This is a genomic window from Variovorax sp. PEI5, from assembly GCF_056679935.1.
On the sequence record NZ_CM155257.1, the window covers coordinates 1812291 to 1869279 of the forward strand.

At 67.1% G+C, this 56989-nt stretch carries 49 protein-coding genes, 1 tRNA gene and 1 riboswitch (2 of these 51 only partly in view); of the genes, 17 read left to right on the plus strand and 33 right to left on the minus strand.

What is annotated here, in order from left to right:
• From AC1MLT_RS08350 to AC1MLT_RS08360, 3 genes are all read right to left on the minus strand, one after another.
• Positions 1 to 550: the start of a pseudouridine synthase gene (locus AC1MLT_RS08350; RefSeq protein WP_481031806.1), read on the minus strand. It extends 1163 nt beyond the left edge of the window; only the first 550 of its 1713 coding nucleotides appear in the window; its start codon is at positions 548 to 550; its stop codon lies off the left edge, out of view.
• Positions 547 to 1218 carry an SMC-Scp complex subunit ScpB gene (scpB, locus tag AC1MLT_RS08355; protein WP_481031808.1) on the minus strand — a complete coding sequence of 224 codons (672 nt, stop codon included), beginning with the start codon at positions 1216 to 1218 and terminating at the stop codon, positions 547 to 549. Before scpB ends, AC1MLT_RS08350 begins: the two co-directional genes overlap by 4 nt.
• 145 nt (positions 1219 to 1363) lie before the next feature.
• Positions 1364 to 2383, minus strand: a complete 1020-nt coding sequence (locus AC1MLT_RS08360; protein WP_481034942.1) for an RluA family pseudouridine synthase — start codon at positions 2381 to 2383, stop codon at positions 1364 to 1366.
• A 28-nt stretch (positions 2384 to 2411) separates the two neighbouring features.
• On the opposite strand from AC1MLT_RS08360, the gene AC1MLT_RS08365 reads away from it, so the two are divergent.
• Positions 2412 to 3221: an outer membrane protein assembly factor BamD gene (locus AC1MLT_RS08365; protein WP_481031810.1), complete on the plus strand. Its 810-nt coding sequence runs from the start codon at positions 2412 to 2414 to the stop codon at positions 3219 to 3221.
• A gap of 30 nt (positions 3222 to 3251) precedes the next feature.
• Here the strand turns inward: AC1MLT_RS08365 and yoaA are convergent, their stop codons facing one another.
• Positions 3252 to 5348, minus strand: a complete 2097-nt coding sequence (yoaA, locus tag AC1MLT_RS08370; RefSeq protein WP_481034943.1) for a DNA repair helicase YoaA — start codon at positions 5346 to 5348, stop codon at positions 3252 to 3254.
• Positions 5349 to 5625: 277 nt separating this feature from the next.
• Between yoaA and AC1MLT_RS08375 the strand changes: the two genes are divergently transcribed.
• A complete protein-coding gene (locus tag AC1MLT_RS08375; RefSeq protein ID WP_481031812.1) occupies positions 5626 to 6402 on the plus strand; it encodes a PP2C family protein-serine/threonine phosphatase in 777 nt (258 codons plus the stop codon).
• Positions 6403 to 6427: 25 nt separating this feature from the next.
• Here AC1MLT_RS08375 and AC1MLT_RS08380 read toward each other — a convergent pair whose 3' ends face one another.
• The 6 genes from AC1MLT_RS08380 to AC1MLT_RS08405 all read right to left on the minus strand — a co-directional run bounded on the left by AC1MLT_RS08380 (position 6428) and on the right by AC1MLT_RS08405 (position 14813).
• A complete protein-coding gene (locus AC1MLT_RS08380) occupies positions 6428 to 7069 on the minus strand; it encodes a hypothetical protein (RefSeq protein WP_481031814.1) in 642 nt (213 codons plus the stop codon).
• On the minus strand, positions 7069 to 8166 hold the full coding sequence (gene zapE, locus AC1MLT_RS08385; RefSeq protein ID WP_481031816.1) for a cell division protein ZapE: 1098 nt from the start codon (positions 8164 to 8166) through the stop codon (positions 7069 to 7071). Before zapE ends, AC1MLT_RS08380 begins: the two co-directional genes overlap by 1 nt.
• A 7-nt stretch (positions 8167 to 8173) precedes the next feature.
• Entirely contained in the window at positions 8174 to 9601 is a 1428-nt protein-coding gene (gene lpdA / locus AC1MLT_RS08390) for a dihydrolipoyl dehydrogenase (protein WP_481031818.1), read from the minus strand.
• A 125-nt stretch (positions 9602 to 9726) separates the two neighbouring features.
• Entirely contained in the window at positions 9727 to 10998 is a 1272-nt protein-coding gene (gene odhB, locus AC1MLT_RS08395) for a 2-oxoglutarate dehydrogenase complex dihydrolipoyllysine-residue succinyltransferase (RefSeq protein WP_481031820.1), read from the minus strand.
• Positions 10999 to 11097: 99 nt separating this feature from the next.
• Entirely contained in the window at positions 11098 to 13989 is a 2892-nt protein-coding gene (locus tag AC1MLT_RS08400; RefSeq protein WP_481031822.1) for a 2-oxoglutarate dehydrogenase E1 component, read from the minus strand.
• Positions 13990 to 14213: 224 nt separating this feature from the next.
• Positions 14214 to 14813, minus strand: coding sequence for an isochorismatase family protein (locus AC1MLT_RS08405; protein WP_481031824.1), 600 nt, complete (start codon positions 14811 to 14813; stop codon positions 14214 to 14216).
• A gap of 121 nt (positions 14814 to 14934) precedes the next feature.
• Between AC1MLT_RS08405 and AC1MLT_RS08410 the strand changes: the two genes are divergently transcribed.
• The gene (locus AC1MLT_RS08410) at positions 14935 to 15720 is read left to right on the plus strand and encodes an alpha/beta hydrolase (protein ID WP_481031826.1); all 786 of its coding nucleotides are present in this window, start codon (positions 14935 to 14937) and stop codon (positions 15718 to 15720) included.
• Positions 15721 to 15751: 31 nt separating this feature from the next.
• On the opposite strand, the gene AC1MLT_RS08415 is transcribed toward AC1MLT_RS08410, so the two are convergent.
• Positions 15752 to 16804 (minus strand): PQQ-dependent sugar dehydrogenase, encoded by a 1053-nt coding sequence (locus AC1MLT_RS08415; RefSeq protein ID WP_481034945.1) that lies wholly within the window; start codon positions 16802 to 16804, stop codon positions 15752 to 15754.
• 317 nt (positions 16805 to 17121) lie between these two features.
• Here AC1MLT_RS08415 and AC1MLT_RS08420 point away from each other — a divergent pair, with 317 nt between their 5' ends.
• Entirely contained in the window at positions 17122 to 17703 is a 582-nt protein-coding gene (locus AC1MLT_RS08420; protein WP_481034947.1) for a C40 family peptidase, read from the plus strand.
• 159 nt (positions 17704 to 17862) lie between these two features.
• Here AC1MLT_RS08420 and lpdA (AC1MLT_RS08425) read toward each other — a convergent pair whose 3' ends face one another.
• From lpdA (AC1MLT_RS08425) to aceE, 3 genes are read right to left on the minus strand one after another with little or no spacing between them, the layout of a single operon-like run.
• On the minus strand, positions 17863 to 19722 hold the full coding sequence (lpdA, locus tag AC1MLT_RS08425) for a dihydrolipoyl dehydrogenase (RefSeq protein WP_481031828.1): 1860 nt from the start codon (positions 19720 to 19722) through the stop codon (positions 17863 to 17865).
• Between the two features lie 19 nt (positions 19723 to 19741).
• Positions 19742 to 21436 (minus strand): dihydrolipoyllysine-residue acetyltransferase, encoded by a 1695-nt coding sequence (gene aceF, locus AC1MLT_RS08430; RefSeq protein ID WP_481031830.1) that lies wholly within the window; start codon positions 21434 to 21436, stop codon positions 19742 to 19744.
• A gap of 50 nt (positions 21437 to 21486) precedes the next feature.
• Entirely contained in the window at positions 21487 to 24216 is a 2730-nt protein-coding gene (gene aceE / locus AC1MLT_RS08435) for a pyruvate dehydrogenase (acetyl-transferring), homodimeric type (RefSeq protein WP_481031832.1), read from the minus strand.
• Between the two features lie 217 nt (positions 24217 to 24433).
• Between aceE and AC1MLT_RS08440 the strand changes: the two genes are divergently transcribed.
• The 5 genes from AC1MLT_RS08440 (at position 24434) to AC1MLT_RS08460 (ending at position 31381) form a co-directional block, all read left to right on the plus strand.
• The gene (locus tag AC1MLT_RS08440) at positions 24434 to 26974 is read left to right on the plus strand and encodes a PAS domain-containing sensor histidine kinase (RefSeq protein ID WP_481031834.1); all 2541 of its coding nucleotides are present in this window, start codon (positions 24434 to 24436) and stop codon (positions 26972 to 26974) included.
• The gene (locus tag AC1MLT_RS08445; protein ID WP_481031835.1) at positions 26971 to 27606 is read left to right on the plus strand and encodes a response regulator transcription factor; all 636 of its coding nucleotides are present in this window, start codon (positions 26971 to 26973) and stop codon (positions 27604 to 27606) included. Before AC1MLT_RS08440 ends, AC1MLT_RS08445 begins: the two co-directional genes overlap by 4 nt.
• A gap of 81 nt (positions 27607 to 27687) precedes the next feature.
• On the plus strand, positions 27688 to 28545 hold the full coding sequence (gene folD / locus AC1MLT_RS08450; RefSeq protein ID WP_481031837.1) for a bifunctional methylenetetrahydrofolate dehydrogenase/methenyltetrahydrofolate cyclohydrolase FolD: 858 nt from the start codon (positions 27688 to 27690) through the stop codon (positions 28543 to 28545).
• 31 nt (positions 28546 to 28576) lie between these two features.
• Complete coding sequence (locus AC1MLT_RS08455; protein ID WP_481031839.1) at positions 28577 to 30634, plus strand: M3 family metallopeptidase; 2058 nt, start codon at positions 28577 to 28579, stop codon at positions 30632 to 30634.
• Between the two features lie 81 nt (positions 30635 to 30715).
• Complete coding sequence (locus tag AC1MLT_RS08460; protein WP_481031841.1) at positions 30716 to 31381, plus strand: glutaredoxin domain-containing protein; 666 nt, start codon at positions 30716 to 30718, stop codon at positions 31379 to 31381.
• A 30-nt stretch (positions 31382 to 31411) separates the two neighbouring features.
• On the opposite strand, the gene rpiA is transcribed toward AC1MLT_RS08460, so the two are convergent.
• Entirely contained in the window at positions 31412 to 32110 is a 699-nt protein-coding gene (rpiA, locus tag AC1MLT_RS08465) for a ribose-5-phosphate isomerase RpiA (protein WP_481031843.1), read from the minus strand.
• 50 nt (positions 32111 to 32160) lie between these two features.
• Between rpiA and AC1MLT_RS08470 the strand changes: the two genes are divergently transcribed.
• Positions 32161 to 33234 carry a quinone-dependent dihydroorotate dehydrogenase gene (locus AC1MLT_RS08470; RefSeq protein WP_481031845.1) on the plus strand — a complete coding sequence of 358 codons (1074 nt, stop codon included), beginning with the start codon at positions 32161 to 32163 and terminating at the stop codon, positions 33232 to 33234.
• A 51-nt stretch (positions 33235 to 33285) separates the two neighbouring features.
• Here AC1MLT_RS08470 and AC1MLT_RS08475 read toward each other — a convergent pair whose 3' ends face one another.
• From AC1MLT_RS08475 to AC1MLT_RS08490, 4 genes are all read right to left on the minus strand, one after another.
• A complete protein-coding gene (locus AC1MLT_RS08475; protein ID WP_481031846.1) occupies positions 33286 to 33597 on the minus strand; it encodes a glycine zipper domain-containing protein in 312 nt (103 codons plus the stop codon).
• An 89-nt stretch (positions 33598 to 33686) separates the two neighbouring features.
• Complete coding sequence (locus AC1MLT_RS08480; protein ID WP_481031848.1) at positions 33687 to 34790, minus strand: NAD(P)/FAD-dependent oxidoreductase; 1104 nt, start codon at positions 34788 to 34790, stop codon at positions 33687 to 33689.
• A 39-nt stretch (positions 34791 to 34829) separates the two neighbouring features.
• Positions 34830 to 35114 carry a hypothetical protein gene (locus tag AC1MLT_RS08485; RefSeq protein WP_481031850.1) on the minus strand — a complete coding sequence of 95 codons (285 nt, stop codon included), beginning with the start codon at positions 35112 to 35114 and terminating at the stop codon, positions 34830 to 34832.
• A 134-nt stretch (positions 35115 to 35248) separates the two neighbouring features.
• The gene (locus AC1MLT_RS08490; protein ID WP_481031852.1) at positions 35249 to 35395 is read right to left on the minus strand and encodes a DUF2256 domain-containing protein; all 147 of its coding nucleotides are present in this window, start codon (positions 35393 to 35395) and stop codon (positions 35249 to 35251) included.
• Between the two features lie 208 nt (positions 35396 to 35603).
• Between AC1MLT_RS08490 and AC1MLT_RS08495 the strand changes: the two genes are divergently transcribed.
• Positions 35604 to 36623 carry an exostosin domain-containing protein gene (locus tag AC1MLT_RS08495; protein ID WP_481031853.1) on the plus strand — a complete coding sequence of 340 codons (1020 nt, stop codon included), beginning with the start codon at positions 35604 to 35606 and terminating at the stop codon, positions 36621 to 36623.
• Between the two features lie 82 nt (positions 36624 to 36705).
• Here the strand turns inward: AC1MLT_RS08495 and AC1MLT_RS08500 are convergent.
• From AC1MLT_RS08500 to aceA, 10 genes are all read right to left on the minus strand, one after another.
• A tRNA-Pro gene (locus AC1MLT_RS08500) sits at positions 36706 to 36782 on the minus strand.
• Positions 36783 to 36792: 10 nt separating this feature from the next.
• Entirely contained in the window at positions 36793 to 37368 is a 576-nt protein-coding gene (locus AC1MLT_RS08505; RefSeq protein ID WP_481031855.1) for a MerR family transcriptional regulator, read from the minus strand.
• 65 nt (positions 37369 to 37433) lie between these two features.
• The gene (locus AC1MLT_RS08510; protein ID WP_481031857.1) at positions 37434 to 37820 is read right to left on the minus strand and encodes an integration host factor subunit alpha; all 387 of its coding nucleotides are present in this window, start codon (positions 37818 to 37820) and stop codon (positions 37434 to 37436) included.
• 8 nt (positions 37821 to 37828) lie between these two features.
• Positions 37829 to 40267: a phenylalanine--tRNA ligase subunit beta gene (gene pheT / locus AC1MLT_RS08515; protein WP_481031859.1), complete on the minus strand. Its 2439-nt coding sequence runs from the start codon at positions 40265 to 40267 to the stop codon at positions 37829 to 37831.
• A 49-nt stretch (positions 40268 to 40316) separates the two neighbouring features.
• Positions 40317 to 41393 (minus strand): phenylalanine--tRNA ligase subunit alpha, encoded by a 1077-nt coding sequence (pheS, locus tag AC1MLT_RS08520; RefSeq protein WP_481031862.1) that lies wholly within the window; start codon positions 41391 to 41393, stop codon positions 40317 to 40319.
• A gap of 111 nt (positions 41394 to 41504) precedes the next feature.
• Positions 41505 to 41864, minus strand: coding sequence for a 50S ribosomal protein L20 (gene rplT, locus AC1MLT_RS08525; RefSeq protein ID WP_481031863.1), 360 nt, complete (start codon positions 41862 to 41864; stop codon positions 41505 to 41507).
• Between the two features lie 24 nt (positions 41865 to 41888).
• Complete coding sequence (gene rpmI, locus AC1MLT_RS08530; protein WP_132733279.1) at positions 41889 to 42092, minus strand: 50S ribosomal protein L35; 204 nt, start codon at positions 42090 to 42092, stop codon at positions 41889 to 41891.
• A 176-nt stretch (positions 42093 to 42268) separates the two neighbouring features.
• Positions 42269 to 42880: a translation initiation factor IF-3 gene (gene infC, locus AC1MLT_RS08535; RefSeq protein ID WP_481034948.1), complete on the minus strand. Its 612-nt coding sequence runs from the start codon at positions 42878 to 42880 to the stop codon at positions 42269 to 42271.
• 78 nt (positions 42881 to 42958) lie between these two features.
• Entirely contained in the window at positions 42959 to 44866 is a 1908-nt protein-coding gene (gene thrS / locus AC1MLT_RS08540; RefSeq protein WP_481031865.1) for a threonine--tRNA ligase, read from the minus strand.
• Between the two features lie 230 nt (positions 44867 to 45096).
• Complete coding sequence (aceA, locus tag AC1MLT_RS08545) at positions 45097 to 46416, minus strand: isocitrate lyase (protein WP_481031867.1); 1320 nt, start codon at positions 46414 to 46416, stop codon at positions 45097 to 45099.
• A 342-nt stretch (positions 46417 to 46758) separates the two neighbouring features.
• On the opposite strand from aceA, the gene AC1MLT_RS08550 reads away from it, so the two are divergent.
• The 4 genes from AC1MLT_RS08550 to AC1MLT_RS08565 all read left to right on the plus strand — a co-directional run bounded on the left by AC1MLT_RS08550 (position 46759) and on the right by AC1MLT_RS08565 (position 50375).
• Positions 46759 to 47715 (plus strand): DMT family transporter, encoded by a 957-nt coding sequence (locus tag AC1MLT_RS08550; RefSeq protein ID WP_481031869.1) that lies wholly within the window; start codon positions 46759 to 46761, stop codon positions 47713 to 47715.
• A 196-nt stretch (positions 47716 to 47911) separates the two neighbouring features.
• The gene (locus AC1MLT_RS08555) at positions 47912 to 48319 is read left to right on the plus strand and encodes an SWIB/MDM2 domain-containing protein (RefSeq protein WP_481031871.1); all 408 of its coding nucleotides are present in this window, start codon (positions 47912 to 47914) and stop codon (positions 48317 to 48319) included.
• Positions 48320 to 48500: 181 nt separating this feature from the next.
• A riboswitch (FMN riboswitch) is annotated at positions 48501 to 48657 on the plus strand.
• A gap of 105 nt (positions 48658 to 48762) precedes the next feature.
• Positions 48763 to 49287 (plus strand): 6,7-dimethyl-8-ribityllumazine synthase, encoded by a 525-nt coding sequence (locus tag AC1MLT_RS08560; protein WP_481031873.1) that lies wholly within the window; start codon positions 48763 to 48765, stop codon positions 49285 to 49287.
• Between the two features lie 38 nt (positions 49288 to 49325).
• Positions 49326 to 50375, plus strand: a complete 1050-nt coding sequence (locus tag AC1MLT_RS08565; RefSeq protein WP_481031875.1) for a metal-dependent hydrolase — start codon at positions 49326 to 49328, stop codon at positions 50373 to 50375.
• Positions 50376 to 50393: 18 nt separating this feature from the next.
• On the opposite strand, the gene AC1MLT_RS08570 is transcribed toward AC1MLT_RS08565, so the two are convergent.
• Both AC1MLT_RS08570 and AC1MLT_RS08575 read right to left on the minus strand, forming a co-directional pair.
• Positions 50394 to 51155, minus strand: a complete 762-nt coding sequence (locus tag AC1MLT_RS08570; RefSeq protein ID WP_481031877.1) for a sulfite exporter TauE/SafE family protein — start codon at positions 51153 to 51155, stop codon at positions 50394 to 50396.
• On the minus strand, positions 51152 to 52426 hold the full coding sequence (locus tag AC1MLT_RS08575) for an MFS transporter (RefSeq protein ID WP_481031879.1): 1275 nt from the start codon (positions 52424 to 52426) through the stop codon (positions 51152 to 51154). Before AC1MLT_RS08575 ends, AC1MLT_RS08570 begins: the two co-directional genes overlap by 4 nt.
• Positions 52427 to 52518: 92 nt before the next feature.
• On the opposite strand from AC1MLT_RS08575, the gene AC1MLT_RS08580 reads away from it, so the two are divergent.
• Together AC1MLT_RS08580 and AC1MLT_RS08585 are read left to right on the plus strand one after the other, a co-directional pair.
• Positions 52519 to 53448, plus strand: a complete 930-nt coding sequence (locus tag AC1MLT_RS08580; RefSeq protein ID WP_481031881.1) for an AraC family transcriptional regulator — start codon at positions 52519 to 52521, stop codon at positions 53446 to 53448.
• Entirely contained in the window at positions 53445 to 55250 is a 1806-nt protein-coding gene (locus AC1MLT_RS08585; RefSeq protein ID WP_481031883.1) for a SulP family inorganic anion transporter, read from the plus strand. Before AC1MLT_RS08580 ends, AC1MLT_RS08585 begins: the two co-directional genes overlap by 4 nt.
• Here AC1MLT_RS08585 and arfB read toward each other — a convergent pair.
• Together arfB and AC1MLT_RS08595 are read right to left on the minus strand one after the other, a co-directional pair.
• Complete coding sequence (gene arfB / locus AC1MLT_RS08590) at positions 55219 to 55632, minus strand: alternative ribosome rescue aminoacyl-tRNA hydrolase ArfB (RefSeq protein ID WP_481031885.1); 414 nt, start codon at positions 55630 to 55632, stop codon at positions 55219 to 55221. The two genes, AC1MLT_RS08585 and arfB, sit on opposite strands and share 32 nt — an antisense overlap.
• Positions 55633 to 55705: 73 nt before the next feature.
• Positions 55706 to 56989: the 3' portion of an amidase gene (locus tag AC1MLT_RS08595; protein WP_481031887.1), read on the minus strand. It continues 90 nt past the right edge of the window; the window shows 1284 of its 1374 coding nt (coding positions 91-1374); its start codon lies beyond the right edge, outside the window — the gene reads right to left on this strand; it ends in the stop codon at positions 55706 to 55708.

Sequence of the window (56989 nt, forward strand, 5' to 3'; positions counted from 1 at the left end):
GCAGCTTGGGCGAATCGGCCTCGGGCAGCAGCACGCGCTTGAGCGGCGGCACCTCGGGGCTCTCCTCGTCGGCATCGAACTGGCCGGAGATCACATCGGCGAAGCGGATCGGCTGCGGCGGCGGCGCGTTGCGCAACGCGCGGTCGAGGGCACGACGCTCGCGATCGAGATCGTCCTCCTCGTCGTCGGGCTCCTCGTCCTCCTCGTCGAGGCCGTCGTCGGATGCTTCGGTGGCGACGGGCCTGTCGGTGGCGGGGCCCGATCGCGGACCGGGGGCCGGGACATCGCCGGCGGCGGCCGAGGCGACCGGCGCCGGCACGACGGGCGTGGCGTCGGTGGCCGCTGTGTCGGCGACGTCCGCGTCGGCGGCGGCCGGCGCATCGGTGGACGGGCTCGCCAGGGCGGGCTCGGCCTCCGTCGGCGCCGCGACGGGCTTGCGCCGGCGCGGCCGCTTCTTGGGCTCGGCGGCAGCGGCAGCGGCGTCCGGCGACGCGGGGGTGGGATCTTCGGCGGCGGGTGCGCCGGTATCGTCGGGGACCGAGGAACTCATGGAGGATTTCTTCCGGATGCCGGGGACGGCAGGATGGATGTCGCGTCGTCGACGGATGCGACGCGGGGATCGGCGACGGCCGGCCCGGCGCCGACCTCGGACGCGGACACGGGTCGGGGAACGCCGGCGAGCACCGGCGTCGAGGCCGCCGGCGGAGCCGGCGTCTCGATCAGGGGGAGTTGGTCGAGGGAATCCAGGCCCAGGTCGTCGAGGAACTGGCGCGTCGTCGCGTAGAGCGCGGGGCGGCCGACGGTCTCGCGATGGCCGATCACCTCGATCCAGTTGCGGTCCTCGAGCTGCTTGAGGATGAGCGAGTTGATCGTCACGCCGCGGATGTCCTCCATGTCGCCGCGCGTGACGGGCTGGCGGTAGGCGATGATGGCCAGCGTCTCCAGCACGGCACGGGTGTAGCGCGGCGGCTTCTCGGGATGCAGGCGGTCGAGGTGCTCGCGCATCTCGGGGCGGCTCTGGAAGCGCCAGCCGCTGGCGACGCTCGCGAGTTCGAGCCCGCGCTGCGCCCAGTCGTCCTGGAGTTCGAGCAGCAGCGCCTTGATGGTGTCGGCGCCGAGTTCGTCGTCGAACAGGGTGCGCAGTTCGCGCACCGGCAGGGGTTGCGTCGAACAGATCAGGGCGGTCTCGAGAATGCGCTTGGCATCCGCCGTATTCATGGTTCGCGTGGTCCAGGCGCCAGGGGCGCGCGTTCGGGTTGGATCGAGAAGAGAGGGAAGCGGGAAGCGCGGCCGGCTCGTGGCGGGCGATCGCGCCGGAGCCGATCTTGGGAACCGGTGAGGACCGGTGGGCCCCGGGGGGCCGTCAGGCGCGATTGTAGTCCAGACCCCAGACCGAGAAGGCATCCTGCAGATCGGCCGGCGGCGGCGCCAGGAAGACCATCGGCGCCCGTGTCACCGGGTGCACGAAGGCGAGCCGGAACGCATGCAGTCCCTGTCGGTACAGCCCCGCGGCCGGGGCGCCTCCGTAGAGCGCGTCGCCCACCAGCGGATGGCCGATGGATGCCATGTGGACGCGGATCTGGTGCGTGCGTCCGGTCTCCAGCGTGCAGCGCACGGCGCAGCCGTCGGCATGGCCGTCGAGCCGCTCGATCAGCGTGCGGGCGGTCTTGCCGGGATGGCGGGCCAGGTCGACCACCGCCATGCGCAGCCGGTTGCGCGGATCGCGCCCGATCGGCGCGTCGACCTGGCGCGCCGCCCCACCCTCCCAGGGCCGGTGCGCCAGCGCGATGTACTGCCGCTTGACCTCGCGCGCCGCGATCAGCGCCACCAGCGCGTCCATGGCGGCGCGCGTGCGGGCGACCACCATCAGACCGCTGGTGTCGCGGTCGAGCCGGTGGACGATGCCGGCGCGCGGCAGATCGGCGGCCCGGGCATCGAGCGCCAGCAGGCCGTTGAGCAGCGTGCCGCTCCAGTGGCCCGGCGCCGGATGCACCACCAGGCCCGCGGGCTTGTCGATGACGCGCAGGTGGTCGTCCTCGTGCAGCACGCGGATCGGCATCGCCTCGGACTTGAAGGCGCGGCTCTGGGGCGTCGGGCGCAGCTCGACATGGCCGGTCTCGCCCGCGTGCACCGAGGCCGCCGCCTTGGTCGCGGGCCGCCCGCGCAGGACGACGCCGCCGGCTTCGATGAGCTGCTGGAGGTAGCTGCGGGAGAACTCGGGCACCAGCGCGGCGAGCGCACGGTCGAGTCGCCCGCCATGCTGCTCGGGACCGATGACGAAATGACGGGTCTCGACCGACTCGCCGGGGTCGGCGCCCTCGTCGGCGTCGACCGGGACGCCGGTACGGGTATCTTCGCCCGGAGGGGCGGTCGATATAATCAAAGGCTCTTGTTTCAAGGAAGCTTCATAGATGGTTCGTGCCAAATTATCGACGGCCTCCGCTTGGCTGGCGCTCGCAGTGGCCGGGACTCTGTTGGCCGGATGTGGCTCGGCCAAGGTCGACGAGACCGCCAAGTGGAGCCCCAACCGCATCTACAGCGAAGCCAAGGACGAGGCCGGTTCGGGCGCCTACGACAAGGCCATCCCGCTGTTCGAGAAGCTCGAGGGCCGCGCCGCCGGCACGCCGCTGGCCCAGCAGGCCCAGCTCGACAAGGCCTACGCCCAGTACAAGGCCGGTGAGCGCCCCGGCGCCATCGCCACCCTCGACCGCTTCATCAAGCTCCACCCGGCCAGCCCGGCGCTGGACTATGCGCTCTACCTCAAGGGCGTGGTCAACTTCAACGACGACCTGGGCATGTTCGCTTCGCTGACCCGCCAGGATCTCTCCGAGCGCGACCAGAAGGCCGCCAAGGAATCCTTCCAGTCGTTCAAGGACCTCGTCACGCGCTTCCCCGACTCCCGCTACACCCCCGATGCGCGCCAGCGCATGAACTACATCGTCAATTCCCTGGCGCAGTACGAGGTGCACGTCGCGCGCTACTACTACAACCGTGGCGCCTACCTGGCGGCGATCAACCGCTCGCAGCTCGCGCTGGCCGACTATCGCGAGGTGCCGGCGCTGGAGGAAGCGCTCTACATCATGGTGCAGTCCTACGATGCGCTCGGCCTGACCGACCTGCGCGACGACGCGCGCCGCGTGCTGACCACCAACTACCCCAAGAGCGAGTACCTGACGCGCGGCTTCCGCGCCAAGGACGATCCGTGGTGGAAGGTCTGGTAGCCCGGACCTGAAGCCAGCGGCACCGGTTCCTCAGACCGATGCCTCCGGTGGTGATCGCAGCGCATCGATCGCCGCCTCGAATTCCCCCACGTCCTTGAGGCGTCGCATCGGCGGCAGCGCCGACAGCAGCCGGCGCCCATAGCCCATCGTGGCGAGTCGCGTATCGCAGATCGCCAGCACCCCCGCATCGCTCTCGCGCCGGATCAGGCGGCCCGCCCCCTGCTTCAGGGCCACGGCGGCCTCGGGCAGCGAATAGTCCCCGAACGCGTTGCGGCCCTGCGCCTCCAGGCGACGGGACCGCGCCTCCACCAGCGGATCGTGAGGGGGCGGAAACGGCAGCTTGTCGATCACCACGAACTGCAGCGCATCGCCCGGCGCGTCGAAACCTTCCCAGAACGACGCCGAGGCGACCAGCACGCAGCCCGCCTGCGGGACGGCCCCCGATCCCTCCTCGCCCGTCGGGCCCACGCCGGCGCGAAAACGGTCCATCAGCACCCGCTTGGGCAGCTCGCCCTGCACCAGCACCTCGGGCCGGTCGGCGTCGGGCACCAGTTCCAGATGTCGACGCAGGGCATCCGCGATGGTGCGCAGCGCGCGCAGCGTGGTGGTGAGCACCAGGGTGCGCCCGCCCAGCCGTGAGGCGCCCCGCGCGGCCAGCCGGGCGACCTGTTCGCCATGCGACGGATCGTTAGGTTTCGGAAAGTCGCGCGGCACGTAGAGCGAGGCCTGGCGCGCATAGTCGAACGGGCTGTGCACGCGCAGCACCTCGGCATCCTCGAGGCCGCAGGGCTCGGTGAACCAGCGCAGCCGCGCGTCGTCGCCCAGCGTGGCCGAGGTGAAGACCCAGGCCCGGCCGGTGCCGGCGGGATCCTCGGCGGCATCGACCGCCCGGCCGAGCACGCGCGCGCGCATGGCATCGGCGATGTCGAGCGGCGATTCCACCAGCCGCAGCTGCGAGCCGACGTCGACCCAGCGCACCGAACCGAGCGCGCAGGGCCGCGCGAACCGCGCCGCGCGCTCGGCCAGCCGGACCGCGCGCTCGTGCAGGCGGACGAAGTCCGGCGCCAGCTCGCTCACCATGTCCAGGCCTTCGGCCGCCGCCTCGAAGGCTTCGCGCATCAGCTGCAGGGCCTCGTTCCAGGGTCCTGGCGGGATGCCTTCGGGTGCCATCGTACCGGCCGCCTCGTCGTGGCCTTCATCCATGCCGTCGCCACGTGGCGGCAGCACGGCACTGCTCCAGCGCAGCCGCGTGCCGGGCCGCTGCGCGCCAGCGGCCAGCCGCAATTCGCGCGTGCTGCGTTCGACCTCGGCGACCAGCCGAGTCCAGTCGACCAGCCCGCGCGCCTGCTGCAGTCCGGCGGCGAGCATGTCGCGCGCGAAATCGAGGGTCTGGCCGGTTCCCAGCTGGGTGCCGAGGAACTGCACGCCGGTCTCGTTGAGCTGGTGGGCTTCGTCGAACACCACCACCCGCACGCTCGGCAGCAGCTCGGCCATGCCGGACTCGCGCACCGCCAGGTCGGCGAAGAACAGGTGATGGTTGATGACCACCACGTCGGCCGCCAGCGCTTCGCGGCGTGCCAGGTTGACATGGCAGGGCTTGAACTGCGGGCACTGCTGACCCAGGCAGTTCTCGCGCGTGGAGGTGATCAGGGGAATGAGCGGGGAGCGCTCGTCGAGTCCGGGCAGCTCGGCCAGGTCGCCGCTGCGCGTGGCCTGCGCCCAGCGCTCGATCTTCGCCAGCATGCGGACACCGCCGCGTTCGGGCAGCGAGGCGTCGTGGCGCGCCAGGTCGAGCCGGTGCAGGCACAGGTAGCTCGCGCGACCCTTGAGCAGCGCGGTGCGCACCGGCAGTCCGAGCGCTTCGACCAGCCGGGGCAGGTCGCGGCCGAAGAGCTGGTCCTGCAACGCCTTGGTGGCGGTCGACAGCAGCACGCGCTCGCCGCTCAGCAGCGCCGGCACGAGATACGAGAAGGTCTTGCCGACGCCGGTGCCGGCCTCCACCACCAGCACGCCGCCGTTCTCGATGGTGCGGGCCACGGCCAGGGCCATCTGGGTCTGGCCGTCGCGTTCGCGGAACTGCTCGGCCGCGCGCGACAGCACGCCATCGGGCTCGAAGGCGCGCAACACCTCGGACGACAGCGTCTGGTCGTCGGATCCGGCGGCCGGCGGGGGCGGAGAAATCGGAAATTCCAAGGGGCGTGATGGTGGTGCCGGCACCGTGACGACGGCTGGCGGCGAGTGGATGGGGAGAGACGACGAACGCCGCTTCGGGCGACACCACCACACGAATGGCTCCGAAGCGCTGGCCGGAAGCGCCATCGGGCGTGTCGTCTTCACTCGATAATACGGCCCCTCACAGCTTCTCCGATTCCCCCCGATCCAGCGCCCCGGCGCTGCCGCGTCCATGACACGAGGCTTCAGATTCGCCGCCGCCACCGGTCTTCACAAAGGCGATCGTCCCTACCAGCAGGACCAGGTCGCGGTGCTCGGCCATCCCCGCACGTCCGGCTGCATCCTGGTGGTGCTGGCCGATGGCATGGGCGGGCGCAGCGGCGGCCGCAAGGCCTCCGACCAGGTCATGATGACCGCGCACCAGCTGTTCGCGCGCTACCGGCCCGGCCTGGACGATCCGGCGGCCCTGCTGCGTCAGCTGCTCGACGACGCGCACATGGTCATCAAGCTCACGGCGCTCTCCAGCGAGCAGGAGCCGCACAGCACGCTCGCGGCCTTCCTCGTGACCCCGCGCGGCGAAGGCACCTGGATCCATGCCGGCGATTCGCGCATCTATCACTTCCGCGGCGGCCGACTGCTCAAGCGCACGCGCGACCACTCCTATGTTCAGATGCTGGTCGACCGGGGCGAGATCACCGAGGAGCAGGCGATCTCGCATCCGCAGAGCAACATCCTGATGGGTTGCCTGGGCATGACAGCCACCGCGCCGCCGCTCTCGATCGAGGCCAACGAACCGCTGCAGCCGGGCGACGTGCTGATGGCCTGCAGCGACGGGCTGTGGCACTACTTCGAGACGGAGGAGCTGGGCTCGGTGCTGGCGCGTCAGCCGCCCCGCGTGGCGGTGGAACTGCTGGTGAACGAGGCGCGGACGCGGGCACGCGGCACCGGCGACAACATCTCGCTGGCTGTGCTGAAGGTCGAGGCCCTGATCGATCCGCCACCGGCCTGAGGAGCCGTGCGTCGGCCCGCACGCATCAGGGCGGCGGCGCGGGCAGTGGCGCGGCGTTCTTGGTGCGCTCGGCGTTGCGCCGATCCCGCTCCGCCTTGCGCCGGGCGGCTTCCTCGATGCGGCGTTCGTAGGTGGCACGCCGCTCGGGGGCGTCCTCGCGCATGCGGGCCGCCCGCGCCTGCTCCTCGGCATTGGCGGCCTGGCGACGCTGCAGGGCCTCGCGATTGGACTGCGCCTGGGCCGCCGTCTCGGCGCGCTGCTTCGCATGGTCGGCGGCACGCTGTTCGCGATCCTGCTGCGACTGCAGCGCCTGGTCGCGTTCGTCCTGCGAGCGCGGAGCCTCCTTCTGCTCCAGGCGATCGAGCTGCGCCGCGCCGCGCTGCTTGCGCTCGATGTCGCTGATGGCGGCTTCCTGCCGCCGCAGGTCGTCGTCCTCGACGCGGCGGCGCCGGCGGCTGTCCTGCAGGCAGTCCTCGACGGCGAAGCGCTGGTAGCACGCCACCTGCTCCGCCTTGACGCGACGGTCGAGGGCGGCGCGCTCGGCCGACAGCCGGTCGCGCTCGGCCTTGAGATCGAGCGCCCCAGTGGTGGCGAGCGTCTGGGCCCAGGCCGGCGCGGTGGCCAGGAGCACGGCGAGGCACAGGATCTTCGAGCGAGGCGGTTTCATCAGGTCAGGCGGGTGTCGACGGTGCGGCGTTCGAGCGCGAGGAACTCGGCCGACTGCATCTCGTTGAGCCGGGAGACCGTGCGCGGGAACTCGTGGGCCAGCTGGCCTTCGGTATACAACGCCTCCGGTGGCACCTGGGCCGACATGACGAGCTTCACACGGCGATCGTAGAAGACATCGACCAGCCAGGTGAAGCGCCGCGCCTCGGAGGCCCGGTTCGCCGCCATCGCCGGCACGTCCGAGAGCAGCACGGTGTGGAACTGCGTCGCGATCTCGAGGTAGTCGTTCTGGGAGCGCGGTCCGCCGCACAGCGTGCGGAAGTCGAACCACACCACGCCGCCGGCCTTGCGGCGCGCCTGGATCTCGCGCTGCTCGATGTGCAGCACCGGATCCTCGTCGGCCGTCTCCGCCAGCTTGTCGAAGGCCTGGTCCATCTCGGCATCGGCCTCGGGCCCGTTGGGCGTGAGGTACATGCGCAGCTGCTCGAGGGTGCGGCGCCGGTAGTCGGTGCCGTTGTCGACGCTCAGCACCTCCAGCTTCTCGTTGAGCAGCGCGATGGCCGGCAGGATGCGGTCGCGATGCAGGCCGTCGGGATAGAGGTCGTCGGGCCTGAAATTGGACGTCGTCACGAAGCCCACGCCGTTGTCGAACAGCGCCGCCAGCAGGCGGTGCAGGATCATGGCGTCGGTGATGTCGGCGACGTGGAATTCGTCGAAGCAGATCAGCTTGAAGCGCTTGGAGATGCGTCGCCCCAGCTCGTCGAGCGGGTTGACGATGCCCTGCAGCTCGGCGAGCTCGCGATGCACCTCGCGCATGAATTCATGGAAGTGCAGGCGGGTCTTGCGCCGGATCGGCACCGCGTTGAAGAAGCAGTCCATGAGGAAGCTCTTGCCGCGGCCGACGCCTCCGTACATGTAGACGCCGCGCGGCACCTGCGGGCGATGGATGAGCTTCTTCAGCGCGTTGGAGCGCTGGGTCTTGTAGGCGGCCCACTCGTTGGCGCAGCGTTCCAGCGCGGCCACCGCGCGCAGCTGCGCGGGATCGCTCTGGAACCCGCGCGCGACGAGCTCCGCCTCGTAGGCTTGCTGGACGCTCAAGGGACGGTCAGAAGTTCAGCGTGCGCTTGTCGACCGCCAGCGCCGCTTCCTTGGTCGCCTCGGAGAGCGAAGGATGGGCGTGGCAGATGCGGGCGATGTCCTCGGCGCTGGCCTTGAACTCCATCGCGACCACGGCCTCGGAGATCAGCTCGCTGACCTGCGGGCCGACCATGTGCACGCCGAGGATCTCGTCCGTGGCGGCATCGGCCAGGAACTTGACCATGCCGGTCGTGTCGCCCAGCGCGCGGGCGCGGCCGTTGGCCAGGAACGGGAAGGTACCGGCCTTGTAGGCGCGGCCGCTGGCCTTGAGCTGCTGCTCGGTCTGGCCAACCCAGGCGATCTCCGGATGGGTGTAGATGACCCAGGGGATGGTGTTGAAGTTGACGTGTCCGTGCTGGCCGGCGATGCGCTCGGCCACCGCCACGCCCTCTTCCTCGGCCTTGTGCGCGAGCATCGGGCCGCGCACCACGTCGCCGACCGCCCAGACGTTGGGCAGGTTGGTCCTGCACTCGTCGTCCACCACGATGGCGCCACGCTCGTCGAGCGCCAGGCCGACGGCTTCCGCGTTCAGGCCGATGGTGTTGGGCACGCGGCCGATCGAGACGATCAGCTTGTCGACCTCGAGCGTCACGGCCTCGCCCTTGGCGCTGGTGTAGGCCACCGACACGCCGGCGTCCGACGACGCGATCTCGCCGACCTTCACGCCCAGCTCGATCTTCAGGCCCTGCTTGTCGAAGGCCTTCTTGGCTTCCTTGGCGATCTGCTCGTCGACCGCGCCGAGGAAGGTCGGCAGGCCTTCGAGCACGGTGACCTCGGCACCCAGGCGGCGCCAGACCGAGCCCATTTCCAGGCCGATGACGCCGGAGCCGATCAGCGCAAGCTTCTTGGGCACCGCGCCGATGCGCAGCGCGCCGTCGTTGGACAAAATGTTCTTCTCGTCGAAGGGAGCGCCCGGCAGTGCCCGGGCATTGGAGCCGGTGGCCACCACGATGTGCTTGCCGGAGATGCTCTCCTCGGCGGCGCCGGCGACCTTCAGCTCGTAGCCGCCCTCGGCGGCCTTCACGAACGACGCGCGGCCGTGGAAGAAGGCGATCTTGTTCTTCTTGAACAGGTACAGGATGCCATCGTTGTTCTGCTTCACGACGGTGTCCTTGCGCGCCAGCATCCGGCCGACGTCGAGGCTCAGGCCCTGGACGTCGATGCCATGGTCGGCGAACGAATGGCCGGCCTGCTCGAAATGCTCGGACGACTGCAGCAGCGCCTTCGACGGGATGCACCCGACGTTGGTGCAGGTGCCGCCCGGAGCCGGGCCGCCCTTGGCATTGGTCCACTCGTCGACGCAGGCGACATTGAAGCCGAGCTGCGCCGCGCGGATCGCCGCGATATAGCCACCGGGACCGCCACCGATCACGACGACGTCGAATTGCTTAGACATAAAACTCTTTCAGGGAGCGCCTCTTCGCCAGGACACCGTGGAACCGGCTTTGCCGGGCCGCCGGTGTCGCCCCCCGAGAGGGGGTTGGCGAAGCGACACGAAGTGCGCGAAGACTGGGGGTTGGATCAGATGTCAAACAGGAGGCGCGACGGATCTTCCAGCGCTTCCTTCATGGCCACCAGGCCCAGCACGGCTTCGCGGCCGTCGATGATGCGGTGGTCGTAGCTCATGGCGAGGTAGTTCATCGGACGGATCACGATCTGGCCGTTCTCCACCACGGCGCGGTCCTTGGTCGCATGCACGCCCAGGATGGCCGACTGGGGCGGGTTGATGATCGGGGTCGACAGCATCGAGCCGAAGGTGCCGCCATTGGAGATCGAGAAGGTGCCGCCGGTCATGTCCTCGATGCCGAGCTTGCCGTCCTGGGCCTTCTTGCCGAACTCGGCGATCTTCTTCTCGATGTCCGCGAAGCTCATCTGGTCGGCGTTGCGCAGGATCGGCACCACCAGGCCGCGCGGCGAACCCACCGCGATGCCGATGTCGAAGTAGCCGTGGTAGACGATGTCGTTGCCGTCGACCGAGGCATTGATGACCGGGAACTTCTTGAGCGCGTGGACCGCCGCCTTGACGAAGAAGCTCATGAAGCCCAGCTTCACGCCGTGCTCCTTGGTGAAGGAGTCCTGGAACTTCTTGCGCATGTCCATGACCGGCGCCATGTTCACTTCGTTGAAGGTCGTCAGGATGGCGTTGGTCGACTGCGACTGCAGCAGGCGCTCGGCGATGCGGGCGCGCAGGCGGCTCATGGGCACGCGCTGCTCCGGACGCTCGCCCAGGTCCTGCGGCGCCGAGGGGGCCGCGACCTGCTGCAGGGCCGGCTTGGCGGCGGCTGCCGGAGCGGCCGCCTTCGCGGTCGTGCCCGAGGCCACGGCGCCGAGCACGTCGCCCTTGGTGACGCGGCCGTCGCGGCCGGTGCCGGAGACGTCGCCGGCGGTGAGCTGGTTGTCGGCCAGCAGCTTGGCCGCGGCCGGCATGGCGACGTCCGACTTCGAACCGCCCGAGACGGGGGCGGCGGCCGGCGCGGGAGCGGCGGCCGGTGCGGGCGCCGAAGCGGCCGGCGCGGGGGCGGCAGCGGCCGGAGCGGCGGCGCCGGCCTTGGCTTCGGTGTCGATGCGCGCGATCACCTGGTCGGCGACCACGGTGGCGCCATCGCCCTGGACGATCTCGGCCAGCACGCCGGCCGAGGGGGCCGGCACTTCGAGCACGACCTTGTCGGTCTCGATCTCGATCAGGATCTCGTCGATGGCGACGGCTTCGCCGGCCTTCTTCTTCCAGGTCAGCATGGTGGCTTCGGCCACGGATTCGGAGAGCTGCGGGACTTTGACTTCAACGATGGACATGGTGGTTGTTCTCTTCTTTATGACTTGCGGGGTGGCGGGACGGCGCCGTGCGGAAAGCGCGAGCGCGCCGGGGCGCGTCCGCGACTTCCCGGGCCGGATTTACTTGGTGAGGACGAAGCCCTTGAGCTTGGCGAAGGCGGCATCGACCAGCGCCTTCTGCTGCTCCTGGTGGAGGTGCGAGTAGCCCACCGCCGGCGAGGCCGAGGCGGTGCGCCCGGCATAGCCGAGCTTCTGGCCTTCGGAGAGGTTCTCGTGGATGTAGTGCTGCACGAAGAACCAGGCGCCCTGGTTCTGCGGCTCGTCCTGCGTCCAGACGACATCCACCAGGTTCGGATACTTGCGGATCTCGGTGGCGAACGCCTTGTGCGGGAACGGATAGAGCTGCTCGACGCGGATGATGGCGACGTCGTCGGCACCCTTCTCCTCGCGCTTCTTGGCCAGGTCGTAGTAGACCTTGCCCGAGCACGCGATCACGCGGCGGACCTTCTCCGCCTTCAGGTTGCGGCTGTCGGGGATGACGGTCTGGAACGAGCCCTTGGTGAACTCGGCCAGCGGCGAGGTCGCGTCCTTGTTGCGCAGCAGCGACTTGGGCGTGAGGATGACCAGCGGCTTGCGCAGGTTGCGCACCATCTGGCGGCGCAGCAGGTGGAAGATCTGGCTGGCGGTGGTGGGCTGCACGACCTGCATGTTGGTGTCGGCGCTCAGCTGCATGAAGCGCTCCAGGCGCGCCGAGCTGTGCTCCGGACCCTGGCCCTCGTAGCCGTGCGGCAGCATCATGGTCAGGCCGTTGACGCGGCCCCACTTCACTTCGCCGGAGGCGATGAACTGGTCGATCACGACCTGCGCGCCGTTGACGAAGTCGCCGAACTGCGCTTCCCAGATCACCAGCGTGTTGGGATCGTTCGAGGCATAGCCGTATTCGAAGGCCAGCACGGCCTCCTCCGACAGGATCGAGTCGATGACGACGAACGGAGCCTGGTTGTCGGTCACGTTCTGCAGCGGCACGTAGGTGCCCTCGTCGAACTTCTCGCGGTTCTGGTCGTGCAGCACGGCGTGGCGGTGCGTGAACGTGCCACGACCGCAATCCTCGCCCGACAGGCGCACCGGATAGCCGCTGGCCACCAGCGAGGCGAAGGCCATGTGCTCGCCCATGCCCCAGTCGACGTTGACGTCGCCGCGACCCATGGCGGCGCGATCGTCGAGCACCTTCTTGACCAGCGGATGCACCGTGAAGCCAGCGGGCACGGTGGTGATGCGCTCGGCCAGACGCTTCCACTCCGCCGTCGGCAGGGCGGTGTCGGCGGCATCGGTCCACTTCTTGTTGAGGTAGGGACTCCAGTCGACGGCGTACTTGCTCTTGAAGTTCGTCAGCACCGGGTTGGTGGTGTTCTTGCCGGCGTCGAAGGCGGCGCGCTGCGCCTTGACCATGTCGTCGCCGAGCGTGTCGCCCAGACCCTGGGCGGCGAGCTTGTCGGCGTAGAGACGGCGCGTGCCCGGATGCTGGGCAATCTTCTTGTACATCAGCGGCTGGGTCAGCGAGGGGGTGTCCTGCTCGTTGTGGCCCAGCTTGCGGAAACAGATGATGTCGACGACCACGTCCTTCTGGAATTCCATGCGGAAGTCCAGCGCCAGTTGCGAGGCCAGCACCACGGCTTCGGGGTCGTCGCCGTTCACGTGCAGCACCGGCGCCTCGATCATCTTGACGATGTCCGAGCAGTACAGCGTCGAGCGGCTGTCGCGCGGATCGCTGGTGGTGAAGCCGATCTGGTTGTTGATGACCAGGTGCACCGTGCCGCCGGTGTGATAGCCGCGCGTCTCGGCGAGCGCCAGCGTCTCCATGACGACGCCCTGGCCGGCGAAGGCCGCGTCGCCGTGCACGATGATGGGCAGCACCTGCTTGCCCTGCGGGTCGTCGCGACGGTCCATGCGCGCGCGCACCGAGCCCTCGACCACCGGGTTGACGATCTCCAGGTGCGACGGGTTGAACGCCAGGCTCAGGTGCACCGGGCCGCCACGCGTGGTGACGTCGGAGCTGAAGCCCTGGTGGTACTTGACGTCGCCGCTGGGCAGGTCCTCGGGCGCGGTGTGGTCGAACTCGGCGAACAGGTCGGCCGGCAGCTTGCCCAGCGAATTCACCAGCACGTTCAGGCGGCCACGGTGGGCCATGCCGATCACGATCTCCTGCACGCCCTTCTCGCCGGCGCCGTTGATGATCTCGTCCATCGAGACGATGAAGCTCTCGCCGCCTTCGAGCGAGAAGCGCTTCTGGCCGACGTACTTGGTGTGCAGGAAGCGCTCCAGGCCCTCGGCCGCCGTCAGGCGCTCGAGCACGTGCCTCTTCTGCTCGGCATTGAATTTCGGGTTGGCGCGATCGCTCTCGAGCCGTTGCTGCCACCAGCGCTTCTGGTTCTGGTCGGTGGTGTACATGTACTCCACGCCGATCGTGCCGCAATAGGTCTCGCGCAGGGCGTTGAGCAGATCGCGCAGGGACATCGTGTCCTTGCCGAAGAAGGTGTTGCTGGTGTTGAAGACCGTTTCGAGGTCGGCGTCGGTGAAGCCGTAGAACGACGGCTCCAGCTCGGGGATCGACGGCCGCTCGGTGCGCTTGAGCGGATCGAGGTCGGCCCAGCGGGCGCCGACGTTGCGGTAGGCCGCGATCAGCTGCTGGACGGCGGTGCGCTGGCGACCGAGCTCGGAATCGGCGCCGCTCGCGTGCACGACGCGGGTCGTGCCCTGCTTGGCGCGCTCGGCGAAGGCATTGACCACGGGCAGGTGCGGCACGTCGCGGGTGTTGCCACCGTCGGCCGAGGGCACATGCTGCAGGGCGTCGAAGTAGGTGCGCCAGTTGTCGGGCACGCTGCCGGGATTGGCCAGATAGTTTTCGTACATCTCCTCGACATACGGCGCGTTGCCGCCGAAGAGATAGGTACTGCCTTCATAGGCTTGATAGATCTGGTGGGCAGACGCCGAGGGCGTCGTTGAATCGCTCATTATTCCGCTGACCTTCGCTCCCCTCTGGGAAGCATTAGCTGGTTTGAGAAACCTTCCGCGACACGGCTGAACCGATTGGCGGATGCGACTGTGGCTGGGGAAGGGCCTAGTACTTTACGATTGTGCCACGACGCGTCGAAAGCCCTTTCGACGACATGTCGTCCCAATCCCACAGATTCATGCGGGCCGATGCCCCAGCCGGGGCAGGCCGGCCTCCCGGAGGTTCAGCGGATCAGCTCGAGGAATTCGCGGAACCGGGGATGCTCGGCCGTGCCCAGCCACTCGAAGCCCACCATCTCGGTCGTGACCAGTTCGGCACCGGCGCCGGCCAAGCGGTCGAAGGCCGCATCGCGATTGCGTTCGGTGCGCGAACTGCAGGCGTCGGTCACGACCCAGACCTCGAACTCCTCCTCCAGCAGATCCAGCGCCGTCTGCAGCAGGCAGACATGCGCCTCGCAGCCGGCGATGACGATGGTGTTGCGCTCCTCGGCGGCGGCCGGTTTCTGCAGGTGCTTGGGCAGGCTGCGCGCATTGCCCTGTGGAGCCTTGGCCGGGGCCCGCAGCCATTCGCCGAGTCCTTCCTCGACACCGCTGAAGTGCATCTTGGCCAGGGTCCGGCGGCACAGCGTGCGGATCTCCGGCAGGTTCTCGCCGAGCTTGGACGGGTTCTGTTCGGTGCCCCAGACCGGCACGTCGACCAGCGCGGCGATGCGGGCCAGCCGCACCGCGTTGGCCACCGTCGCATCGCCTTCGAGGATGGCGGGCATCAGGCGGGACTGGTAGTCGACCAGCACGAGCTGGGATTGGGAAGCGTCGAGCAGCATGGAATCGGTGGGTTCAAAAAATGACGAAGGATGGGTGGCTGGCACGCACGTCGCGGCATGCAGACCGAACCGTACCACCGCGGCGCACCGGCCAGGCGCCCGGCGCGCATAGACTGCGGCGATGCGCCGAATCTCCTCCCTGTCGATCGCGCTCTGCGCCCTGCTCGGCGCCGGGTGCGCCTCGCGTCCGGCCTCCGTGCCGATGCCCCTGCGCTTCGACGCCGGCGCCTGTTTGGCGCAGACCTCGACGCTGCTGGTGCTGCTGCCGGGAGCGCGCTCGTCGATCGACGAGTTCGAACGCGAGGGCTTCATGGATGCCGTCCGGCAGCGCCGGCTGGCGGTCGACATGGTGCGGGCGGATGCGCACCTGGGCTACTACGACGACACGCTCGCCGTGGTGCGCCGCCTGCGCGAGGACGTGATCGAGCCGGCCCGCGCACGTGGCTACCGCTCGATCTGGATCGCCGGCATTTCGCTCGGCGGACTCGGCGGCGTGCTGTATGCCCAGGCGCATCCGACCGAACTCGACGGCCTGGTGCTGATCGCGCCGTATCTGGGCGAACGCGCCACGGCCACCGAGATCGGCAATGCCGGCGGCCTGGCGCGCTGGCAGGCGCCGACCGGGCCGGTGCTGCCGGCGCGCAGCGAGCCGCGCGAATCGCGCGACCCGGCTCTGTGGCGCTGGCTGCAGGCGCAGACGCAGGCGGCGCAGGACCCGGCCATGAAAGGACCCCCGCTCTATCTGGGTTATGGCCAGGACGACCGCTTCGCCTTCAGCCATCGTCTGCTCGCCGCCGCCCTGCCCGCCGGGCGTGTGGCGACCACGCCGGGCGGCCACGACTGGCCGGAATGGAAGCGCCTCTGGCAGTCGCTGCTGTCGACGCTGCCCCTGCCGTCCTGCGGCTGAGTGGTGTCCCCGTGGCGTGCGGCCTGGGGAGTCAGTCGGCCTGCAGCCGGATGAGCTTGCCGCGCGACTCGTCGGTCAGCACGTAGAGCCAGCCATCGGGACCCTGCTTGACGTCGCGGATGCGCGCCCGGCCATCCTCGAGCAGCTTGTGCTCGGCGACGACCTTGCCGTCCTTGAGCTCGATGCGGTCGAGATAGCCGAACTTCAGCGAGCCGACGAAGAGATTGCCCTTCCAGCCCGCGCCATAGCGGTCGCTGGTCAGGAAGGCCATGCCCGAGGTCGCGATCGACGGCACCCAGTAGTGCACCGGTTGCTCCATGCCATCGCGGGCGGTGCTGCCATCGCCGATCCTGCCGCCGCCATAGTTCTCGCCATAGGTGATCACCGGCCAGCCATAGTTCCTGCCGGCTTCGGGCACGTTGATCTCGTCGCCGCCCTGCGGGCCATGCTCGGTCATCCAGAGACGGCCATCGGGCGCCAGCGTGGCGCCCTGGCCATTGCGGTGCCCATAGCTCCAGATCTCGGGCAGGGCTCCGGCGCGCCGGACGAACGGATTGTCCGGCGGCACCGTGCCATCCTTGCGGATGCGCACGACCTTGCCCAGATGGTTGTCGAGCTTCTGCGCGTCCTCCTTGCGGCTGAAACGATCGCCCAGCGTGAGGAACAGCGTGCCGTCGCGGGCTTCGACGATGCGGCAGCCGAAGTGCGCCGAACTCGCGACCTTGGGCTTCTGACTGAACAGGACCCGCACCGTCTCAAGCCGGGTGCGGTCGGCCGACAGCCGCGCACTGGCCAGTGCCGTGCTGTTGCCGGAGGCTCCGGCCGCGGCGGGTTCAGAAAAACAGAAATAGATCGTGCGGTTGGTCGCGACGGCCGAATCGGCCAGCACGTCGAGCAGTCCGCCCTGCCCGCCCGAGGCGATCGCCGGCAGGCCCTGGAGCGCCGCGCCGACCTTGCCGTCGGGCTCCACGACGCGCAGGCGTCCCGTCTTCTCGCTGACCAGGAAACGTCCCTCCGGCAGGAACGCCAGACCCCACGGATTCTCCAGCTCGGCAGTCAGGATCTGTCCCCGCACCTGCGCCATGGCCGATCCGGCCACGAGCGCCAGACCCAGGACGAGCAGGCGCCACTTCGGCTGCCGATCAGTGATTTCTGGCCGCAAGGTCATGGTTGGCTCTCTCAAAAAGTGGAATTTAGTTTTAGTAAAAATGACTACAACATCACATAACTTAATAAACTTTTGTTGTACTTTATAATTGACAGCTTGCTTTCTTCTGATCAACGATTTCATAGCCGATTTGCAAAAAAATAATAAAATCCATTTGAAACAACAACTTGCACGAGGTAAGTAATGTTGATTCGAGGTTGACACTCACTGTCGTCGTCAATATCCTACGCGGCATGCGTTTTACCGTCCTACTTGCCGCGCTCGTCCTGGTTTCGACTGCTCATGCCTCACCTCCCCAGGACCGCTCGGAAGCCATGGACCGGCTGCTGTTCGAACGCGGGCTGATCAGCCACCTGCAGCAGGTCCGGCAGAACGTCGTCGATCGCACCTCCAGCCTGGTCGACACCGCCTTCGGTTTTCTCGGTGTCCCCTATCGCCGTGGCGGCAACTCCGCCGAGACCGGCTTCGACTGCAGCGGCTTCGTCCGCGCCATCTATACCCAGACCATCGGTCACCTGCTGCCACGTCGTGCCGAGGAACAGGCCGCCGCCACCGAGAAGATCGACCGCACCGACCTGAAGCCGGGTGATCTGGTGTTCTTCAACACGATGCGCCGTGCCTTCAGCCATGTCGGCATCTACATCGGCGACGGCAAGTTCATCCATGCACCCAAGCCGGGTGCCACGGTGCGGGTCGAGAACTTCGACGGCAACTACTGGCAGCGCCGCTTCGATGGCGCCCGGCGCGTCCAGGCATCGGCCGCCGACCGGGTGCCGGCCACCATCACCAACGCGTCGGAGGCGGGTGGCGAATGAGGACGCCCCGCCCCGCCGGCTCGACCGACTGATCGACGCTCCATCCGGAGGCCGGACGACAAAAAACCCGCCGAGGCGGGTTTTTTGTCGTCTGCTGGCGGCGCACCGGACACGGAGCGACGCCTCGGAGCCGCCGGTTCCGCCGGCGCCCCCGGCCACTCACTTCTTCTTCACCGGCGGCAGGTCGGTGCAACTGCCATGCGCGACCTCCGCCGCCATGCCGATGCTCTCGCCCAGCGTGGGATGCGGATGGATCGTCTTGCCGATGTCGATGGCGTCGGCACCCATCTCGATGGCCAGGGCCACCTCGCCGATCATGTCGCCGGCATGCGTGCCGACGATGCCGCCGCCGACGATGCGATGGCTCTCGTCGAACAGCAGCTTGGTGAAGCCCTCGTCGCGCCCGTTGGCGATGGCCCGGCCCGAGGCGGTCCAGGGGAACAGTCCCTTGGTCACCTTGATGCCTTCGGCCTTGGCCTGGTCCTCGGTCAGGCCGACCCAGGCCACTTCCGGATCGGTATAGGCCACGCTCGGGATCACGCGGGCATTGAAGGCGGCGCTCGCCAGCTCCTTGTTGCCCTGCTGCTCGCCGGCGATCACCTCGGCCGCCACATGCGCCTCGTGCACCGCCTTGTGCGCCAGCATCGGCTGGCCGACGATGTCGCCGATGGCGAAGATGTGGCCGACGTTGGTGCGCATCTGGATGTCGACCGGGATGAAGCCGCGATCGCTCACCGCCACGCCGGCCTTCTCGGCCCCGATCTTCTTGCCGTTCGGGCTGCGGCCGACGGCCTGCAGCACCAGGTCGTACACCTGCGGTTCCTTGGGGGCGTTCTCACCCTCGAACGTCACCTTGATGCCCTCCGGCGTCGCCTCGGCGCCCACCGTCTTGGTCTTGAGCATGATGTTGTCGAAGCGCGGCGCGTTCATCTTCTGCCAGACCTTGACCAGGTCGCGGTCGGCGCCCTGCATCAGGCCATCGAGCATCTCGACCACGTCCAGCCGCGCGCCGAGCGACGAATACACCGAGCCCATCTCCAGGCCGATGATGCCGCCGCCCAGGATCAGCATGCGCTTGGGTTCCACGGCCAGCGCCAGCGCGCCGGTCGAGTCGACCACGCGCGGGTCCTTGGGCATGAACGGCAGGTGCACGGCCTGCGAGCCCGCCGCGATGATGCAGTGGCGGAACTTGACGGTCTGCGCCTTGCCGGTGGTGTCGCGGCCCTCGCCCGAGGTCTCCTGCACCGTGACGTGGTAGGGGTCGACGAATTCGCCGACGCCACGCACCACCGTCACCTTGCGCATCTTGGCCATGGCGGCCAGGCCGCCGGTCAACTTGCCGACGACCTGTTCCTTGCGGCCACGCAGCTTCGCGCGGTCGATCACCGGCTCGCCGAAGTCGACGCCGATGTCGGCGAAATGCTTGACCTCGTCCATGACGGCGGCCACGTGCAGCAGGGCCTTCGAGGGAATGCAGCCGACGTTCAGGCAGACGCCGCCGAGGGTGGCGTAGCGCTCGACCATCACGACCTTGAGGCCGAGGTCGGCGGCGCGGAAGGCGGCGGAATAGCCACCGGGGCCGGCACCGAGCACCAGCACGTCGCATTCGACGTCGACCGGGCCGCCATACGATCCCGCGGGCTGGGGCGCGGCCGGCGCCTGGGCCTGCGCCGCGGCCGCCGGAGCGGGCGCGGGCGCCTGGCTCTCGCCGACCGTGGCCGGCCTGGAGGCCGCATCGTCGGCGGCGGCGGCCGGTGCGGGAGCCGGCGCGCTCGCGCCCACGGCCGCTTCCAGCACCAGCACGACCGACCCCTCCTTGACCTTGTCGCCCACCTTCACGGCCAGCGACTTCACGACGCCCGCGGCGGACGACGGAATCTCCATCGATGCCTTGTCCGATTCCACCGTGATCAGCGACTGCTCGGCCTTGACCGTGTCGCCCACCTTCACCAGCACCTCGATCACCGCGACTTCGTCGAAATCGCCGATGTCCGGCACCTTGATCTGTTGTTCGCTCATCTCGATCGTCCCTTGGTTCTTAGAGCAGGACCCGGCGGAAGTCGGCGAGGACCTGGCCCAGGTAGGCGTTGAAGCGCGCGGCCAGGGCACCGTCGATGACCCGGTGGTCGAACGACAGCGACAGCGGCAGCATCAGGCGCGGGACGAACTGCTTGCCGTCCCACACCGGCTTCATCGCGCCCTTGGACAGGCCGAGGATCGCCACTTCCGGCGCGTTGATGATGGGCGTGAAGTGCGTGCCGCCGATGCCGCCGAGCGAGCTGATGGAGATCGAGCCGCCCTGCATGTCGGCCGCGCCGAGCTTGCCGTCGCGCGCCTTCTTGGCCAGCTCGCCCATCTCGGCGCTGATCTGCATGATGCCCTTCTTGTCGGCGTCCTTGAGGACCGGCACGACCAGCCCGTTGGGCGTGTCGGCGGCGAAGCCGATGTTGAAGTACTGCTTGTAGACCAGCTGGTCGCCGTCGAGGCTGGCGTTGAACTCGGGGAACTTGCGCAGTGCCGAGACCATGGCCTTGATCACGAAGGCCAGCATCGTGACCTTCACGCCCGACTTCTCGTTCTCCTTGTTGGTGGCGACGCGGAAGGCCTCCAGCTCGGTGATGTCGGCTTCGTCGTTGTTGGTGACGTGCGGGATCATCACCCAGTTGCGGTGCAGGTTGGCGCCGCTGATCTTCTTGATGCGCGAGAGGTCCTTGCGCTCGACCGGACCGAACTTCGCGAAGTCGACCTTCGGCCAGGGGATCAGACCCAGCGCGGCGCCATCGCCACCACCCGATGCGGCGGCCGGTGCCTTGGCGCTGACGGCGCGGGTGGTCGTCTGGCCGCTCATGACGGCGCGCGTGAAGCCCTGGATGTCCTCCTGCGTGATGCGGCCCTTGGGACCGGTGCCCTTGACCTCGTCGAGCGGCACGCCCAGTTCGCGCGCGAACTTGCGCACCGACGGCGACGCGTGCGGCAAGCTGCCCGAGGGCGCCACCGTCGGGTTGTGCGCGCCGGGCGCGGGCGCCGACGCGGTGGCCGGAGCCGCCGCCGGGGCGCTGGCCGTCGCCGTTGCGGGTGCGGGCGCCGATGCGGCGGGTGCGGGCGCCGACGCGGCGGGCGCCGGTGCTGGTGCCGCACCGCCGCCCGTGCCTTCCAGCACGGCGATCAGGTCGCCGATGTTCACGGTGTCGCCGACCTTGACCTTCAGTTCCTTGAGCACGCCGGCGCTCGACGACGGGATCTCCATCGACGCCTTGTCCGACTCCACCGTGATCAGCGACTGCTCGGCCTTGACCGTGTCGCCCACCTTCACCAGCAGCTCGATCACCGCGACATCCTTGAAGTCGCCGATGTCGGGCACCTTGACCTCGACCGGACCGCCCGAGGCGGCCGGGGCCGGGGCCGGTGACGCTGCAGCCGGTGCCGGTGCCGGTGCCGGTGCCGGTGCCGGCGCCGGCGCGGCGGCGGCCGGCGCGGGAGCCGCGCTGGCGGCGCCCTCGGCCTCCACGATCAGCACGACCGATCCTTCCTTGACCTTGCCGCCGACCTCGACCTTGATTTCCTTGACGACACCGGCGGTCGACGACGGGATCTCCATCGACGCCTTGTCCGACTCCACCGTGATCAGCGACTGTTCGGCCTTGACCGTGTCGCCCACCTTCACCAGCACCTCGATCACCGCGACTTCATCGAAATCGCCGATGTCCGGCACCTTGACTTCCACTGCTGCCATGTCTGTTGTCTCCCGCCCGTGGGGCGCATCGGTTGTGGGTTGCGCTTGGTTTATGCGTAGAGCGGGTTGACCTTTTCGGCATTGATGCCGTACTTGGCGATCGCCTCGGCGACCTTCGAGGCCGGCAGCACGCCATCCTCGGCCAGCGCCTTGAGCGCGGAGACGACGATGAAATGGCGGTTGATCTCGAAATGCTCGCGCAGCTTGCTGCGGAAGTCGCTGCGACCGAAGCCATCGGTGCCCAGCACCTTGTAGTTGCGGCCCTTGGGGATGTAGGGACGGATCTGCTCGGCGTAGGCCTTCATGTAGTCGGTCGAGGCCACCACCGGACCCTCGCTGGCGGCGAGCTGCTGCGCCACATACGACAGACGCGGTTCGCTCGTCGGGTGCAGCAGGTTCCAGCGGTCGGCATCCTGGCCGTCGCGGGTCAGTTCGTTGAAGCTGGTGCAGCTCCACACCGCCGCGCTCACGCCCCAGTCCTTCTCCAGCAGTTCCTGGGCGAAGAAGCTCTCGCGCAGGATGGTGCCGCTGCCCAGCAGCTGCACGGTCGGAGCCGCCTTCTCGCCCTTGGCGGGCTTGACCACCGTCGCCTGGCGGCACAGGTACATGCCCTTGATGATCTGTTCCTCGGTGCCGGGCTGCAGGCCGGGCATGGGGTAGTTCTCGTTGAGCAGCGTCAGGTAGTAGTAGACGTTGTCCTGCTTCTCCACCATGCGCTTCAAGCCGTGGTGCAGGATCACGCCGACCTCGTGCGCGAACGTCGGGTCGTAGCTCACGCAGTTGGGGATGGTATTGGCCAGGATGTGGCTGTGACCGTCCTCGTGCTGCAGGCCCTCGCCGTTGAGCGTGGTGCGACCCGAGGTGCCACCCAGCAGGAAGCCGCGCGCCTGCATGTCGCCCGCCGCCCAGGCCAGGTCGCCGATGCGCTGGAAGCCGAACATCGAGTAGTAGACGTAGAACGGCACCATGATGCGGTTGTTGGTGCTGTACGAGGTCGCCGCGGCGATCCAGCTGGACATGCCGCCGGCCTCGTTGATGCCTTCCTGCAGGATCTGGCCGGCCTTGTCTTCCTTGTAGTACATGACCTGGTCCTTGTCGACCGGGGTGTACTGCTGGCCGGCGGGGTTGTAGATGCCGATCTGGCGGAACAACCCCTCCATGCCGAAGGTGCGTGCCTCGTCGACCAGGATCGGCACCACGCGCGGGCCCAGGGCCTGGTCGCGCAGCAGCTGCGTCAGGAAGCGCACGTAGGCCTGGGTGGTGGAGATCTCGCGGCCTTCGGCGGTCGGCTCCAGCACCGACTTGAAGGTCTCCAGCGCCGGCACGGTGAAGCTCTCGTCGGCCTTGACGCGGCGATGCGGCAGGTAGCCGCCGAGCGCCTTGCGGCGTTCGTGCAGGTACTTCATCTCCGGCGTGTCGTCGGCCGGCTTGTAGAACGGGATGTCGGCGAGCTGGCTGTCGGGGATCGGGATGTTGAAGCGGTCGCGGAAGATCTTGATGTCCTCGTCGGCCAGCTTCTTGGTCTGGTGGACGTTGTTCTTGCCTTCGCCGATCTTGCCCATGCCGAAGCCCTTGACGGTCTTGACCAGCAGCACCGTCGGCTGACCCTGGTGCTTGACCGCCGCGTCGAAGGCCGCGTAGACCTTCTGGGCATCGTGGCCACCACGGCGCAGGGCCCAGATGTCGTCGTCGCTCATCTTGGAGACCATCTCCAGCGTGCGCGGGTCACGGCCGAAGAAGTTCTTGCGCACGTAGGCGCCGTCGTTGGCCTTGAACGACTGATAGTCACCGTCGTTGGTTTCCATCATCAGCTTGCGCAGCGCGCCTTCCTTGTCGCGCGCCAGCAGCGGATCCCAGCCGGAGCCCCAGATCAGCTTGATGACGTTCCAGCCGGCACCACGGAATTCGCCCTCGAGCTCCTGGATGATCTTGCCGTTGCCGCGCACCGGGCCGTCCAGGCGCTGCAGGTTGCAGTTGATGACGAACACCAGGTTGTCGAGCTTCTCGCGCGCGGCCAGGCCGATCGCTCCCAGCGACTCGACCTCGTCCATCTCGCCGTCGCCGCAGAACACCCAGACCTTGCGGTTCTCGGTGTTGGCGATGCCACGGGCATGCAGGTACTTCAGGAAACGCGCCTGGTAGATCGCCATGAGCGGACCCAGGCCCATCGACACGGTCGGGAACTGCCAGAACTCGGGCATCAGCTTCGGGTGCGGATAGCTGGAGAGTCCCTTGCCGTCGACTTCCTGGCGGAAGTTGAGCAGCTGCTCCTCGGTCAGGCGGCCCTCGAGATAGGCGCGGGCATAGATGCCGGGCGAGACGTGGCCCTGGATGTAGAGGCAATCGCCGCCATGGTTCTCGCTCTCGGCGTGCCAGAAGTGGTTGAAGCCGGCACCGAACATGCTCGCGAGCGAGGCGAAGGAGCCGATGTGGCCGCCCAGGTCACCGCCTTCGGGCGGGTGCAGGCGGTTGGCCTTGACCACCATGGCCATCGCGTTCCAGCGCATGTAGGACCGCAGGCGTTCCTCGATCTCCAGGTTGCCCGGCGAACGCTCCTCCTGATCGGGCTCCAGGGTGTTGATGTAGGCCGTGTTGGCCGAGAACGGCTTGTCGATGCTGTTCTGGCGCGCGTGCTCGAGCAGTTGTTCGAGCAGGAAGTGCGCCCGTTCGGGGCCTTCGCTCTGGATCACTGCGGACAGCGCATCGGTCCATTCACGGGTCTCTTGTGCATCCGCGTCGTTCGCGGCCGAGCCGTGGGTGTTCTCGGGATTTGCCGACATGCTTGTCTCCTGGGGGGTGCGTGGCGAAAAAAATTAAGCGGAAATGTCTCACAGAACCAAGCTGATTTCAAATGGTGTTTTATGTTTTCTTCATGTGAAATTTGGGCGTTATAAGAAATTGCCGAAGACCTGACCGGGACAGGCGGTTGTCAGTCTGAACGGTTTTTCAAAAGGCGTCGTGACCGACACATTAGGGGCTTCCCCTACACTCGGTCGGATGCCCCCTTTCAGCCCGCTAGCCGCTGCCCGAAGCGCCGTGAAGACGTCGCCGCTGTCGTGGTGGCGCCGCTGGTGGCGCCGCCAGACACCGGTGCTCCAGGACGCGGTGGCCATGCTGGCGCCCCTGGCCGCGGTGGTGCTGTTCCTGGCGGCCATCGTGTCCGCCTTCTGGTATCTGCGCGCCGAGGAAGTCGAGCGCGAGCAGGAGTCGGTCAAGCGCGATGTGGAATACGCCCAGCAGCGCCTGCGCCTGCGTCTGCTGGAGCGTCAGGAGCAGCTCATGCGACTGGCGCGCGATGCCTCCAACCGGGAGATCGACGGGCCCGAATTCACCAGCCGGGCGGAATCGCTCATCAGCCAATACCCCGAGCTGCAGGCCCTCAGCTGGATCGACGACCGCCGCCGTTTCAAGGCCAGCCACGCCGCCCCGAGCGTGCATCCCGCGCAGCAGCATCCGCTCGACGAGGTGTTGCGGCCGGGCGAGATCGAGAGCAACTACGCCCTGGCGCGCGAGCTGAGCCAGCCGGTCTATTCGCAGCCGATGAAGAGCGACGACCCCAACAGCATGCTGCAGCTGCACATCCCGCTCTACGAGCAGGGCCTGTTCGCCGGCGTCGTGCTCGGGGAGTTCTCCATCGACAGCCTGCTGCGCTATGGCGTGCCGCCCGAGGTGGCCGCGCGCTATGCCGTCTCGCTGCTCGACGGCAAGGGCGGCATGCTGGCGGGCAACACGGCCAATCCGCGCGAGAGCGGGACGCGCATGCTGCCCTGGGCCGAGCGCATCAACGAATACGAGGTCCCGGTCTCGCCGGTGGGCAACGGCCTGATCCTGCGCGCCCAGGCCTATCGCACGTCCCCGGGCCTGGTGGGCAACGGACTGTTCTGGCTGGTCGGCGCACTGAGCGTGCTCACCGCCTGGATGCTGATCGGCACCTGGCGCCACACCCGGCGCCGGCTGCAGACGCAGCAGGCCCTGGTGGCCGAGACCAACTTCCGCCGCGCGATGGAGAACTCCATGCTGACCGGCATGCGCGTGCTCGATCTCGAGGGCCGCATCACCTATGTCAATGCCGCCTTCTGCGCCATGACGGGCTGGAGCGAGGCCGACCTGGTCGGCAAGAAGCCGCCTTTCCCCTACTGGCTGGAGTCCGAACGCGAGGTCATGAACGAACGGCTGGAGGAGGAGATCCACGGCCGCGCCCTGCCCGGCGGCTTCCAGGTGCGGGTCCGGCGCAAGAACGGCACCGTCTTCAACGCCCGGCTCTATGTCTCGCCACTGATCGACGCCCGCGGCCATCAGGCCGGCTGGATGACCTCGATGACCGACATCACCGAGCCCACCCGCATCCGCGAGCAGCTGTCGGCCTCCTACGAGCGCTTCACGACGGTGCTGGAAGCCCTCGACGCGGCGGTGTCGGTGGCGCCCATCGGCAGCGAGGAGCTGCTGTTCGCCAACAAGCTCTACCGGCTCTGGTTCGGTTCCGACACCATCGGCCACCTGGGCATGGTGGCGCAGGCGGGTGTGCCGGCCTCGGCCGCGCACGACGATGCGCTCGACGACGTCGATCCGTTCGCCGGCCTGCCGATCGACACCCTGACCGCCGCCCAGCCGGCCAACAACGAGATCTTCGTGCCGCAACTGGGCAAGTGGCTGGAGGTGCGCTCGCGCTATCTCACCTGGGTCGACGGCCGGCTCGCTCAGCTCGTCATCGCCACCGACATCACGCCGCGACGCGATGCCGAGGAACTCGCCGCCGCGCAGGCCGACCGGGCGCATGCGTCGAGCCGGCTCATCACGATGGGCGAGATGGCCTCGAGCGTGGCACACGAACTCAACCAGCCGCTGACCGCCATCACCAACTACTGCAACGGGATGATGTCGCGCATCCGCAACCAGCAGATCGACACCGACGCCCTGCTCGCCGCACTCGACAAGACCTCCAAGCAGGCGCAGCGCGCCGGCCAGATCATCCAGCGCATCCGCTCGTTCGTGAAGCGCAGCGAGCCCAATCGCACGCCTTCGGACGTGGCGACGATGGTCAGCGAGGCGGTCGAACTCGCCGGCATCGAATTGCGCCGTCACAACGTGCGGCTCAACCACTATGTCGCGGCGCGGCTGCCGATCGTGCGGGTCGATCCCATCCTGATCGAGCAGGTGCTGGTCAACCTGCTGAAGAACGCGGCCGAGTCGATCGACAACGCCGGCCGGCCGCTGGCGCGGCGCAGCGTCGAACTCCGGGTGCTGCCCAAGACCATCGAGGGCCAGGCGGCGGTCGAGTTCTCGGTCCAGGACACCGGACGCGGTCTGGCGCCCGAGGTCATGGACCGGCTCTACGAGGCCTTCTTCTCCACCAAGCCCGAAGGCATGGGCATCGGCCTGAATCTCTGCCGCACCATCGTCGAGTCCCATCGCGGCCGGATGCAGGCGGAGAACATCTACAATGGTTCGGATGTGGTCGGATGCCGTTTCTCCTTCTGGATTCCGGTGATGGACGCTACGAATTCCATAGCAAACGACGAGGCAAAGGTACCCGCATGAGCTTGATTCCGAAGAAGGGCACGGTCTACGTCGTCGACGATGACGAAGCGGTGCGCGACTCGCTCCAATGGCTGCTCGAGGGCAAGGACTACCGGGTCCGCTGCTTCGATTCCGCCGAGTCCTTTCTCTCCCGCTACGACCCGCGCGAAGTCGCCTGCCTGATCGTCGACATCCGCATGAGCGGCATGTCGGGCATCGAGCTGCAGGACCGCCTGATCGAGCGCCGCTCGCCCCTGCCGATCGTCGTCATCACCGGCCATGGCGATGTGCCGATGGCGGTCGACTCGATGAAGAAGGGCGCCATGGACTTCATCCAGAAGCCCTTCAACGAAGACCAGCTCGTGACGCTGGTCGAGCGCATGCTCGAGCACGCCCGCGATGCTTTCGCCCAGCACCAGCAGTCGGCCAGCCGCGACGCGCTGCTGTCCAAGCTCACCGGCCGCGAGGCGCAGGTGCTCGAACGCATCGTCGCCGGACGCCTGAACAAGCAGATCGCCGACGACCTGGGCATCAGCATCAAGACGGTGGAGGCGCATCGCGCCAACATCATGGAGAAACTCAACGCCAACACCGTCGCCGATCTGCTGAAGATTGCGCTCGGGCAGGTCCAGCCGGCCGTCAAGACCCCTTGATCCCGCTATCGCACGGATAGCGACAACCGTTCAGAACGCCTGCGCAAGCGGGCGTTTCCACTTGGAAAATCGACCCCTCCCATGACAGCCCAATCGATCGACGGCAACGCCCTCTCGCACACCCTGCGCGCCGACGTGGCCGCCCGCGCCGCCGCCCTGAGGGCGCGCGGCACCACGCCCGGCCTGGCCGTGGTGCTGGTTGGCGACAACCCCGCCAGCCAGGTCTACGTGCGCAACAAGGTCAAGGCCTGCGAGGACAACGGCCTGCATTCGGTGCTGGAGAGATATCCGGCCGAGCTTGGCGAGGCCGAGCTGCTCGCGCGCGTCGAGGCCCTCAACGAGGACCCGGCGATCCACGGCATCCTGGTGCAGCTGCCCCTGCCCGCGCACATCGACGCCCAGAAGGTGATCGAGGCGATCGCACCGCACAAGGACGTCGACGGCTTCCACGTCGCGAGTGCCGGCGCGCTGATGACCGGCGCCCCCGGCTTCTGGCCCTGCACGCCGTATGGCTGCATGAAGATGCTCGAATCGATCGGCTACGACCTGCGCGGCAAGCACGCGGTGGTCATCGGTCGCAGCAACATCGTGGGCAAGCCGATGGCCCTGATGCTGCTGGCGAAGAATGCCACCGTCACCATGTGCCACAGCGCCACCGCCGACCTCGGTGCCTTCACGCGCCAGGCCGACGTCGTGGTCGCCGCCGTCGGCAAACGCGACGTGCTGACCGCCGACATGGTCAAGCCCGGCGCCGTCGTCATCGACGTCGGCATGAACCGCAACGAGGCCGGCAAGCTGTGCGGCGATGTGGATTTCGCCGGCGTGCGCGAGGTCGCCGGCTGGATCACGCCGGTGCCCGGCGGCGTCGGCCCCATGACCATCACGATGCTGCTCGTCAACACGCTGGAAGCAGCCGAACGGGCGGCCCAGACGACTTGAACTTGCCGCACCGCGGCGCCAGATGATCTCCATGAACACCATGTCCAATCCGCTTCTCGACTTCACCGACCTGCCGCTCTTCGACCGGATCCGGCCCGAGCACGTCGCGCCCGCCGTCGATGCCCTCCTCGCCGAATCGGAAACCGCGCTGCAGACCGTGACCGCACCGGAGTTCCCGGCGGATTGGCTTGCCATCTCGAAGGTGCTGGACGTCGCCTCCGAGCGTTTCGGGCGCGCCTGGGGCGCCGTCGGACACCTGAACGCCGTGGCCGATACGCCCGAGCTGCGCGCCGCCTACAACGAGGCCATGCCCCGCGTCACCGCGTTCTGGACCCGCCTGGGATCCGACGAACGCCTGTTCGCCAAGTACAAGGCCATCGACCCTTCCGCGCTCAATGCGGAGCAGCGCCAGGCCCATCGCAACGCGGTGCGCAATTTCGTGCTGGGCGGTGCCGATCTGCAGGGTACGGCCAAGGAGCGTTTCGCCGAGATCCAGGAACGGCAGGCCGAGCTGGGTCAGAAGTTCAGCGAGAACTCGCTCGACGCGACCGATGCCTTCGCTTATTACGCCGATGCGAGCGAGCTCGAGGGCCTGCCCGAGGACGTCGTGAACGCCGCCCGCGCCGCTGCCGAGGCCGAGGGCAAGGCCGGCTACAAGCTCACGCTGAAGATGCCCTGCTACCTGCCGGTCATGCAGTTCGCCAGAAGCAGCGCCCTGCGCGAACGGCTCTACCGCGCCTTCGGCACCCGCGCCAGCGACCTGGGCGATCCGGCCTTCGACAACACCGCGCTCATCGGCGAGATCCTCGCGCTGCGCGAGGAGGAAGCGCGGTTGCTGGGTTACCGGAACTTCGGCGAACTCTCGGTCGTGCCCAAGATGGCCGACTCGCCCGAGCAGGTCGTGAAGTTCCTGCGCGACCTGGCCGTCAAGGCCCGCCCCTATGGCGAGCGCGACCTGGTCGACCTGCGTTCCTTCGCGGCCTCGCAGCTGAACCTCGACGATCCGCAGCCCTGGGACTGGAGCTACATCGGCGAGAAGCTGAAGGAAGCGCGCTATGCCTTCAGCGAACAGGAAGTGAAGCCGTATTTCCCGGCACCCAAGGTGATGGCCGGCCTGTTCAAGATCGTCGAGACGCTGTTCGAGGTGTCGATCCGTCGCGACTCGGCACCGGTCTGGCATCCGACCGTGGAGTTCTATCGGATCGAGCGCGAGGGCGAGCTCGTCGGCCAGTTCTATCTCGATCCGTCGGCTCGCCAGGGCAAGCGCGGCGGTGCCTGGATGGACGACGTGCGCGGACGCTGGGTCCGCCCGGACAGCGGGGCCCTGCAGACGCCCGTCGCGCAGCTGGTGTGCAATTTCGCCGAAGGCGTGGGCGGCAAGCCGCCCCTCCTCACGCACGACGACGTGACCACGTTGTTCCACGAGTTCGGCCATGGACTGCATCACATGCTCACCCGCGTGAACGAGCGCGACGTCTCCGGCATCAGTGGCGTCGAGTGGGACGCGGTCGAACTGCCGAGCCAGTTCATGGAGAACTTCTGCTGGGAGTGGGATGTGCTGCGCCACATGACTTCGCATGTCGACACCGGCCTGCCGTTGCCGCGCGAGCTGTTCGACAAGATGACGGCGGCCAAGAACTTCCAGAGCGGCCTGCAGACCCTGCGCCAGATCGAGCTGTCGCTGTTCGACATGCTGCTGCACACCGAGTACCAGGCCGCCACGGCGCCGGCCGGTGGCGTGCTGGCACTGCTGGCCGATGTACGTCGCGAAGTGGCGGTGATGCCATCGCCGCCCTTCAGTCGCACGCCCAACACCTTCAGCCACATCTTCGCGGGCGGCTACGCGGCCGGCTACTACAGCTACAAGTGGGCCGAGGTGCTGAGCGCCGACGCCTATGCGGCCTTCGAGGAGACGGTCGGCGACAACGGCGAGCCGAGCGTCGAGACCGGACGCAAGTACCGTCAGGCCATCCTGGAGGCCGGTGGCAGCCGCAGCGCCATGGAGTCCTTCAAGGCCTTCCGGGGCCGCGAACCCCAGCTCGACGCGCTGCTGCGCCACCAGGGCATGTCCGAGGCACAGCCGGCCTGAGGCGGGGCCGCAGGGAGACGCGGCGCCGGGCGCGCCTGACATACTCGTGCCGTTCTCCACATCACGAAGGCCTTCATTCTCATGATGACTGCTGCTTCATTGGCCCGGACGCTCGGTGGCGTCGTCACGTTGTGGGCGGCAGCCGGACCGGCGCTGGTCCTGGCCCAGCCGATCTACCGCCATCTCGACCGCAATGGCCAGGTCGTGTTCTCGGATCAGCCTCCGGCGGCCGGTGTCCAGCCCCTGGCGCCTTCCGGCGCCTCGGCGCTCGACGGCAGCGCGGTCGGTCTGCCCTATGAGCTGCGGCAGGTCATGCAGCGTTATCCGGTCACGCTTTACACACGCGATGCCTGCGAGCCGTGCGATGCCGGACGGGCCCTGCTCGCCGCGCGCGGCATCCCGTTCGACGAGCGACAGGTCAGGACGGTCGCCGACAGCGATGCCCTGCAGCGGCTGAGCGGGCAGAACGTCCTGCCCTTGCTGTCGATCGGGGCGCAGCAGCTCAAGGGCTTCGCGGACACCGAATGGTCCCAGTATCTCGATGCAGCGGGCTATCCGAGGAGCATCGCGCTGCCGGCTGGCTATCGGCGCCCGGCGGCGCAGCCGCTGGTGGCACTGACGCCGGCCCCAGCAACGCCTGCGGGCTCGCCGGCACGGGATCCGGTGTCGGCATCCGACCTGCCGGCGCCCGCCGTCCCCGTTCCGCGCGGTCCGTCGCCGCAGAACCCGGCGGGCATCCAGTTCTAGCCGGCGCCGGATCGCCGGCCGGCCAGCGCGTCAGGCCGTCTGGTCGAAGCGCAGGGTGCGGACGCCCTCGGGCGTGGCCAGCAGGCAGACATGGGCACGCTGGCGGGCGAAGACGCCCACCGTCACCACGCCCGGCCACTGGTTGACCTCGCTCTCGAAGCCGAGCGGATCGGTGATCCTCAGGCCGGTCACGTCGACGATGTGCTGGCCGTTGTCGGTCACCAGGGCCACGCCCTCCTTCTCGCGCACCTGGGCGATGCCTCCGAGCCGCTCGAACTCGCGCATGATGCGCCGCGCCGCCATGGGAATCACCTCGACCGGCAGCGGGAACCCACCGAGCACCTCGACGCGCTTGGAGGCATCGGCGATGCAGACGAAGGTACGTGACTGGGCGGCGACGATCTTCTCGCGCGTGAGCGCCGCGCCGCCGCCCTTGATCATGAAGCCCCGGCCGTCGATCTCGTCGGCGCCGTCGATGTAGACGGCCAGTTCATCGACCTCGTTGCTGTCGAACACCCGAATGCCGAGCGCCCGCAACCGTTCGGTCGAAGCCTGCGAGCTCGACACCGCGCCTTCGATGTCGTCCTTGATGTCGGCCAGCGCGTCGATGAACTTGTTGACCGTGGAGCCAGTTCCCACGCCGACGATCGCGCCTCTGACGACGTGATCGAGCGCGGCGCGTCCGACCTGCGATTTGAGTTCGTCCTGGGTGAAGCGAGGGGTGGTCATCGGGGAGAATCCTGGGTTGTCTTGAACACATCGAAGCCGGGAATTATCCGATGCCGCTGACCTCGTCCCTCTATGGACTCGCCCGCCCCCTGCTCTTCGGACTCGATCCCGAACATGCTCACGAAATCACGCTCGATGCCCTGCAGCGCAGCCAGAACACGCCACTGGAACATCTCTACCGGGTCCGGCGGGTCGACGATCCGGTCACCCTGGCCGGCCTGACGTTTCCCAATCGGGTCGGACTCGCCGCCGGGCTCGACAAGAACGCGCGCTGCATCGACGCCTTCTCGGCGATGGGCTTCGGTTTCGTGGAGGTCGGCACCGTCACGCCCAAGCCCCAGCAGGGCAATCCGAGACCGCGCATCTTCCGCCTGCCGGAGCGCCATGCGTTGATCAACCGATTGGGCTTCAACAACGACGGGCTCGATGCCTTCCTGGACAACGTCCAGCGCTCGCGCTTCCGCCAGCGGCACGGCGCCGCTGGAGGCCCGCCACCGATGTTGCTGGGCCTGAACATCGGCAAGAACGCCTCGACGCCGATCGAGCGTGCCACCGACGATTACCTGGCCTGCCTGGAAGGCGTCTATCCGCACGCCGACTACGTGACGGTCAATGTCTCCAGCCCGAACACCGCCAACCTGCGCTCGCTGCAGAGCGACGAGGCGCTCGACCGCCTGCTGGAGATCCTGGTGGAACGGCGCGAGCGCCTGGCGCAAGCGCAGTCGCGACGGGTGCCGCTCTTCCTCAAGATCGCACCGGATCTCGTGGCGACGCAGGTCGAGGTCATCGCCGCCGCTCTCCGACGCCACGGCGTCGACGGCGTCGTCGCGACCAACACCACCCTGTCCCGGGAAGCGGTCCAGGGCCTGGCCCATGCGGGCGAGACCGGCGGACTGTCGGGCGCTCCGGTGCGGGAGACGAGCAATCAGGTCATCAGGCAACTGCGCGGTGCGCTCGGAACCGGGTATCCGATCATCGGCGTCGGCGGCATCCTCGATGCCGACGATGCCGTGGCCAAGATCGAGGCGGGAGCCGATGTCGTGCAGATCTATACCGGACTGATCTATCGTGGGCCCGGACTGATCACGCAGACGGCCCAGGCCCTGCGCCGCTCCAAGCCCTGAGCGGCTCATTCGAAGGATTCGAGGCTGCGTCGATCGCGACGCTGGACGTCGTCAGCGTCGCGTCGAGATCAGCAGGCCCACCAGCAGACCGACGGCCATGGCACCCGCAGCGATCTGCCAGGGCTCGTCGTGAGCATAGGCATTGGCCGTGTTGGCGGCTTCCTTCGCCTTCTGGGCCGCTATCTTGGCCTTCTCGGCCGCGAGCTCACGCGCGATCGTGATCTTGGCTTCCAGACGCTGTCGCAGTGCCTTGATCTGGGGATTGGCCGCCAGCTCCGCGTTGCCCAGCACGACCTTGACTTCGCTCGCGATATCCTCGATGACCGCATTGGACGCGGCTTCGAGATTGTTGGCTGCACTCATGGGAGAAACGTTCCTTCAAGCGAAATGCCGGCCGAGCGCCGGTAACTCGCATGCCTGCAAATGGCATGCCAATCGATGTGACGGACGACTCAGACGGTCGCCAGCATGCCCGCCACGCGGGCACCGATGGCCAGGCTGCTGGTGAGCCCCGGCGACTCGATCCCGAACAGGTTCACCAGACCCGGGATGCCATGCACCTCGGGACCCTGGATGCAGAAATCCGCAGCCGGCTCGCCGGGCGCCGAAATCTTCGGCCGCATGCCGGCGTAGGCCGGCACCAGGCTGTCGTCCTTCAAACCCGGCCAGTAGCGTCGCACCTCGGCATAGAAACCGGCGCAGCGCCGGGGGTCGACGACCAGATCGTCGGGCGACGTCACCCATTCGACATCGGGACCGAATCGAGCCTGTCCGCCCAGGTCCAGCGTCAGGTGCACGCCCAACCCAGCGGCTTCGGGCACCGGATAGATGAGACGATCGAAGGGCGCCTTGCCAGCCAGGGTGAAATAGCTGCCCTTGGCGTAATAGGGCGTGGGCACGAGATCGGCCCGCAATCCATCCAGATTCCGCGCCAGCGCGGGTGCGCCGAGACCGGCGGCATTCACCAGCGTCCGGCATCGCACGAGCGTATCGTCGCCCAGGTCCAGTTCGATGCCCTCGGCATCGCAACGTCCGTGAACCACATGGGAACGGAACACGACCATACCCCCCATGCCTTCGATGTCGCCCTGGTAGGCGAGCATGAGCGCATGACTGTCGATGATGCCGGTGCTGGGGGAATGCAGTGCCGCCTGGCATTTAAGCTGTGGCTCCATCTCCTTGGCTTCCTCGGCGCCGAGGAGGGAGAGATCGGATATGCCATTGGCGATGCCGCTGGCCAGGATCTTCTGCAGATAGCCTACCTGCGCCGCGGATGTCGCGACGATCAGCTTGCCACAGCGTCGATGCGCGACGCCACGCTCGTTGACGTAGGCATAGAGCAGACCCCTGCCCTCGACGCACAACTGGGCCTTCAGTGAACCCTGGGGGTAATACATGCCGGCATGGATGACTTCGCTGCTGCGTGAACTGATGCCCGTGCCAATAGAGGAAGCCGACTCCAGCACCATCACTTCACGCCCCTGCAGGGCCAATGCGCGGGCTACGGCCAAGCCCACGACTCCCGCACCGACGACAACACAATCAAGATCGTTCATGCGGCCAGCTTATCTCAAGCCGGCAAAGTATCTACTCCGCTAGATCCGGCTCATCGAGGCCTTGGCATCGGGCCAGCGAAATGACGCCGCGCGCATGAATTGGCGATTGGCCCTGAAGCGCAAGGCCGTCGCGGTGTGCAGCAGGCGCGTGCCGCCGACGATGGTCTTGGCCATCAGAAAACCGGCGACGCTCAACGGCTTGGTGGGGCTTGCGGGATCGAGCTCGGGCTCGACCGGAAGTTGGGATGGATCGGACTCGACGGGATCCGGCGTCGTGATGGGGGTCGGAAGATCGGGAACCGGAAGATCGCTGCCATGTGCCATGTGAGACTCCTTGAATGGCTTCTTTTTAGAAGCCGATCCACGCGCTCGCGCAAGCAGCGAAGCCCATGTGGCGTCGGCGCGGACCGACAGGGCGCCAGACATCTGCCCGCCATGAATCGTGGAACGCAAAAGCATCAACCCTGCTTACGCGCGTGTCTGCAGCGCTCCGAGCAGTACTTGACCTCCTCCCAGTCCTTGCTCCATTTCTTCCGCCAGGCAAAGGGCAAACCGCAAGCCAGGCAGTTCTTCTGCGGCAGATCGGCCTTCTTTCGCATTCGCATGTCGTCCGGTTCTCTCGAGCAATGAGCCTGGAAACGGCCAGGACACCGTACACCGCAGCGCCAAATTAAAGATTGTTTCTTTTTTTCTTACAAAAACATCTCAAATAAGGACGTATATTAAAAATGCATTACTGTGCATTAAGACACATAAAACTTTAATATTTTCTTGACACAGGACATTTTTGGTCCAGCGAAAGACTGACAACCCATGATCGTGCTTCATGTCACAGGCACTCCCGACCAGCGTCACCATCGCGAGTTGACGGGTGTGCTCCAGCAGTTCGACAACATCGTTCTGACCCCTGACCTGGACAAGGCGGAAGTCATCGTCATGAGCGACGGCGAGGCCGCATCCATCCGCCAGATGGACGCCTATCACCGGTTTCCGGAGAAGTGCGTGACGATCTCCGATTCGGATGTCATGGACTACTACATCCCGGCCCTGTATGCATCGAACTACACCGGTCTGCTGTCACGCCATCGGGCCCTGACCTGCAGCCCCTACACCTCGCTCTTTTCGGCACAGGGCAAGCGCAACGGCTGGATCGATCGACTGATCGACGAGCCGATGGACAAGACGCTGCTCTACAGCTTCATGGGCGGCAGCACCTGCATGCTGCGCAAGCGGCTGTTCCGGCACTACAAGTCGCTCGATCTGCCGGACGTGCATGTGGCACCGACCGACTACTACAAGCATTGGGCTCCGGACGCCGGCGGCAAGGTCGACAAGAGCACCCAGCAGCGCGTGTATGTCGAGACGATGCGGGCTTCGAAATTCGCCCTGTGTCCAAGAGGCGCCAGTCCCTCGAGCATCCGCATGTTCGAGGCCATGGAGATGGGCATCGCACCCGTGGTGATGGCGGATACCTGGATTCCGGTCGAGGGTGTCGACTGGAGTTTCTGCTTGTTCGTGAAAGAGAAGCAGCTTCCTCAACTCGACGCCATCATTCGCTCGCGCGAGCACGAGTGGCAGGAGCGCGGCGCCGCCGCCCGCAGGGTCTTCGACGAACATTTCGGCCCCGCCTCGCTGGGCATCACTCTCGAGCGGCAGTTTCGTCAGCTTCGCAAGCAGCGCAGTGCAAGTCGTGAGGCGATGATCCATGCGTTCTACCCGGCGCGCCAGGCTTTCACCCATGGCAAGGTCACGGCACGCAAGCATCTGCGCGCGCTTGTCCTGGCGGGGTTCCGGATCGCAGGACGCAATTTCCCGTACGAGCTCAATCGATGATGTCGGGCCGACCTGCCGAGCGCGGGGTCGGCGAAAAGAAAAAAGGGTTGGCAACCGTGAAGTTGCCAACCCTTTTCCATGTTGGTCGGTGTGAAAGGATTCGAACCTTCGACCCCTTGCACCCCATGCAAGTGCGCTACCAGGCTGCGCCACACACCGAAGCCTTCGATTATAGCTGTCGCGCGCCGGGCTCCAGAGCAAAGAGCTCCCGAATTTCCAACAATTCGCGTCTCAGATCCTGCCATCGCGCGAGATCCCTCTCGTCGTTCGATGCAGGCATGGCGTCGAGCGAGGTCGTGGTCAGCGTCGTGGACATCGGTGCGAAGGGCTCGTGCACAGCCGCATCCCAGACTTCCTGATCGATATCCGTCGCTTCGACCCCCTCCACGCCGTACTCCTCGGGGCCATCGGGGTCATCGACTTCGTCTGGCGTGAAACGAGTGGCCATGACGTTTTCCACCATGGCCCGGCGCCGCTCCCGCTCCGATTGCGCCAGTTCCTGCAGCTTGTTGCGGGCCCCACTGATGGTGAAGCCCTGGTCGTAGAGCAGATCCCGGATCCGGCGGATCATCAGCACTTCATGGTGCTGGTAGTAGCGTCGGTTGCCGCGTCGCTTCATGGGACGCAGTTGGGTGAACTCCTGCTCCCAATAACGCAGAACGTGCGGCTTCACGCCACACAGCTCACCGACCTCACCGATCGTGAAGTAACGCTTGGCAGGAATCGGTGGAAGCATTTTCTCCATTGAAATCAATACGGTGCAGGCCAAATCTCGAAGATTACTCCACGTGCCCGCAGCGGACCAAGCACTTATTCGGCGCCCACCCGCCAAACTTCGATCTCGGTCGCATCGACATTCGAGACCGCTTCGGACCCACTGCCTCCACCGTTCTGGATCTGCTCCTTGAGCTTGGCGCTTGCATGGAAGGTGGCAACGCGACGTTCGCCGATCGGAATGGCTTCCCCGGTCCTGGGATTGCGCCCGGGACGGGGCGCCTTCATGCGGATCTGGAAATTGCCAAATCCGGAGATCTTGACGTCGGTACCTTCGATCAGGCTGGTCGCCACCAGCTCGAAGAAGGCCTCGATCATGTCCTTCGATTCACGCTTGTTGAGGCCGATCTGCTCGAACAGCAATTCGGCCAGATGTGCCTTGGTCAAGGCAGGCGTTTCCAGTGCTTCGAGCGTGAAATCCATGATCCTGTTCATCCTCGCTGACGCGCGCCCAGGGTCGATGCCAATTGCTCGACGATGGCGCGCACGACCGGTTCGACCTGTTCGTCGTTCAGGGCTTGACCTTCGGACCGGAAGACCAGCCGCACCGCCATGCTCTTCTCTCCCGATGCCAGGCCGGCCGTTCCGGACGTGGCACCCTCGCGCGCGGGTTGCGGACGATAGATGTCGAACAGGACGGCATCACGCAGCATGCCCTGCGTCGACGTCGCCTTGATGGTATCGATCAAACGCTGGTGAGTGACTTCCTCTGCCACGATCACGGCGATGTCGCGTTCGATGGGCTGATGCTTCGGCACGGGCCGGGCGACCGGCACCGGTCTCGGCGTGACCGCCTCCAGATCGAGTTCGAACAGCAGCGGCGCCTGGGCCAGATCCCAGCTCTGGCGCCAGCGAGGATGCAGCTCGCCGACGACACCGATGGCTTGGCCGTCGATCATCACGCGCGCCGAGCGGCCCGGATGCAGCGCCGGATGCTCGACGGGCTCGAAGGTCGCCAGACGCGGTGCCAGCAAGGCTTCGACGTCGCCCTTGACGTCATAGAAATCGACCCGCTGCGGCTTGCCATTCCAGCGCGAGGCGGCATCGTCGCCCCAGGCCAGACCGGTCAGCCGCATGGGTTGATGGATGCCCTTGACCGTGGTGTCGGTGGTCGCGACGCTCGCATCACGCATGAACACGCGACCGATCTCGAAGACCCGCACGCTCTGCGCCTTGCGGTCGAGATTGAACTTGAGCACCTGCAGCAACGATCCCATGAGGGAGGAACGCATGACGCTCATCGGACTGGCGATCGGATTGAGCAGCTTCACCGGATCGGCGTTGCCCGCGAGTTCATGCTCCCAGTGGGCTTCCACGAAACTGAAATTGACCGTCTCCTGGTAGCCGAGTCCGGCCACCTGATGGCGCACGGCGAAACGACCACGGTGATCTTCGGGACGGATGCGGGCGGTGATGGGAGCGAGTGGCGGCGTCGTGGGCAGCTTGTCGTAGCCGATCAGCCGTACGACCTCCTCGATCAGGTCTTCCTCGATCCGCAGGTCGAACCGGTGGGGCGCCGGCGTGACGATGACGACGCCGTCGCCCTCCTCGACCGACAGCCCGAGACGTCGCATCGCATCGACGCACTGTGCCTGGGTGACCGGCATGCCGATGACCCGGGCCGCGCGTGCGACGCGCAGCGTGACCGGCTCGGCTTCGGGCAACCGGAGGATCTTGTCGTCGACCGGACCGACCGAGCCACCGCAGATGTCGACGATCAGCCGAGTGATGCGTTCGATGATCTCGACGGTGCGGCTCGGATCGACGCCACGTTCGAAGCGGTGCCCGGCATCGGTCGTGAAGCCGAAGCGTCGCGACCGGCCCTGGATCGCTTCGGGCCACCAGAACGCCGCCTCGACATAGATGTGTCGGGTGCTGTCGGACACCGCGGTCGCATCGCCGCCCATGATGCCCGCGAGCGACTCGATGCCGCGCGCATCGGCGATCACGCCCACCTTCTCGTCGATCGTCACGTTGCTGCCGTTGAGCAGCTTGAGCTGCTCGCCCGCGTGCCCCCAGCGCACCACGAGACCTCCGTGGATCTTGTCCAGGTCGAAGATGTGGGTCGGCTGGCCATACTCGAACATCACGTAGTTGGAGATGTCGACCAGCGGCGACACGCTTCTCTGACCGCAACGCGCGAGCCGGTCGACCATCCAGGCGGGCGTCCTGACGGTGGTGTCGACATCGCGGATCACGCGCCCTGAGAAGCGTCCGCACAGTTCGGCAGCCTCCACGCTGACGGGCAGCATGTCGTCCAGCGATGCCGCCACGGGCGCGATGGCCGGTGTCTCCAGGGGCGCGCCGGTCAGCGCGGACAATTCGCGCGCGATGCCATGGACGCTCAGGCCATGCGCCAGATTGGGCGTGAGCTTGAGCGTGAGGAGCAGATCGTCGAGCGCGAGGACGTCGCGGACATCGGCACCCAGGGGCGCATCGTTGTCCAGCTCCAGCAATCCCTCGTGGTCTTCGCTGAGCTTGAGTTCGCGCGCCGAGCAGAGCATGCCCTGGCTCTCGACGCCACGCAGCTTGCCGAGCTTGATCAGGAAGGGCTTGCCATCCTCACCGGGCGGCAGCTCGGCCCCCACCAACGCGCAGGGCACCTTGATGCCGACGCGCGCGTTGGGCGCACCGCAGACGATGTTGAGCAGCGCATCCCGGCCGACGTCGACCTGGCATACGCGCAGGCGGTCCGCGTTGGGATGCTGCACGGCCTCCTTGATCTCGCCGACGACGATGCGGCTGAACGGCGGCGCCACGGGGCTTCGCTCTTCGACTTCGAAGCCGCCCATGGTGAGCGTCTCGGCCAATTCGGCACTGGACAGCGGCGGGTTGCAGAACTCGCGCAACCAGGACTCGGGAAATTGCATTCGTTGTTCTCTCAGGGATCGATGGGTGACGCGGGAAGTCCGAAGCGCGTCACTGGAATTGCGACAGGAATCGCAGGTCGCCGTCGAAGAAGAGGCGCAGGTCGTTCACGCCATAGCGCAGCATGGTGAGCCGGTCGGGACCCATGCCGAAAGCGAAGCCGATATAGCGTTCGGGATCGAGACCCATGTTGCGCACCACGTTCGGATGCACCTGGCCCGATCCGGCCACTTCCAGCCAACGCCCTGCCAATGGCCCGCTCTGGAACTGGATGTCGATCTCCGCGCTCGGCTCGGTGAACGGAAAGAAGCTCGGGCGAAAGCGCAGCACCAGATCGTCGCTCTCGAAGAAGGTACGGCAGAAGTCCGTGAAAACGACCTTGAGGTCCTTGAAGCTGACGTTCTCACCCAGCCACAGGCCTTCGCACTGATGGAACATGGGCGAATGCGTGGCATCGCTGTCGACACGATAGGTGCGTCCCGGAGCGATCACCCGGATCTCGGGCGCCTTGACCATTCCGCTGGTGTCGTTCGCTGCGGCCTGGAAGGCGGCCGCGTGCTTGGCGATGTGCTGATGGGCATAGCGCACCTGCATCGGACTCGTATGGGGACGCAGGTTGTACGACACGCCATCCTCGCCCTTGATGTCGACATAGAACGTGTCCTGCATCGAACGGGCCGGATGGTTCGGAGGATTGTTCAGCGAGGTGAAGCTGTGCCAGTCGCTCTCGATCTCTGGACCATCGGCGACATCGAAACCCATGCTGGAAAAGATGGCCTCGATGCGTTCCATCGTTCGACTCACCGGGTGCAGACCTCCCGTCGTGCGGCGACGCCCCGGCAGGGTCACGTCGAGTGCCTCCGCCCGCAACTGTACTTCCAGTTCCAGGTCTGCCAGCTGCTGGCGACGTTCGGACAATGCGGTCTCGATGGCCTGCTTGGCGACGTTGATCGCGGCACCGCGAAACTTCTTCTCGTCGACGGGCAGCTGCGCCATGCCCTTCATCAGCTCGGTGATGCGTCCGGACTTGCCGATGAAACGCGCCTTGGCGTTCTCAAGCTCCGCAGGCAATGCCGCAGCGGCGAAGGCGGCCCGTGCAGTCTCGACCAGGGATTCCAGCTCGTTCATGAAATTCTTCAGGGAGAAAATAAAAAAGGGCTGGTGCTTTCTTCAAGCGCCAGCCCTCGTGCCATGGGCGCGGTCGACCGCCCGAAGGGTCGACCTCCCGGCAAACGGAAATCAAGCTGCCAGCTTCGCCTTGACTTGTTCCACGATGCCGGCAAAAGCGGCCTTGTCATGCACGGCGATATCGGCAAGGACCTTGCGGTCGATCTCGATGCCGGCCTTGCGGATGCCATTGGCGAATTGGCTGTAGGTCATGCCCAATTCACGCGATGCGGCGTTGATGCGCGCGATCCACAATTGACGGAAGACGCGCTTCTTGGTGCGGCGATCACGGTAGGCATATTGGCCAGCCTTCATCACCGCCTGTTTGGCGATGCGGAAGACATTGCCGCGGCGACCGCGGAAACCCTTGGCGAGCTTGAGAACTTTCTTGTGGCGGGCGCGAGCCGTTACACCACGTTTGACGCGAGGCATGTATTTACTCCTTGTTCGTCTGAATTAAATGCCCATGCCGGGCAGCATCGCGGCCATCGAAACCATGTTGGTCTCGTGGACGGTGACTGCACCACGCAGATGGCGCTTGTTCTTGGTGGTCTTCTTGGTCAGGATGTGACGCTTGAAGGCTTGACCGCGCTTGACGGTGCCACCGGGACGAACGCGGAAACGTTTTTTCGCGCTGCTCTTGGTCTTCATTTTGGGCATGTGAATGCTCCTTTAATTTGTGCTCGTGAGGCGCTGCAGATGATCCGCAGACTTGTTGGCCCCGAGACACTTCTTTTTTCCGACTGGTCGACGACTCGCACCATCCACCACCCGAAACCCTGTGACTAATCCTTCGACCTGAAAACGCATCAGCCGCGAACGGCCAGGAATGCGGTTCAGGCGGTCGCCGGCGATTGCGTCGTGACGTCGCTCGTCGGCTTGGCGGCACCCGCCTTCTTTCGGCCCGGCGCGATCATCATGATCATCTGACGCCCTTCGAGCTTCGGAAACTGCTCGACCATGATGGTGTCTCCCAATTCATCGCGAATGCGCTGCAGAAGTGCCAGACCCAGTTCCTGGTGCGTGATCTCGCGACCGCGAAAACGCAACGTGATCTTGCACTTGTCCCCTTCTTCAAGGAAGCGCTTGATGTTGCGCATCTTGATGTTGTAGTCACCATCATCGGTGCCCGGGCGGAACTTGATTTCCTTGACTTCGACGATCTTCTGCTTGGACTTCGCCTCAGCCGCCTTCTTCTGCTCGTGATACTTGAACTTGCCGTACTCGATCAGACGACAAACCGGGGGGTTGGCCGCAGCGACGACCTCCACGAGGTCGACATCCTGATCGCCGGCGAGGCGCAGAGCCTCCATGAGACTCACGACGCCCAACGGCTCGTTCTCGGGCCCGATCAGGCGGACTTCCGGGGCCATGATTTCCCGGTTAAGGCGGTGTTGGCGTTCCTCGCGGTGGCGGCGGTCGCGGAATGCAGTAGCGATGGTCAGGATCCTTCAAACAGTTTGCGGCCGGAATGGCAGCGATCGCCATGCAGATTGCGCCCACAAACCTGTTTTTCAATCGAAAAATCAGCGCTTGTGCTGGATATCGTCGGCGACCTTCTGTAAGAACGCCTCCACCGACATGGCACCGAGGTCAATGTTGCCCCGGGCGCGCACTGCGACGGCACCTGCTTCCTTCTCCTTGTCACCCACGACGAGGATATAGGGAAGCTTTTGCAACGAATGCTTCCGTATTTTATACGTAATCTTTTCGTTGTGCAGGTCAAGCTGAACCCTAAGCCCTTGATTCTGCAGCGTTTTAGCGACGGAAGCAGCGTAATCGGCCTGCCCCTCGCTGATATTGAGCACCGCGACCTGTACCGGCGCGAGCCAGGAAGGCAATGCACCTGCATGGTGCTCGATCAGCATGCCGATGAAGCGCTCCAGGCTGCCGACGATCGCCCGATGCAGCATGACAGGATAGGCACGGCCGCTGGTCTCGGTCACGTACTCGCCACCCAGACGCTCGGCCATGTTGAAGTCGACCTGCATCGTGCCGCACTGCCATTGCCGGCCGATGGCGTCCCTGAGCGTGTATTCGATCTTCGGACCGTAGAAGGCCCCGTCCCCGGGCGCGATGACGAAATCGACCCCCGACCGACGCAGCGCCTCCATGACGGCATGTTCCGCCTTGTCCCAGAGCGCATCGGAGCCGATGCGGTTCTCGGGGCGAGTCGCCACCTTGTAGAGGATGTCGGTGAAACCGAAATCGGCATAGACCTTCTGGAGCTGCGCGGTGTAGTTCACGCACTCTTCCAGGATCTGGTCCTCGGTGCAGAAGATGTGACCATCGTCCTGCGTGAAGCCGCGCACCCGCATGATCCCGTGCAGCGCGCCGCTGGGTTCGTTGCGATGGCACTGGCCGAATTCACCATAGCGCAGTGGCAGATCGCGATAGCTGCGCAGGTCCGACTTGAAGATCAGCACATGGCCCGGGCAGTTCATCGGCTTCAGCGCATATTCACGCTTTTCCGACTCGGTGACGAACATGTTGTCGCGATAGTTCTGCCAATGGCCCGTCTTCTCCCACAGGCTCTTGTCGAGAATCTGCGGGCCTTTCACTTCCTGATAGCCCGTGTCCTTGTAGATCTGGCGCATGTACTGCTCGACGGCCTGCCAGACCGCCCATCCCTTCGGATGCCAGAAGACCACGCCGGGCGCGACCTCGTCGATGTGGAAGAGGTCGAGCTCCTTGCCCAGACGGCGGTGATCGCGCTTCTCGGCTTCCTCGATGCGCTGGATGTATTGATCGAGTTGCTTCTTGTCGGCCCAGGCCGTGCCGTAGATCCGCTGGAGCTGTTCGTTCTTGGCATCGCCACGCCAGTAGGCACCGGCGAGCTTGGTCAGCTTGAAGACCTTCAGGAAACGCGTGTTGGGCACGTGCGGGCCACGGCACATGTCGACGTACTCCTGGTGGTAGTACAGGCCCATGGCCTGTTCGTCGGGCATGTCCTCGACCAGGCGAAGCTTGTAGTCCTCGCCACGCGACCTGAAGACCTCGATCACCTCGGCGCGAGGCGTCATCTTCTTGACGACCTCGTAGTCCTGCGCGATCAGTTCCTTCATGCGTTGCTCGATCGCCGCCATGTCCTCGGGCGTGAACGGGCGCTCGTACGAGATGTCGTAGTAGAAGCCCTCCTCGATCACCGGACCGATGACCATCTTCGCCGTCGGATAGAGCTGCTTGACCGCGTGGCCCACCAGATGGGCCGTCGAGTGGCGGATGATCTCGAGGCCCTCGTCGTCCTTGGGGGTGATGATCTGGACCTTGGCATCGCGGTCGATGATGTCGCTGGCGTCGACCAGGCGACCATCGATCTTGCCCGCCACCGTCATCTTCGCGAGTCCGGGGCCGATCGATCGGGCGACGTCGGCCACCGAGACCGGGCCGGGATACTCGCGCTGGGAGTTGTCGGGAAGCGTGATTTGAATCATGAGGAAATCTTGAGCGTGAAAAACAAAAAAGCGCGGTGACGACCGCGCTTTGCTGGTGGACTGACGGCGATCGCCGACGCGCGGGATTACCGGCGCGCTCCTTCGGAGGTAGCGCCGGGGCAGGCGTCGGACGTAGTTCGCGGTGTCATAACCAGAATGCCTTTCTCGCTCTTGTTGCGGGGACGGAGCCGGAGATTCTATCTGCCAGACTCCGTCCGTCCGCCGAAGGGTCAGTGGAACTGTTCTTCCTCGGTCGAACCCGTCAGTGCCGTCACACTCGACTTTCCGCCCTGGATGACCGTGGTCACCTCGTCGAAGTAGCCGGTACCGACTTCCTGCTGGTGCGAGACGAAGGTGTAGCCACGGTCGCGGGCCGCGAATTCGGGTTCCTGGACCTTCTCGACATAGGCCGACATGCCGCGCTGTGCATAGTCCTGCGCCAGGTCGAACATGTTGAACCACATCGAGTGGATGCCGGCGAGGGTGATGAACTGGTACTTGTAGCCCATCGCACCGAGTTCGCGCTGGAACTTGGCGATGGTCGCATCGTCGAGGTTCTTCTTCCAGTTGAACGACGGCGAGCAGTTGTACGCCAGCATCTTGCCCGGATGCACCTTGTGCACGGCCTCGGCGAACTTGCGGGCGAATTCCAGGTCGGGCGTGCCGGTTTCGCACCACACCAGATCGGCGTAGTGGGCATAGGCCACGGCGCGGCTGATCGCCTGATCCATGCCCTTGCGGGTCCGATAGAAGCCTTCGGCCGTGCGCTCACCGGTGATGAAGGCCTTGTCGTTCTCGTCGTAGTCGCTCGTGATGAGATCGGCGGCTTCCGCATCGGTGCGGGCGATGACCAGCGTCGGCGTGCCGCAGACGTCGGCCGCCATGCGTGCGGCGATCAGCTTCTGGACCGCTTCGGTCGTCGGCACCAGCACCTTGCCACCCATGTGGCCGCACTTCTTGACCGAGGCCAGCTGATCCTCGAAGTGGACGCCGCCGGCACCGGCCTTGATCATGGCCTTCATCAGCTCGAAGGCATTGAGCACGCCGCCGAAGCCGGCTTCCGCATCGGCCACGATCGGCGCGAAATAATCGATGTAGCCGGCATCGCCCGGATTGGTGCCCTTGGACCACTGGATCTCGTCGGCACGACGGAAGGTGTTGTTGATGCGTTCGACCACCGTCGGCACCGAGTCGACCGGATAGAGCGACTGGTCCGGATACATCGAGGCATAGCTGTTGTTGTCCGCGGCGACCTGCCAGCCCGACAGGTAGATGGCCTTGATGCCGGCCTTCACCTGCTGCATCGCCTGGCCGCCCGTCAACGCGCCGAGGCAGTTGACATAGGGCTCGTCATGCACGAGGTCCCAGAGCTTCTCGGCGCCACGGCGCGCCAGCGTGTGCTCGATGGGGAAGGAACCGCGCAGGCGGACCACTTCGGCGGCACTGTAGCCCCGCTTGATGCCCTTCCAGCGCGGGTTGGTCGCCCAATCCTTTTCGAGGGCGGCGATCTGCTGTTCGCGGCTGAGCTGTTCGGTGAGGGTCTGAGGCATGGTGAGTCACTCCGGGAGGTTGTTGATCTTTGCTTGGCATCAGCTGATCGAGTGCTGCTGCCATGACATGACTTTAACGGCTTTGAAATGTCTTATGTCTTATATAAGAGTTATTTTTTCATTAATGAAATCAACATCTTACGATGACAATTTTTCAATGCGGAATTCGATATCTCATATCGAGAAAATATACCGCAGCGCAACATATCAATTTCCCATGATGCGGAATCCGTTCCTGACTGTGAAAAAGGCAGGTCCCGGGCCATCTGGTCGGGAGCGTGTATGCATCGGGCATCATCGGCCGCCTCTTCGAATTCACGCCCGGCCCGACCCGCTTCGCCCTTGAACAGTTCCGATTCCCCAGGCAGCCGCTGGGTCGCCTATGGCTGCCTCGCGCTCAGCACGACGCTGGTCGGCAGCTACGTCGCGCTGTCCAAGCCCCTGGTGGCGGTGTTCCCCGTTCTGCTGCTGGCCTGGTTGCGCTTCGGGATCGCCGCCCTCGCCATGCCCCACTGGTTGCGACGCGGTGCGGACGAACCGGCCATGACCATGGGAACCCGGGGCCTGGTGTTCCTGGAGTCGTTCCTGGGCAATTTCATGTTCTCGATCTGCATGCTGTTCGGCGTCAGCCTGACGAGCGCCGTGTCGGCGGGCGTGATCATGGCGTCGATCCCGGCCGCCGTCGCCGCCGCCAGCTTCGTCTTCCTGAAGGAGCGCATCACGTGGCGCACGGGACTGGCGATCGGCTGCGCGGCCTGCGGCATCGGGCTGCTGGCGCTGGCCCCATCGACGACCTCGATGCATGCGCCGGATGCGTCGGATGCCGGCGCGATGCGGCGGTCCTGGCCATGGCTGGGCAATGCGCTGGTGTTCTGCGCCGTCCTGTGCGAGGCCGCCTATGCCGTGATCGGCAAATCCCTCACCCGCCGACTCGGTCCCAAGCGCATCTCCTCGCTCATCAATCTCTGGGGCTTCGCGCTGTCGACCCCGTTCGGCCTGTGGCTGGCCTGGCACTTCGACTTCGGCGCGGTCGGCAGCGGGATGTGGCTGCTGCTCGTGTTCTATGCGATGGCCGCCAGCATCTGGACGGTGTGGCTCTGGATGACCGGCCTGGCGCACGTACCCGCCGCGCAGGCCGGCGTCTTCACCGTCATGCTGCCCGTCAGCGCCGCGCTGGTGGGTGTGTTCGCGCTGGGTGAATCGCTCTCCGGTGCGCAGTTGCTGGCCTTCGTGCCGGCGCTGTCCGGCGTGGTGCTGGCGACCTGGCCGCCACGTGGTGGCGGAAGTCCATCGCACTGATGCCACGATGTTCCTCGACGCCCCGGATTCGGGAATGGCGAAACGGCTTCGCGGAGCCTCGGAAAAAAGCAACAGGGCCCAGCGAAAAGTCCCTTTTTCCCTTGGAAACGTGTTTCTTCTCCTTTAGCATGCGATCTTCCAATGGAGACCTGATTTTTCATTGGCGAGACCTCCAAATCCAACAAGGAAATCAACCATGGCAACTGCAAAGAAGGCTCCGGCCAAGAAGACCGAGGCCTCGAAGGCCGCGGCACCTGCGAAGAAGGCCGCAGCTCCCGCGAAGACAGCCACGGCCGACCAGGGCGCGCCGGCCAAGAAGGCTGCTGCTTCCAAGACCGCCGCACCGGCGAAGAAGCGCACGCCCAACGCCGCCTTCATGAAGGAACTGACCCCCAGCGCGGAGCTCGCAGCCGTCGTCGGCTCCACGCCCCTGCCCCGCACCGCGGTGGTCAGCAAGCTGTGGGACTACATCAAGAAGAACAACCTGCAGGACAAGGACAACAAGCGCAACATCAATGCCGACGACAAGCTCAAGGCCATCTTCGGCAAGTCGCAGGTGTCGATGTTCGAACTCGCCGCTTTGATCGGCAAGCACGTCAAGTGATCGGATCGGGCGGCCGCGCTGGCGGACCTCCCGGACCCACAGAAGAAGCCGGCCCCGTGCCGGCTTTTTTTTCGTCCCGCAGCCGGGAAGTCACACCGGCCGGATGGTCGCAACGCCCGTGACAGCATGGCCCCGTCGCCCTGCCTAGAATCGGTTCCGCTCCGGTCCTGCCGGAGCATCCAAGCGTTCTCAGGGCGGGGCGGAACTCCCCACCGGCGGTGATGGCGATCCATTCGCACAAGCCCGCGAGCGCCTGCCGTGCCCAGCGCGTGGCGGGGTCAGCAGACCCGGTTCGACTCCGGGGCCGACGGTCACAGTCCGGATGAAAGAGAGCGCGAACCGATGGTCGGCCATCAGGCATCGCGCATGCCGGATCGATCATGGGCTTCGTGCGCCCTGATTCAGGAAAACCCGCTTCGCCCGTTCGAAGCCCGAGGCCCACCATGAGTCAGATCAACGACCTTCCCCTCTCCGCCATGTCCTCAGCGAGCGCCGACGACGGCGCCCGCCGCATCGCCTTCGTCGAGGCCCAGTGGCATGCCGACATCGTCCACCAGGCACGCGATGCCTTCCTCGCCGAGATGGCGCGCCAAGGCTTTCCACGCGAGCGCATCGACGTCATCGACGTGCCGGGCGCCTTCGAGATTCCGCTGCATGCGCGCCGGCTCGCGCTGTCGGGCCGCTATGCCGCCATCGTGGGCTGCGCCCTGGTGGTCGATGGCGGCATCTACCGCCACGAGTTCGTCGCCGCCACGGTGGTCGAGGCACTGATGTCGCTGCAGCTTCAGACCGATGTGCCGGTGCTGTCGGCGGTCCTCACGCCGCACCATTTCCACGAGCACGTGGAGCATCGCAAGTACTTCCACCAGCACTTCGCCGTCAAGGGCACCGAGGTGGCCGATGCCTGCATGAAGACGATCACCGGCCTGCACGCGCTCGATGCGCTGCTGGCACCCGCACGGGCCTAGACGGCACGCGGCGTCCGGCCGACGCTAGCATCGGCCGCATGGATTCCCTGACCCAGATCGTGCTCGGCGGCGCCGTGGCCGCCGCCATCGCCCCGGCCCGCCAGCGCCGCGCCGCCCTCCTCGCCGGTGCCGCGCTCGGCACGCTGCCCGATCTCGACGGGCTGCTGCTGAAGCTGTTCACCGACGATCCGGTGACCCTGATGACGATGCATCGCAGCTTCAGCCATTCGCTGCTGGTGCTGCCCTTCGTCGGCCTGCTGATCTGGTGGCTGTTCAGGCGCCGGGGCGGACGCGTGGGCGAGGCGCCGGGACGCTGGTTCTGGGCCATCGAACTGGCGCTGGTCACGCATCCCCTGCTCGACGCCTTCACGGTCTACGGCACGCAGCTGTGGTGGCCGCTGCCGACGCCGCCGGTGTCGTGGTCGAGCATCTTCATCATCGACCCGGCCTACACGCTGTGGCTGCTGGCCGCCTGCGTCTACGCCTGGTGGGCCGCCGCCGATGCACGGGCGCGGCGACCGCTGCGGATGCGCCGGGCGCAGCAGGCGCTCGTGGGCGCGCTCGCGATCAGCAGCATCTACCTGGGCGGATCGCTGCTGGCGCGCCAGGCGGCCGAGCGCGAGGCCGATCGCGCGCTGGCCGCCCTGGGCCTGGCGGACGCGCCGCGCCTGGCCGGACCGACTCCGCTGAACACGCTGCTCTGGCGCGTCGTCGCGCTGACGCCGACGGGCTATCTCGAAGGCGAACATTCGCTGATCGCCGACCGGGGCCCGATGGCCTTCCGCGCCTATCCGTCGGACACGCGAGCGCTGGGTGAAGCGGGCGACGTGCCGGCCGTGCGCCGGCTCGCCTGGTTCAATGGTGGCTTCATGCGGGCGCAGCGCACGCCCGACGGCCTCCTGGTGCTGTCGGACCTGCGGATGGGCGAGGCACCGAGCTACACCTTCCAGTTCGAGGTGGCGCGCAGCGACGGCACCGGACGCTGGCGGGCGATCCCGCCGCGCCAGCAGCCCTGGAAGGCGCCCATCGACGGCCTCGGAGCGCTCTGGCACCGCATCTGGAACGAACCCCGCGCGCCGACGCCGTGACGCGCCGAGGAAGCCGCCTCAGCGCGCCCACAACACCGGCAGCGATCCCGCCAGCAGGGCCAGCCCCGATGCCGTCAGCAATGCCAGCACCAGTTGGCGGAAGGCCGCATCGCTGATGCCGACGTAGAGGCGCGCGCCCAGCAGCACCGGCACCAGCACGCAGACCGCCACCAGCGCCAGCAGGGGCAGCATGGCCGCCGTGACGTGTCCGGCCGCGGCATGGACCGCGAACGACACGGCCAGCATGGACAGGTTGAAGTTCTGCACGATCGAGCGCTGCACGTCGCGCTCGAGCCCGCGCAGCGTGCACCACAGGGTCGGCACCGGGCCGGTGAAGCCGCCGATGCCACCGCACACCCCACCCAGCAGGCCCGAGACGCCATCGGCCACCCGCCCACCCCATCGCAGGCGAGGCAGGCGGCGCGCCATCAGCATGGCCGAGCACCAGACCACCAGCAGCGCACCGAGACCGGCATTGAACGCGACCGCATCGATCCGGGGCAGCAGCCAGACGCCGACCGGCACGCCCACCAGGCCACCCAGCACGAACGGCAGCAGCAGGCGCGGGTCGAAACCGCGCCGCACGGTGACGGCGGCGATCACCTGGCCCGTCAACGCGCCGAAGACCGCCAGCACGGCGGCCAGCCGGGGCTCGACCGTCCAGGCCCAGAACGACATCGCCACCAGCCCGAAGGCGAAACCCGAGAGGCCCTGCACGAAACCCGCGACGGCGGCACCGAGCGCGACGATCAGGTAGAGCGATGGCGCGAAGTCGCTCATGCCGACGCGGAGACCGGCAGCAGGGCTTCCCGACGCGCGCGGCGCACGTTGAAGGCGCTGGCGATCAGCACCGCCTGCACGATCGCCAGACCGACGATCACGCTGCGATAGCGGCCCTGGTCCATCAGGCCACCGAAGACCAGCGGCGCGGCCGCCTGGCCGATGTCCAGCCCGGCGTACACGACGCCATAGACGCGGCCGGTGGCGTTGGGCGGCGTCGAGCGCTTGACCAGCAGGTCGCGCGACGGCCCGGCGATGCCCGAGGCGAAGCCCATGGCACCGAAGATCACCGGCACCATGAGCGGCGCGAAGTCGGCGAAGGCCAGCACCAGCGCCAGCGACGCGGCGATGCCGAATCCCGCTCCCACGATGCGCTCGCAGCGCGACGGATCGGACGCCAGGAAGCCGCCCAGCACCATGCCCGCCGCTCCCGCGCCCATGTAGATCGTCAGGCACATCGCCACCAGCGCCAGCGGCACCGCGTGCAGATGGCCGGCGGCCACCGGCGCGAAGGTCTGCACGATGCTGATGACCATGGCGTAGAAGAAGAAGAATCCGAAGCACATCCAGACCGCCGGGATGCGCAGGAAATCGAACTGCCCCGACACGGCCGCGTGCGGCGCGCCCGGCACGCCCTGCCCCGTCGCCTTGAGCACCGCCTTGACGTCGAGCGCGAGCACTCCGCGATACAGCCAGAGCAGCAGCAGCACCGCCAGCGCCACGCCACCGGCCGCCGCCAGCGCCACACGCCACGAATACGCCATGGCCAGCGGCACCACGAACGCCGGTGCCAGCGCCCAGCCCAGGCTGCCGGTGATGCCGTGGACGCTGTAGGCGTGGCCAAGGCGCGTCGGCGCCACCTTGCGGTTGAACAGCGTGTAGTTGACCGGATGGAACACCCCGTTGCCCACGCCCCCCACCATGGCGCTGATCAGCAGCATCCAGTAGCTCTGCGCCACGGCATAACCGAAGGCGGCCAATGCGAGCATCGCCAGGCCGACGAACAGCACCGGCCGCGGACCGAGCTTGTCGACCACGAAGCCGGAGGCCGCCTGCACCAGGCACGACACCACGAAGAACACCGTCAGCACGGCGCCGAGCTGGATGTAGCTGACGTCGAAGGCTTCCTTCAGCCACGGGAAGAGCGGCGCCAGCACCAGCTGGCTGAAGTGGCTGACCGCGTGCCCGAGGCCGACGAGGCCGATCAGCTGGGCATCGGCCCTGAGGGTGGGTGTCGCGACGGACGCGGACGGCGCGTGGGGAGCAGGCATGATGGCGGGCCGAGAGAAAAACCGGGAGGTCTTGATCGTAGGCCGCTCGGCGGCGTCAGAATGGCGATAGAAGGACAACCTATGTCGAAACCATGACAGTCGATTCCGTCGATCCCGAGCAACCCGCCGCTTCCGGGTCCGCAGCAGCCATCCCTTCCCGCAGGCGCAACCACCTGCGCCTCGCCGCCACCGGTTCGACGACCCATGTGGGTCCGCTCACGCCGCACCTCTATGCGCCCGATGCCGTGCGGCCGCTGCGGGCCAAGGAGCATTTCCTCAAGGCCGACACGCATGTCGAGCTGCACGTGCACCCCTGGCCCCAGCTCACCTTCTCCACCCGTGGCGTGATCCGCCTGAGCACGCGCGACGGCAGCTACATCGTGCCGCCGTCGCGCGCCCTGTGGGTGCCGGCGAACGTACCGCACAGCATCACGCTGATCGAGGACGCCGAGCTGCGCACGGTCTACCTGCATGCCTGGCTGGCGCCGGGCTGGGAGCGTTGCGAGGTGCTGGAGATCAGCCCGCTGCTGCGTGCCCTGATGCTGGCCCTGGACACCACGCCCGACGGCCTGCCACCGGCCGACAGCCACGCGCCCCAGCGCGAGCGCATGATCGCGCCGCTCCTGATCGACGAACTCGGCCGCGCCCCGCAGATCCGCATCGACGTCCCGCTGCCGGCCGACAAGCGCCTGCGCCAGCTGTGCGAGACGCTGCTGCGCAACCCGGCCGACCGCGCCACGCTGGCCGAGCGCGCGGCGGCCATCGGCGCCAGCGAACGCACCGTGGCGCGCCTGTTCCGCGATCAGCTCGGCATGGGCTGGCAGCAGTGGCGCCAGCATGCGGTGATGGCGCACGCCCTGCCGCTGCTCGCGCGCGGCATGCCCGTCAGCCAGGTCGCCAGTGCCAGCGGCTATGCCACCGACAGTGCCTTCTGCGCCATGTTCAAGGCCGCCACCGGCCGCTCGCCCACCACCTTCCAGCACCGCAAACCACGGCTTTCGTCCAGGCCCGAGGACCGATGAGCAGATCGACGACCCGCGCGCACCTGACGCGCTGGCTGCCCTTCCTGGGCTGGCCCCGCCCCGATCGCGCCACGCTGCGCGGCGAGATCGTCGCCGGCCTGACGGTGGCGATGTTCGTGATCCCGCAAGGCGTGGCCTATGCCGCGCTCGCCGGCATGCCGCTGGTGACCGGCATCTACGCCTCGTTCCTGCCGGCCCTCGTCGGCGTGCTGTGGAGCGCCTCGGCGCGCCTGTCGGTCGGACCGACCGCGCTGACCAGCCTGCTGATCGGCGCCTCGCTCGCACCGCTGGCGATCCCGGGCAGCGCCGAATGGGTGTCCCTGGCGGTGTGGCTGGCGCTGCTGTCCGGCGCGATCCAGCTGGTGCTGGGCATCGGTCGCTTCGGCTGGCTCCTCAAGCTCGTCAATTCGCCGGTGCTGATCGGCTTCACCCAGGGCGCGGCGCTGCTGATCGTGGCCTCGCAGCTGCCGGCGCTGCTGGGCTTCACGGGCCGGCCGATCGCGCGCGTGCTCGACGGGCCACCGCCCGACGTCGCCGCCATCGTCTTCGGACTCGGCACCATGGCCGCGCTGTGGCTCGCCAAGCAGCGCTGGCCCCGGCTGCCGGCGGCGATGATCGTCGTCGTCATCGGTGCCCTGGCGAGCATGGCGTTCGGCTATGCGCTGCGCGGCGGGGCGGTGGTCGGCGCGCTGCCGGGCGGGCTGCCCTCGTTCTACTGGCCGGGCGCGGTCTCCATCGGCACCCTGGGCACGCTGCTGCTGCCGGCCTGCATGATCACGCTGGTGAGCTTCCTGGAGACGGCCTCGAGCGCCAAGATCGACAACGGCCGCGCCGGCAAGCTGTGGAACGAGAACCAGGACCTGATCGGCCAGGGGCTGGCGAAGATCGCCTCCGGCTTCTCGGGCGGCTTCGCCACCAGCTCGTCGTTCTCGCGCTCGGCCATCAACCTCTATGCCGGTGCCCAGACGGGCTGGGCCACCATCGTGTGCGTGGTGCTGATCGGGCTGGCGCTGCTGTGGATGATGCCGCTGCTCTATCACGTGCCGCAGGCCGTGCTGGCGGGGCTGGTGGTGACGGCCATCCTGGGTCTCATCAAGCCGCGCGCCTTCGTGCAGCTCTGGCGCGTCTCGCGCGTCGAGGCGATCACGGCGCTGGTGACGTTCGCGCTGACGGTCGTCACGACACCGGACATCTACTGGGGCGTGCTCGCCGGCCTGCTGATGAGCCTGAGCCACTACATGTACCGGCACCTGCATCCGCGCATCATCGAGGTCGGGCTGCATGCCGACGGCAGCCTGCGCGACCGCCACCTGTGGCACCTGCCGCCGCTCGCGCCCGACGTCTATGCGCTGCGCATGGATGCCGAGCTCGACTTCGCCTCGGCCAGCACGCTCGAACGCGCCATCGGCCAGCAGATCGCGGCGCGGCCCGGGCTGCGGGCGGTGTGCCTGTTCGCGCAACCCATCAACCGCATCGACGTGACCGGCGCGGAGGTCTTCGGCTCGATCCGCCAGACGCTGGCCGGCCGTGGCATCGCCCTGCTCCTGAGCGGCCTGAAGCTGCCGGCGCAGACGGTGCTGGAGAACGCCGGGCTGCTGACGCCGGATCCGCTGCTGGCGAGCTACCGGACGGATGCCGAAGCGCTGGCCGCCCTGGCGGCACTCGAGCGGCCGGGGCCACAGGACGCGCCGGTCGCCGTCCGGTCGGTGGCCGAACCGGGGCACGCGGCCGGCACGGCCGGCCAGGCCATCGCGACCGGCGAGGTGGCGCTCAATCCCTCACCCGCCCACGCAGATTCTTGATCTCCGAGCGCTGGCTCTTGCCCTCCAGCCGTCGCTGCTTAGAGCCATAGGAAGGCTTGGTGGCGCGGCGGATGCGTGGCGGCACGGCGACGCTGTCGACCACCGCCTGCAATCGCGCCAGCGCATCGGCGCGGTTCATCTCCTGGGTGCGGTGCTGCTGCGCCTTGAGCACCAGCACGCCTTCCTGGGTGATGCGGCTGTCGCGCAGGGCGAGCAGCCGCTCCTTGACATCCGGCGGCAGCGAACTCGCGCCGATGTCGTAGCGCAGGTGCACGGCGCTCGACACCTTGTTGACGTTCTGCCCACCCGCGCCCTGGGCGCGGATGGCGCTCAGCTCGACCTCGTCGGGGTCGATGGGGATGGAGGTCGGGCGCGTGCTCATGGCGCCGATTGTCCCGGAAGCTGGGCCCGCCGGCGATGCCGCGCGCCCCCGGGCCGCCGGCCGCCCGATCGTGTCAGGCCGCCGCGAGGGCCGCCTCGACCGCCAGCGCGACCGCCGCCAGCCGCGCGTCGTCGCCGCGCACCGACGACAGCATCAGCCCCACCGGCAGGTCGCCCGCGCGCTGGCACGGCAGGCTGAAGGCGCAGCCATCGAGGAAGTTGATGGCGAAGGTGTTGCGCAGCAGCAGGCCGTTGGCCTTGAAGAACTCGGCATCGACGGCGAGCGCGTCGATCGCCGGCGCCACGATCGGCACCGTCGGGCAGAGCAGCGCGTCGAAGCCTTCGAGCGCGCCCTCGACGCGGCCGATCCAGTCGCGCCGCCGGTCCTGCATGACGATGTAGTCGGCCGCGGCGACCGACATGCCCAGCTCGACGCGCGCGGCGACGCGCGGGTCGAAGCGCTCACGATGCGCGCTGATGCGATCGCGATGCACCGCCGCCGCCTCCACGGGCGAGAAGCCGCCGGGCGCGTTGATCTGCGCGATCTCGGCCAGCTCGGCCAGCGGCACGTCGACGATCCGGGCACCGGCCGCCGACAGCCGGTCGACCGCGCGGTCGAAGGCCTGGGCCACCGCCGGCTCGATGCCGTCGAACATCACGGTGCGCGGCACCGCCAGGCGCAGGCCCTGCAGCGGCCGATGGCGCACCACCAGCGGGGCGTCGGCGATGGCGGCATCGACCCACAGGCAGTCGGCCACGCTGCGCGTCATGGCGCAGACGGTGTCGAGCGAACGCGCCAGCTCGAACGCGCCGGTGCGCGGCACGCGCGACTGCGTGCTCTTGAAGCCCACCAGGCCGCAGAGCGCGGCCGGGATGCGGATCGAGCCGCCGGTGTCCGAGCCGAGCCCGGCCACCGCCAGCCCGAGCGCCACGGACACCGCCGCGCCCGACGACGAGCCGCCCGGGATGCGCGCCACGGCCGGATCGGCCGGATGGCGCGGCGTTCCCAGATGCGGGTTGATGCCGACGCCGGAGAAGGCGAACTCGGTCATGTTGGTCTTGCCGACGATGGCGGCGCCGGCGGTGCGCAGGCGCGCCACCGCCACCGCGTCGGCCACCGCCGCGGGTTCGCCCTCGCAGACCACCGAGCCGGCCAGCGTGGTCTCGCCGGCGACGTCGTAGAGGTCCTTCACCGTCACCGGCAGGCCCGCCAGGACCGGCAGCGCGACACCGGCGCGCCGGGCGGCATCCGCGTGGCGGGCGGCGGCCAGGGCCGCGTCGGCATAGAGCCGGGTGAACACGTACCGCGCCGGGGCGGCGGCCGCGCCGTCGAGCGCCTGCGTCACCAGGGCCTCGTG

Coding starts and splice junctions, on each gene's coding strand:
- AC1MLT_RS08415 (WP_481034945.1), bottom strand. CDS start 16,804: ATGGCGCAGGTGCGGGGACAGATCCTGACTGCCGAGCTGGAGAATCCG.
- arfB (WP_481031885.1), bottom strand. CDS start 55,632: ATGAGCACGCGCCCGACCTCCATCCCCATCGACCCCGACGAGGTCGAG.
- AC1MLT_RS08570 (WP_481031877.1), bottom strand. CDS start 51,155: ATGAGCGACTTCGCGCCATCGCTCTACCTGATCGTCGCGCTCGGTGCC.
- scpB (WP_481031808.1), bottom strand. CDS start 1,218: ATGAATACGGCGGATGCCAAGCGCATTCTCGAGACCGCCCTGATCTGT.
- AC1MLT_RS08490 (WP_481031852.1), bottom strand. CDS start 35,395: ATGCGAATGCGAAAGAAGGCCGATCTGCCGCAGAAGAACTGCCTGGCT.
- AC1MLT_RS08405 (WP_481031824.1), bottom strand. CDS start 14,813: ATGCTGCTCGACGCTTCCCAATCCCAGCTCGTGCTGGTCGACTACCAG.
- AC1MLT_RS08560 (WP_481031873.1), top strand. CDS start 48,763: ATGAGTCAGATCAACGACCTTCCCCTCTCCGCCATGTCCTCAGCGAGC.
- lpdA (WP_481031828.1), bottom strand. CDS start 19,722: ATGAGCGAACAACAGATCAAGGTGCCGGACATCGGCGATTTCGACGAA.
- AC1MLT_RS08495 (WP_481031853.1), top strand. CDS start 35,604: ATGATCGTGCTTCATGTCACAGGCACTCCCGACCAGCGTCACCATCGC.
- AC1MLT_RS08375 (WP_481031812.1), top strand. CDS start 5,626: ATGACACGAGGCTTCAGATTCGCCGCCGCCACCGGTCTTCACAAAGGC.
- rpiA (WP_481031843.1), bottom strand. CDS start 32,110: ATGACCACCCCTCGCTTCACCCAGGACGAACTCAAATCGCAGGTCGGA.
- folD (WP_481031837.1), top strand. CDS start 27,688: ATGACAGCCCAATCGATCGACGGCAACGCCCTCTCGCACACCCTGCGC.
- AC1MLT_RS08460 (WP_481031841.1), top strand. CDS start 30,716: ATGATGACTGCTGCTTCATTGGCCCGGACGCTCGGTGGCGTCGTCACG.
- lpdA (WP_481031818.1), bottom strand. CDS start 9,601: ATGTCTAAGCAATTCGACGTCGTCGTGATCGGTGGCGGTCCCGGTGGC.
- AC1MLT_RS08410 (WP_481031826.1), top strand. CDS start 14,935: ATGCGCCGAATCTCCTCCCTGTCGATCGCGCTCTGCGCCCTGCTCGGC.
- AC1MLT_RS08420 (WP_481034947.1), top strand. CDS start 17,122: ATGCGTTTTACCGTCCTACTTGCCGCGCTCGTCCTGGTTTCGACTGCT.
- AC1MLT_RS08400 (WP_481031822.1), bottom strand. CDS start 13,989: ATGAGCGATTCAACGACGCCCTCGGCGTCTGCCCACCAGATCTATCAA.
- pheS (WP_481031862.1), bottom strand. CDS start 41,393: ATGAACGAGCTGGAATCCCTGGTCGAGACTGCACGGGCCGCCTTCGCC.
- AC1MLT_RS08455 (WP_481031839.1), top strand. CDS start 28,577: ATGAACACCATGTCCAATCCGCTTCTCGACTTCACCGACCTGCCGCTC.
- aceA (WP_481031867.1), bottom strand. CDS start 46,416: ATGCCTCAGACCCTCACCGAACAGCTCAGCCGCGAACAGCAGATCGCC.
- aceE (WP_481031832.1), bottom strand. CDS start 24,216: ATGTCGGCAAATCCCGAGAACACCCACGGCTCGGCCGCGAACGACGCG.
- AC1MLT_RS08505 (WP_481031855.1), bottom strand. CDS start 37,368: ATGGAGAAAATGCTTCCACCGATTCCTGCCAAGCGTTACTTCACGATC.
- AC1MLT_RS08365 (WP_481031810.1), top strand. CDS start 2,412: ATGGTTCGTGCCAAATTATCGACGGCCTCCGCTTGGCTGGCGCTCGCA.
- AC1MLT_RS08575 (WP_481031879.1), bottom strand. CDS start 52,426: ATGCCTGCTCCCCACGCGCCGTCCGCGTCCGTCGCGACACCCACCCTC.
- AC1MLT_RS08445 (WP_481031835.1), top strand. CDS start 26,971: ATGAGCTTGATTCCGAAGAAGGGCACGGTCTACGTCGTCGACGATGAC.
- pheT (WP_481031859.1), bottom strand. CDS start 40,267: ATGCAATTTCCCGAGTCCTGGTTGCGCGAGTTCTGCAACCCGCCGCTG.
- AC1MLT_RS08510 (WP_481031857.1), bottom strand. CDS start 37,820: ATGGATTTCACGCTCGAAGCACTGGAAACGCCTGCCTTGACCAAGGCA.
- AC1MLT_RS08380 (WP_481031814.1), bottom strand. CDS start 7,069: ATGAAACCGCCTCGCTCGAAGATCCTGTGCCTCGCCGTGCTCCTGGCC.
- AC1MLT_RS08470 (WP_481031845.1), top strand. CDS start 32,161: ATGCCGCTGACCTCGTCCCTCTATGGACTCGCCCGCCCCCTGCTCTTC.
- rpmI (WP_132733279.1), bottom strand. CDS start 42,092: ATGCCCAAAATGAAGACCAAGAGCAGCGCGAAAAAACGTTTCCGCGTT.
- aceF (WP_481031830.1), bottom strand. CDS start 21,436: ATGGCAGCAGTGGAAGTCAAGGTGCCGGACATCGGCGATTTCGATGAA.
- AC1MLT_RS08565 (WP_481031875.1), top strand. CDS start 49,326: ATGGATTCCCTGACCCAGATCGTGCTCGGCGGCGCCGTGGCCGCCGCC.
- AC1MLT_RS08475 (WP_481031846.1), bottom strand. CDS start 33,597: ATGAGTGCAGCCAACAATCTCGAAGCCGCGTCCAATGCGGTCATCGAG.
- AC1MLT_RS08585 (WP_481031883.1), top strand. CDS start 53,445: ATGAGCAGATCGACGACCCGCGCGCACCTGACGCGCTGGCTGCCCTTC.
- thrS (WP_481031865.1), bottom strand. CDS start 44,866: ATGATTCAAATCACGCTTCCCGACAACTCCCAGCGCGAGTATCCCGGC.
- AC1MLT_RS08485 (WP_481031850.1), bottom strand. CDS start 35,114: ATGGCACATGGCAGCGATCTTCCGGTTCCCGATCTTCCGACCCCCATC.
- AC1MLT_RS08580 (WP_481031881.1), top strand. CDS start 52,519: ATGACAGTCGATTCCGTCGATCCCGAGCAACCCGCCGCTTCCGGGTCC.
- AC1MLT_RS08440 (WP_481031834.1), top strand. CDS start 24,434: ATGCCCCCTTTCAGCCCGCTAGCCGCTGCCCGAAGCGCCGTGAAGACG.
- rplT (WP_481031863.1), bottom strand. CDS start 41,864: ATGCCTCGCGTCAAACGTGGTGTAACGGCTCGCGCCCGCCACAAGAAA.
- AC1MLT_RS08555 (WP_481031871.1), top strand. CDS start 47,912: ATGGCAACTGCAAAGAAGGCTCCGGCCAAGAAGACCGAGGCCTCGAAG.
- AC1MLT_RS08480 (WP_481031848.1), bottom strand. CDS start 34,790: ATGAACGATCTTGATTGTGTTGTCGTCGGTGCGGGAGTCGTGGGCTTG.
- odhB (WP_481031820.1), bottom strand. CDS start 10,998: ATGTCCATCGTTGAAGTCAAAGTCCCGCAGCTCTCCGAATCCGTGGCC.